The 57,671-nt window shown below is 67.9% G+C and carries 47 protein-coding genes and 3 pseudogenes (1 of these 50 running past the window's edge); 29 read left to right on the forward strand and 21 right to left on the reverse strand.

All coding sequences use genetic code 11. The features are described from left to right. Positions 1 to 85: 85 nt before the first annotated feature. Positions 86 to 850, reverse strand: a complete 765-nt coding sequence (locus tag NM2_RS25645; RefSeq protein ID WP_067673682.1) for an SDR family NAD(P)-dependent oxidoreductase — start codon at positions 848 to 850, stop codon at positions 86 to 88. A 53-nt stretch (positions 851 to 903) separates the two neighbouring features. On the opposite strand from NM2_RS25645, the gene NM2_RS25650 reads away from it, so the two are divergent. The 5 genes from NM2_RS25650 (at position 904) to NM2_RS25670 (ending at position 6,079) form a co-directional block, all read left to right on the forward strand. Continuing rightward, on the forward strand, positions 904 to 2,358 hold the full coding sequence (locus NM2_RS25650) for a class I adenylate-forming enzyme family protein (RefSeq protein WP_067673684.1): 1,455 nt from the start codon (positions 904 to 906) through the stop codon (positions 2,356 to 2,358). Then, positions 2,351 to 3,496, forward strand: coding sequence for a thiolase family protein (locus NM2_RS25655; protein ID WP_067673686.1), 1,146 nt, complete (start codon positions 2,351 to 2,353; stop codon positions 3,494 to 3,496). The genes NM2_RS25650 and NM2_RS25655 overlap by 8 nt, the downstream gene beginning before the upstream one ends. Before the next feature lie 17 nt (positions 3,497 to 3,513). After that, complete coding sequence (gene meaB, locus NM2_RS25660) at positions 3,514 to 4,428, forward strand: methylmalonyl Co-A mutase-associated GTPase MeaB (RefSeq protein WP_067673688.1); 915 nt, start codon at positions 3,514 to 3,516, stop codon at positions 4,426 to 4,428. A gap of 80 nt (positions 4,429 to 4,508) precedes the next feature. Then, positions 4,509 to 4,925 carry a Zn-ribbon domain-containing OB-fold protein gene (locus NM2_RS25665; protein ID WP_067673690.1) on the forward strand — a complete coding sequence of 139 codons (417 nt, stop codon included), beginning with the start codon at positions 4,509 to 4,511 and terminating at the stop codon, positions 4,923 to 4,925. Positions 4,926 to 4,936: 11 nt separating this feature from the next. Beyond that, complete coding sequence (locus tag NM2_RS25670) at positions 4,937 to 6,079, forward strand: thiolase family protein (protein ID WP_067673692.1); 1,143 nt, start codon at positions 4,937 to 4,939, stop codon at positions 6,077 to 6,079. 89 nt (positions 6,080 to 6,168) lie between these two features. Here NM2_RS25670 and NM2_RS25675 read toward each other — a convergent pair whose 3' ends face one another. Continuing rightward, the gene (locus tag NM2_RS25675) at positions 6,169 to 6,795 is read right to left on the reverse strand and encodes a TetR/AcrR family transcriptional regulator (RefSeq protein ID WP_067673695.1); all 627 of its coding nucleotides are present in this window, start codon (positions 6,793 to 6,795) and stop codon (positions 6,169 to 6,171) included. Between the two features lie 71 nt (positions 6,796 to 6,866). On the opposite strand from NM2_RS25675, the pseudogene NM2_RS51865 reads away from it, so the two are divergent. Next, positions 6,867 to 7,428, forward strand: a pseudogene (locus NM2_RS51865) (peroxiredoxin-like family protein). A 61-nt stretch (positions 7,429 to 7,489) separates the two neighbouring features. Here NM2_RS51865 and NM2_RS25690 read toward each other — a convergent pair. Next, positions 7,490 to 8,272: a tyrosine-protein phosphatase gene (locus tag NM2_RS25690; RefSeq protein ID WP_067673707.1), complete on the reverse strand. Its 783-nt coding sequence runs from the start codon at positions 8,270 to 8,272 to the stop codon at positions 7,490 to 7,492. A gap of 110 nt (positions 8,273 to 8,382) precedes the next feature. Then, the gene (locus NM2_RS25695) at positions 8,383 to 9,222 is read right to left on the reverse strand and encodes an SDR family oxidoreductase (protein WP_245718218.1); all 840 of its coding nucleotides are present in this window, start codon (positions 9,220 to 9,222) and stop codon (positions 8,383 to 8,385) included. 254 nt (positions 9,223 to 9,476) lie between these two features. On the opposite strand from NM2_RS25695, the gene NM2_RS25700 reads away from it, so the two are divergent. Continuing rightward, on the forward strand, positions 9,477 to 11,675 hold the full coding sequence (locus NM2_RS25700) for a molybdopterin-dependent oxidoreductase (protein ID WP_067673709.1): 2,199 nt from the start codon (positions 9,477 to 9,479) through the stop codon (positions 11,673 to 11,675). 143 nt (positions 11,676 to 11,818) lie between these two features. On the opposite strand, the pseudogene NM2_RS51870 reads toward NM2_RS25700, so the two are convergent. Then, positions 11,819 to 12,010 (reverse strand): annotated as a pseudogene (locus tag NM2_RS51870) (FAD-dependent oxidoreductase); the annotation flags it as partial. A 169-nt stretch (positions 12,011 to 12,179) separates the two neighbouring features. On the opposite strand from NM2_RS51870, the gene proS reads away from it, so the two are divergent. Continuing rightward, complete coding sequence (proS, locus tag NM2_RS25710; RefSeq protein WP_067673713.1) at positions 12,180 to 13,619, forward strand: proline--tRNA ligase; 1,440 nt, start codon at positions 12,180 to 12,182, stop codon at positions 13,617 to 13,619. A gap of 507 nt (positions 13,620 to 14,126) precedes the next feature. Here proS and NM2_RS25720 read toward each other — a convergent pair. After that, on the reverse strand, positions 14,127 to 15,011 hold the full coding sequence (locus NM2_RS25720; RefSeq protein ID WP_067673717.1) for a LysR family transcriptional regulator: 885 nt from the start codon (positions 15,009 to 15,011) through the stop codon (positions 14,127 to 14,129). Between the two features lie 39 nt (positions 15,012 to 15,050). On the opposite strand from NM2_RS25720, the gene NM2_RS25725 reads away from it, so the two are divergent. Both NM2_RS25725 and NM2_RS25730 read left to right on the forward strand, forming a co-directional pair. Next, complete coding sequence (locus tag NM2_RS25725) at positions 15,051 to 16,277, forward strand: FAD-dependent monooxygenase (RefSeq protein WP_169816238.1); 1,227 nt, start codon at positions 15,051 to 15,053, stop codon at positions 16,275 to 16,277. 122 nt (positions 16,278 to 16,399) lie between these two features. Beyond that, the gene (locus tag NM2_RS25730; protein ID WP_067673721.1) at positions 16,400 to 16,894 is read left to right on the forward strand and encodes a DUF6508 domain-containing protein; all 495 of its coding nucleotides are present in this window, start codon (positions 16,400 to 16,402) and stop codon (positions 16,892 to 16,894) included. 35 nt (positions 16,895 to 16,929) lie between these two features. On the opposite strand, the gene NM2_RS25735 is transcribed toward NM2_RS25730, so the two are convergent. Together NM2_RS25735 and NM2_RS25740 are read right to left on the reverse strand one after the other, a co-directional pair. Next, the gene (locus NM2_RS25735) at positions 16,930 to 17,178 is read right to left on the reverse strand and encodes a hypothetical protein (RefSeq protein WP_067673835.1); all 249 of its coding nucleotides are present in this window, start codon (positions 17,176 to 17,178) and stop codon (positions 16,930 to 16,932) included. Between the two features lie 35 nt (positions 17,179 to 17,213). Further along, the gene (locus NM2_RS25740) at positions 17,214 to 18,347 is read right to left on the reverse strand and encodes a 3-ketosteroid-9-alpha-monooxygenase, oxygenase component (protein WP_067673723.1); all 1,134 of its coding nucleotides are present in this window, start codon (positions 18,345 to 18,347) and stop codon (positions 17,214 to 17,216) included. A 301-nt stretch (positions 18,348 to 18,648) separates the two neighbouring features. Here NM2_RS25740 and NM2_RS25745 point away from each other — a divergent pair, with 301 nt between their 5' ends. From NM2_RS25745 to trpB, 12 genes are all read left to right on the forward strand, one after another. Continuing rightward, positions 18,649 to 19,689 carry a LysR family transcriptional regulator gene (locus NM2_RS25745; protein ID WP_245718219.1) on the forward strand — a complete coding sequence of 347 codons (1,041 nt, stop codon included), beginning with the start codon at positions 18,649 to 18,651 and terminating at the stop codon, positions 19,687 to 19,689. 121 nt (positions 19,690 to 19,810) lie between these two features. Further along, positions 19,811 to 21,526, forward strand: a complete 1,716-nt coding sequence (locus tag NM2_RS25750) for a DUF3556 domain-containing protein (protein ID WP_067673725.1) — start codon at positions 19,811 to 19,813, stop codon at positions 21,524 to 21,526. A 311-nt stretch (positions 21,527 to 21,837) separates the two neighbouring features. Further along, entirely contained in the window at positions 21,838 to 24,069 is a 2,232-nt protein-coding gene (locus tag NM2_RS25755; protein ID WP_067673728.1) for a SulP family inorganic anion transporter, read from the forward strand. Positions 24,070 to 24,300: 231 nt separating this feature from the next. After that, complete coding sequence (locus NM2_RS25760; protein ID WP_067673730.1) at positions 24,301 to 26,535, forward strand: SulP family inorganic anion transporter; 2,235 nt, start codon at positions 24,301 to 24,303, stop codon at positions 26,533 to 26,535. Between the two features lie 806 nt (positions 26,536 to 27,341). Then, positions 27,342 to 28,232: a (2Fe-2S)-binding protein gene (locus NM2_RS51875; RefSeq protein ID WP_245718220.1), complete on the forward strand. Its 891-nt coding sequence runs from the start codon at positions 27,342 to 27,344 to the stop codon at positions 28,230 to 28,232. A gap of 143 nt (positions 28,233 to 28,375) precedes the next feature. After that, positions 28,376 to 30,478, forward strand: coding sequence for a threonine--tRNA ligase (gene thrS, locus NM2_RS25770; RefSeq protein ID WP_084531549.1), 2,103 nt, complete (start codon positions 28,376 to 28,378; stop codon positions 30,476 to 30,478). Positions 30,479 to 30,489: 11 nt separating this feature from the next. Beyond that, a complete protein-coding gene (locus tag NM2_RS25775) occupies positions 30,490 to 31,059 on the forward strand; it encodes an ATP adenylyltransferase (RefSeq protein WP_067673841.1) in 570 nt (189 codons plus the stop codon). A 1-nt stretch (position 31,060) separates the two neighbouring features. Then, on the forward strand, positions 31,061 to 31,753 hold the full coding sequence (gene pgsA, locus NM2_RS25780; RefSeq protein ID WP_067673732.1) for a phosphatidylinositol phosphate synthase: 693 nt from the start codon (positions 31,061 to 31,063) through the stop codon (positions 31,751 to 31,753). 9 nt (positions 31,754 to 31,762) lie between these two features. Next, positions 31,763 to 32,779 (forward strand): phosphatidylinositol mannoside acyltransferase, encoded by a 1,017-nt coding sequence (locus NM2_RS25785; protein ID WP_067673734.1) that lies wholly within the window; start codon positions 31,763 to 31,765, stop codon positions 32,777 to 32,779. After that, positions 32,776 to 33,900 carry a glycosyltransferase family 4 protein gene (locus NM2_RS25790; protein WP_067673736.1) on the forward strand — a complete coding sequence of 375 codons (1,125 nt, stop codon included), beginning with the start codon at positions 32,776 to 32,778 and terminating at the stop codon, positions 33,898 to 33,900. Before NM2_RS25785 ends, NM2_RS25790 begins: the two co-directional genes overlap by 4 nt. Beyond that, a complete protein-coding gene (locus NM2_RS25795) occupies positions 33,900 to 34,943 on the forward strand; it encodes an NUDIX hydrolase (RefSeq protein WP_067673843.1) in 1,044 nt (347 codons plus the stop codon). The genes NM2_RS25790 and NM2_RS25795 overlap by 1 nt, the downstream gene beginning before the upstream one ends. Before the next feature lie 158 nt (positions 34,944 to 35,101). Beyond that, a complete protein-coding gene (gene trpB, locus NM2_RS25800; RefSeq protein ID WP_067673738.1) occupies positions 35,102 to 36,355 on the forward strand; it encodes a tryptophan synthase subunit beta in 1,254 nt (417 codons plus the stop codon). Here trpB and NM2_RS51880 read toward each other — a convergent pair. Together NM2_RS51880 and NM2_RS53050 are read right to left on the reverse strand one after the other, a co-directional pair. Continuing rightward, positions 36,345 to 36,617 (reverse strand): MspA family porin, encoded by a 273-nt coding sequence (locus NM2_RS51880; protein WP_067673740.1) that lies wholly within the window; start codon positions 36,615 to 36,617, stop codon positions 36,345 to 36,347. The two genes, trpB and NM2_RS51880, sit on opposite strands and share 11 nt — an antisense overlap. 555 nt (positions 36,618 to 37,172) lie before the next feature. After that, positions 37,173 to 37,535, reverse strand: a pseudogene (locus tag NM2_RS53050) (MspA family porin); the annotation flags it as partial. A 520-nt stretch (positions 37,536 to 38,055) separates the two neighbouring features. Here NM2_RS53050 and pdxS point away from each other — a divergent pair. Together pdxS and NM2_RS25820 are read left to right on the forward strand one after the other, a co-directional pair. After that, positions 38,056 to 38,958, forward strand: coding sequence for a pyridoxal 5'-phosphate synthase lyase subunit PdxS (gene pdxS, locus NM2_RS25815; protein ID WP_174575676.1), 903 nt, complete (start codon positions 38,056 to 38,058; stop codon positions 38,956 to 38,958). A 211-nt stretch (positions 38,959 to 39,169) separates the two neighbouring features. Then, positions 39,170 to 40,036 (forward strand): LLM class flavin-dependent oxidoreductase, encoded by an 867-nt coding sequence (locus NM2_RS25820; RefSeq protein WP_245718222.1) that lies wholly within the window; start codon positions 39,170 to 39,172, stop codon positions 40,034 to 40,036. A gap of 39 nt (positions 40,037 to 40,075) precedes the next feature. On the opposite strand, the gene NM2_RS25825 is transcribed toward NM2_RS25820, so the two are convergent. Further along, on the reverse strand, positions 40,076 to 40,693 hold the full coding sequence (locus NM2_RS25825; protein ID WP_067673746.1) for a nucleoside/nucleotide kinase family protein: 618 nt from the start codon (positions 40,691 to 40,693) through the stop codon (positions 40,076 to 40,078). A 100-nt stretch (positions 40,694 to 40,793) separates the two neighbouring features. On the opposite strand from NM2_RS25825, the gene NM2_RS25830 reads away from it, so the two are divergent. Next, positions 40,794 to 41,615 carry an acyl-CoA thioesterase gene (locus tag NM2_RS25830; RefSeq protein WP_067673748.1) on the forward strand — a complete coding sequence of 274 codons (822 nt, stop codon included), beginning with the start codon at positions 40,794 to 40,796 and terminating at the stop codon, positions 41,613 to 41,615. Between the two features lie 22 nt (positions 41,616 to 41,637). Here NM2_RS25830 and NM2_RS25835 read toward each other — a convergent pair whose 3' ends face one another. After that, positions 41,638 to 43,443, reverse strand: coding sequence for an APC family permease (locus tag NM2_RS25835; protein ID WP_439956919.1), 1,806 nt, complete (start codon positions 43,441 to 43,443; stop codon positions 41,638 to 41,640). A gap of 127 nt (positions 43,444 to 43,570) precedes the next feature. Here NM2_RS25835 and pdxT point away from each other — a divergent pair, with 127 nt between their 5' ends. Both pdxT and NM2_RS25845 read left to right on the forward strand, forming a co-directional pair. Further along, positions 43,571 to 44,191, forward strand: a complete 621-nt coding sequence (gene pdxT / locus NM2_RS25840; protein ID WP_067673750.1) for a pyridoxal 5'-phosphate synthase glutaminase subunit PdxT — start codon at positions 43,571 to 43,573, stop codon at positions 44,189 to 44,191. Between the two features lie 135 nt (positions 44,192 to 44,326). Next, positions 44,327 to 45,079 carry a YebC/PmpR family DNA-binding transcriptional regulator gene (locus NM2_RS25845; protein WP_067673752.1) on the forward strand — a complete coding sequence of 251 codons (753 nt, stop codon included), beginning with the start codon at positions 44,327 to 44,329 and terminating at the stop codon, positions 45,077 to 45,079. A gap of 58 nt (positions 45,080 to 45,137) precedes the next feature. On the opposite strand, the gene NM2_RS25850 is transcribed toward NM2_RS25845, so the two are convergent. The 3 genes from NM2_RS25850 to NM2_RS25860 all read right to left on the reverse strand — a co-directional run bounded on the left by NM2_RS25850 (position 45,138) and on the right by NM2_RS25860 (position 49,042). Beyond that, positions 45,138 to 45,788, reverse strand: coding sequence for a TMEM175 family protein (locus tag NM2_RS25850; RefSeq protein WP_067673754.1), 651 nt, complete (start codon positions 45,786 to 45,788; stop codon positions 45,138 to 45,140). Positions 45,789 to 46,010: 222 nt separating this feature from the next. Next, a complete protein-coding gene (locus NM2_RS25855; RefSeq protein ID WP_067673755.1) occupies positions 46,011 to 47,522 on the reverse strand; it encodes a MutS-related protein in 1,512 nt (503 codons plus the stop codon). Beyond that, positions 47,519 to 49,042, reverse strand: a complete 1,524-nt coding sequence (locus tag NM2_RS25860; RefSeq protein ID WP_169816239.1) for a MutS-related protein — start codon at positions 49,040 to 49,042, stop codon at positions 47,519 to 47,521. Before NM2_RS25860 ends, NM2_RS25855 begins: the two co-directional genes overlap by 4 nt. Positions 49,043 to 49,204: 162 nt before the next feature. Between NM2_RS25860 and NM2_RS25865 the strand changes: the two genes are divergently transcribed. Beyond that, a complete protein-coding gene (locus NM2_RS25865) occupies positions 49,205 to 49,486 on the forward strand; it encodes a hypothetical protein (RefSeq protein ID WP_067673757.1) in 282 nt (93 codons plus the stop codon). 63 nt (positions 49,487 to 49,549) lie between these two features. Here NM2_RS25865 and NM2_RS25870 read toward each other — a convergent pair whose 3' ends face one another. From NM2_RS25870 to NM2_RS25895, 6 genes are all read right to left on the reverse strand, one after another. After that, on the reverse strand, positions 49,550 to 50,953 hold the full coding sequence (locus NM2_RS25870; RefSeq protein ID WP_245718223.1) for an alpha/beta hydrolase: 1,404 nt from the start codon (positions 50,951 to 50,953) through the stop codon (positions 49,550 to 49,552). A 285-nt stretch (positions 50,954 to 51,238) separates the two neighbouring features. Continuing rightward, positions 51,239 to 52,351, reverse strand: coding sequence for an ABC transporter ATP-binding protein (locus tag NM2_RS25875; RefSeq protein ID WP_067673758.1), 1,113 nt, complete (start codon positions 52,349 to 52,351; stop codon positions 51,239 to 51,241). A gap of 23 nt (positions 52,352 to 52,374) precedes the next feature. Then, positions 52,375 to 53,250 (reverse strand): carbohydrate ABC transporter permease, encoded by an 876-nt coding sequence (locus NM2_RS25880; RefSeq protein ID WP_067673760.1) that lies wholly within the window; start codon positions 53,248 to 53,250, stop codon positions 52,375 to 52,377. Beyond that, entirely contained in the window at positions 53,247 to 54,197 is a 951-nt protein-coding gene (locus tag NM2_RS25885; RefSeq protein WP_067673762.1) for a carbohydrate ABC transporter permease, read from the reverse strand. Before NM2_RS25885 ends, NM2_RS25880 begins: the two co-directional genes overlap by 4 nt. A gap of 2 nt (positions 54,198 to 54,199) precedes the next feature. Beyond that, positions 54,200 to 55,588: an ABC transporter substrate-binding protein gene (locus NM2_RS25890; protein WP_084531553.1), complete on the reverse strand. Its 1,389-nt coding sequence runs from the start codon at positions 55,586 to 55,588 to the stop codon at positions 54,200 to 54,202. Next, complete coding sequence (locus tag NM2_RS25895; RefSeq protein ID WP_067673853.1) at positions 55,585 to 56,532, reverse strand: sugar-binding transcriptional regulator; 948 nt, start codon at positions 56,530 to 56,532, stop codon at positions 55,585 to 55,587. Before NM2_RS25895 ends, NM2_RS25890 begins: the two co-directional genes overlap by 4 nt. A 124-nt stretch (positions 56,533 to 56,656) precedes the next feature. Here NM2_RS25895 and NM2_RS25900 point away from each other — a divergent pair, with 124 nt between their 5' ends. After that, positions 56,657 to 57,671, forward strand: partial view of a mannitol dehydrogenase family protein gene (locus NM2_RS25900; RefSeq protein WP_245718224.1) — the 5' portion only. It continues 434 nt past the right edge of the window; the window shows 1,015 of its 1,449 coding nt (coding positions 1–1,015); it begins with the start codon at positions 56,657 to 56,659; its stop codon lies beyond the right edge, outside the window.

Here is a 57,671-nt window from a genome sequence, read left to right on the forward strand (position 1 = left end):
CCCGCGACGAAGGCCACCTTGCCCGCGAGCGGCCCGCCCGGGCCCCGGCCGTCGCCGGGGCCTCGGGTGCCGGATTCGCCGACGCTCACTTCGGCGGGAAGCGCAGCGCGCCGTCGAGCCGGATGGTCTCCCCGTTGAGGTAGTCGTTCTCGATGATCGACTGCGCCAGCTGGGCGTATTCGGTGGAACGGCCCATGCGCTTGGGGAAGGGCACCTGCGGGCCCCAGTACTGCTCGAGCTGATCGGCCGCCTTGCCGTAGGCGGGCGTGTTGACCGTGCCCGGCGCGATGGTCACCACCCGGATGCCCAGCGGCGACAGGTCGCGCGCGGCCACCAGGGTCATACCCAGCACACCGCCCTTGGCCGCGGAATACGGCAACTGCCCGATCTGGCCCTCGTAGGCGGCGATCGAGGCAGTGTTCACGATCACACCGCGGCCGCCCTCCTCGAGCGGTTCGCTCTTTGCGATCGCCGCCGCGGACAGGCGCAGGATGTTGAACACCGCGGTCAGATAGAACTCGATGGTGGTGCGGAATCCGTCCAGCGCCAGCGGCGAGCCGTCCTTGCCGACCAGCCGTCCGCCGGCGGCCGGGCCGCCGTGGGTGTCGACCGAAATGCGAAGCGGTCCAAGCGATTCCGCTTCGGCGATGGCCGCCAGAACCGAATCCTCGTCGGTGGCGTCGGTGTGCACGTAACGGATGCCGAGCTCGGTGGCCAGCTCCTTGCCCTTGTCGTCGGCGACATCGGCCACGACGACTTTCGCTCCGGCTGCGTGTAACCGCCGGACGGTCGCCTCACCCAGGCCGCCGGTGCCGCCGACCACGATCGCCGAGCTTCCACTGATCTGCATGTCGTTACCCTCTCTTGAAATCACTACTCTCTGACTGAGAGAATAATGTTCTCATGAACATCAGCATGATCCTAGACATGGCCGTCTCGGCCGAGACCGAAGCCACAGAACCGGGGCCCCGGCCGGTGATCACGGTCGGGGACCGCTCCCTGGGCGCGCAGGAACTGCGTGCCTACGCCCGGCGACTCGCCGATCGGGTCCGGGACAAACCCGCGGTGCTCTACCTGGGCTCCAGCCACCTGGCCTACCCGATCGCCCTGTTCGGCGCGGCCCTGGCCGGGGTGCCGTTCGTCCCGCTCAACTATCGCCTCGGCGAGGAGCAGCTCGCGGCGCTGCTGGCCAAACATCCTGGCGCGCTGATCCTGCGCCAGGAGGATCTGGACGCACTCGCCGAAGGTGAGCCCCCGGCCGAGGAATCCGACGCCGAGGTGCCGTGGGACGAGAACGCCGTCGCGGCGATCATCTACACCAGCGGGACCACTTCCGAGCCGAAGGCGGCACTGCTGCGCCACCGGCACCTGATGGCCTACCTGTTCAACACGATGGAATTCGGCGGCGCCGAACCCGGTCACGCATCCCTGGTGTCGGTGCCGCCGTATCACATCGCGGGACTGACGAATCTGCTGTCCAATCTGTATTCCGGTCGCCGAGTGGTGTATCTGCCCGCCTTCGACGCCGGGCGGTGGCTGGACACGGTCCGCGACGAGAAGATCACCCACGCGATGCTGGTGCCCACCATGCTCGCCCGCATCGTCGCGGCCGTCGACGGCGACGACGCGGCCACGCCCGGACTGGCCAGCCTGGCCTACGGCGGTTCGCGCACACCGCGTCCCGTGCTCGAGCGTGCGCTGAAGGTGTTCCCCGACACCGGATTCGTCAACGCCTACGGACTCACCGAAACCGCCTCCTCGGTGGCGGTCCTGGGCCCGGAGGATCACCGCGAGGCATTCGCCTCGCAGGATCCGGCCGTGCGGGACCGGCTCGGCTCGGTCGGGCGCGCACTGCCCGGTATCGAGATCGAGATCCGAAGCGAGACAGGCGATCCCGTTCCGGCAGGGGAATCCGGCCTGGTGTTCGTGCGGGGCGAGCAGATCTCGGGGGAGTACGGCGGGCGCAGCGCCCTGGACGCCGAGGGCTGGTTCCCGACCCGCGATCTGGGCCGGCTGGACGCCGAGGGCTATCTGTTCATCGAGGGCCGCGCCGATGACACCATCATCCGCGGCGGGGAGAACATCGCGCCCGCCGAGATCGAGGACGTTCTGCTGGATCATCCGGGCATCCGCGAGGCCGCGGTGGTCGGCGTGCCCGATCCGGAATGGGGTCAGCGCCTGGTGGCCGTGCTGGTCGGCGAAGGCGACCCCGAGGAGATCAAGGGATGGGTGCGCTCGCGGCTGCGCTCGTCGAAGACCCCGGACACCATCGTGTTCCGGCCCGAACTGCCCAAGACAGAAACCGGAAAACTGGTGCGCCGCACCCTGGTCGCCGAATTGGAGAACACCCATGCCTGAAGCCGTCATCGTGTCCGCGCTGCGCGCCCCGATCGGGACCGCGCGCAAAGGCACCCTGCGCGATACCAACGCATTCGACCTCGCCAACCACGTGGTGTCCGCCGTCGCCGGTGAGGTCGAGGCGAGCCGGGTCGAGGACGTCATCCTCGGCGAGGGCCGCTACGGCGGCGGTGTGATCGCCCGGCACGCGGCGATCACCGCCGGGCTGACCCCGGCCTCGGGCCTGGCGCTGAACCGGCACTGCGCGGCCGGGATGTCGGCGGTGCAGACCGCCGCCGCGGGCATCCGGGCCGGGATGAACGATCTGGTCATCGCCGGCGGCGTGAACTCCGAATCCACTGCGCCGCGGGCACGTTGGAGGGTCGGCGAGGACGAGTGGGTCGACCCGTGGGTCGCGCCCTCGCATCCGGACCGGCCCGATGCCCCGGCCATGGACATGTCGATCACCGTCGGCTGGAACGCGGCGGTCAAGGCGGGGCTGACGCGGGCGGATATGGACGAATGGGCGCTGCGCTCGCACCGCAACGCGATCGCGGCGATCGATGAGGGACGGTTCAAGGAGGAGATCGTTCCGATCCAGACCCCGCACGGGCTGTTCGAGGTGGATGAGCATCCGCGCCGGGACACCAGCCTGGAGAAACTCGGCGGGCTGAAGGTGCTGCACCCGGAGATCGAGGGCTTCAGCATCACCGCGGGCAACGCCTCGGGGTCCAACGACGGCGCCGCCGCGCTCGCGGTGGCCAGCGACAGCCTCGGGCTGCCCGCCCTTGGCATCATCCGGTCCTGGGCGTCGGTCGGCGTGGATCCGGCCGTCACCGGTCTGTCCCCGATCGAGGCGATCACGAAAGCCGTTGCCAAGGCGCGTATTTCGTTGTCGGAGGTGAAGCTGTTCGAGATCAACGAGGCGTTCGCCTCGGTGCCGGTCGCGGCGATCCGCGCGCTGGACCTGGATCCGGACACGGTGAACTTCAGTGGCAGCGGCTGCTCGCTGGGGCATCCGGTGGCCGCCTCGGGCGCTCGGATGATCGTCACGCTGGTGCACGAATTGCGCCGCCGCGGTGGCGGATTCGGCATCGCCGCGATGTGCGCGGGCGGCGGTATGGGTTCGGCGACGGTGATCGAGGTACCCGCGCCGTGAGGGCGCGGCGGTAGCGTATGCAGACGGTTGCCGAGTTGATCGATGCGGCCCGCACGGGATCGGTGCGGGCCGCGGGGCGGCTGCTGAGTCTGGTCGAAAGCGACCGGCGGGCAGAGGTTCTCGCGCATCTGGGGGAGTGCGCGCCGGTGCGGGTGGTGGGGGTGACCGGTCCGCCCGGCGCCGGCAAGTCGACCACGATCGCCGCGCTGGTCGCGACCTATCGCGAGCGCGGGTTGCGGGTCGCGGTGCTCGCCGTGGATCCCTCCTCGCCGTACAGCGGCGGCGCGCTGCTGGGGGATCGGATTCGCATGGCGCAGCACATCGACGATCCGGGTGTGCTGATCCGTTCGGTGGCGACCCGAGGGCATCTGGGCGGGCTGGCCGCGGCGGTGCCCGCGGCCATCGCGCTGCTGGGCGCGCTGGGGTACGGGCTGATCCTGCTGGAGACGGTCGGGGTCGGGCAGTCCGAGATCGAGATCGCCGCGGTCGCCGATCCGACCCTGGTGATCCTGAATCCCGGTGCGGGAGACGCGGTTCAGGCCGCCAAGGCCGGGCTGCTCGAGGTCGCGGACATCCTCGTGGTGAACAAGGCCGACCGCGACGGCGCGAAGCAGACCGTGCGCGATCTGCGTCAGGAGGTCTCGGTGCCGATCCTCACCGCGGTCGCGGCGCGGAACACCGGCATCGCGGAGCTGGCCGAGGCGATCGACGCCCATCATCGCGCGGATACCGGCGAACGTCGCAGTGCCCGCGCGCGGGCACAGATCCTGTCGCTAGCGCAGAGCCGGTTGCGCGGTGATGCGGCACTGGATCGGCTTGCGGCCGAGGTCGCGGCTGGTACGTGCGATGTGTATTCCGCTGCGGATCGCCTGCTCGCTCCCCGAGACCGTCCGGATGTTCACACCAACGGAAATGACGTATACATTAAATGAGAACTATATTTCCATCCGTGCGGTCGAACAGGTGATCCACAGGCCCGCGGCGCGGATGAACGACAGACGGAGGACGGCACATGGCCAAGGCGCTCGCGCCCGAAGCATCCAACTGGCCCGCGGACAATCCACAGCTCATCGGCGCCCAGTGCGGTGCGTGCAGTGCGGTGACGTGGCCCAAGCAGGGTCGCTGCCCGCGATGCAGCGGACCGGACATGTCCGAGGTGCCGCTGCCCACCCGCGGCACGCTGATCGCTTGGACGACACAGGGATTCGTCCCGAAACTGCCCTATGCGGGCAAGGAGACCGCCGACACCTTCGAGCCGTTCGGCGTCGGCCTGGTGCAACTGGGTGATCTGGTTCGTGTGGAATCCCGGCTGACCACGGCGGATCCGGACGCATTGAAGCCCGGTATGGAGCTCGAACTGACCTTCGTCCCGCTCTACGTCGACGAGAGCGGCGAAGAGGTCGTGACCATCGCATTCCAACCGGCCTGAAGGAGCCTGACATGAACGACGTTGCCATCATCGGCGTCGGCCTGCACCCGTTCGGCCGGTTCGCCAAGTCGGCCATCGAAATGGGGGCCGACGCGATCCAGCTCGCACTCACCGACGCGGGCGCCGAATGGAAGGACATCCAATTCGGCTTCGGCGGAAGTTACGAGGTGAGCAATCCGGACGCGGTCACCCGCCTGGTCGGGCTGACCGGTATTCCGTTCACCAATGTGTTCAATGCCTGTGCCACAGCGGCGAGTTCGATCGAGCAGACCGCCGAGGCGATCCGGTCGGGACGCTACGACATCGGCATCGCGGTCGGCATGGACAAACATCCGCGCGGCGCCTTCACCGATGATCCGGCCAAGCTCGGACTGCCGGGCTGGTACGCGGAGAACGGGCAGTTCGTCACCACCCAGTTCTTCGGTATCAAGGCCAATCGGTACATCCAGGATCACGGCATCTCGCAGCGCACCCTGGCCAAGATCGCCGCGAAGAACTTCCGCAACGGCGCGTTGAATCCGAATGCCTTCCGGCGCAAGCCGATCCCGGAGGACGAGATTCTGAACTCGACGATGCTGAACTACCCGCTCACCCAGTACATGTTCTGCGCGCCCGACGAGGGCGCGGCCGCGGTGATCATGTGCCGTGGTGATCTGGCGCAGAAGTACACCTCGAACCCGGTCTACTTGCGCTCCACCGCGATTCGTACGCGACGTTACGGCGCGTACGAGGTGCACAGCACCTGGGCGGCCGTCGATGAGGACGTCGCGCCGACGGTCTACGCCTCCCGGGCGGCCTTCGAAGCCGCCGGCATCGGTCCCGAGGACGTGGACGTCGTCCAGTTGCAGGACACCGACGCAGGTGCGGAGCTGATCCATATGGCGGAGAACGGATTCTGCGCCGACGGCGATCAGGAGAAGCTCCTGGCCGAGGGGGCGACGGAGATCGGTGGCCGTCTGCCGATCAACACCGACGGCGGTCTCATCGCCAACGGCGAACCGATCGGAGCCTCCGGCATCCGCCAGGTCTACGAACTGGTCCAGCAACTGCGCGGCACAGCGGGCGACCGCCAGGTCCCCGGCAACCCCCGCGTCGGCTACGCCCAGGTCTACGGCGCTCCCGGCACGGCCGCCGCCACGGTCCTGAGCCTGTAGTCTCGTTCGAACCGCCCGAGTGGGGAGCGACACGTCGCTCCCCACTCGGGCGTCTTTCCCGGAAACGGTTCTGTCCCAGCGGGACGCCCCTAGCGCTGCTCGAGCCGGGCAGTCAAACCTTCGAGGAGTAAGGCTGTGCCGCCGCGGAATTCGTCGTCGGGGGACATGGTGCTCGCTTGGGCGGCGGTTTCGGCGAGCAGGGGGAATTCTTCGGCGGGGGCCTGGGCCAGGCGGGCGGTTCCGGGGCCGATGAGCGAGGCGTAGTGCGCGTTCTGGAGGTAGCCGAGCAGGAAGCCGACGATCGTGCGCTGGGCGATGACTCGCTCGGAACCGGTGAATCCGGCCTCGGTCAGCACGGTGAGCATGGCCTCGATCCAGCGCAGGCTCGCGGGTGCGGACTGGCGGTGACGCAGGGTCAGGGGGATCGCGGCCGGATGTGCCGAGGCGGCCGCGCGGAGGCGGTCGAGCAGGGTTTCGACGCGCTCGCGCCAGTCCGCGTCCGGCGGCAGCGAGACGTCGACGGGGTCCAGAATGCGGTTGGCGACAAGGATTTCGAGCTCGTCGCGGTCCGAGACGTAGCGATACAGCGCCATCGTCGCCATCCGCAGCTCCTGGGCCACCGCCCGCATGGTCAGCGCGGGCAGACCGGCACGATCGATCACCGCCAGGGCGGCGGTGGCGAGATCGTCGGTCGTCAGTGAGCGGGGACGGGGCACGGATTGACAGCGTACGGGATACGCGCATACTGGACGTAGGCGTATCACGTACGCCTACGAAGGGAGTTGCCATGCCGCTGTCGTCATCGGTGCCCGCCCGGACACTGACAACCATTGCCGGGACCGAGGTTTCCGTCCCCGATCCGGACCGCTTGGTCCATCTGCAGTTCCGCCGGTTCGCCGGATGTCCGGTGTGCAGTCTGCATCTGCGCTCGATCGTGCTGCGCCGCGACGAGATCGCCGCCGCCGGGATACACGAGGTGGTGGTATTCCATTCCGGTGCAGCGGAATTGCGCGAACAGACCGCCGGGATTCCGCTCGATCTGATCGCCGATCGCTCGCGCGCTGTATCGCGAGTTCGGGGTCGAGTCCGGCTATCGAGCCCTGCTCGATCCTCGCGGCTGGCCCGCGATCGCGCGCGGCGTCGTTCGCGAGCTGCGGGCGATACGTCGCCACGAGAAGCCGCCGCCACCGTCACATCCCGAAGGCGGCCGAATCGGCCTGCCAGCCGATTTCCTGATCGCACCCGATGGCGCAGTGCTCGCGGCGAAGCGCGGAGTGCACATCGACGATCAGTGGTCGGTGGACGAACTTCTGGCCCATGCCGGCCGTGCGACACGAGCAGGACGGTGACGCCGCGGTTGCCGCCTCCTGGAATCCGCTGCGGTACATGGTCGTTCGGAGGGGCGGTGGCCTATTCGAGTAGCGTGTCGCGCAAGCGCTCGAGGTCGGCGGGGCCGAAATTCAAACCGTCGGTGAGGAATCGGTCGAACGTCTCGTAGGTGGACTCGACGGCGGTGAAGGCCGAGTCGATGTAGGAGGGGTCCTGGTAGAGGAGTTCGCGCATGGCGGCGGGGTCCTCGACCTCACCGGATTCGGCGGCTCGGGTGAGCCATGCCTGGTAGGAGGGCCAGACGTAGTTGTTGGTGGCGAGGTAGTCGGCCATGACCTCATCGCGTGGGACGCCGAGGGCGGTCAGCACGATCGCGGCCATCCAGCCGGTGCGGTCCTTACCCGCGCTGCAATGGAACATCAGTGGGTCCCGATTCGGATCGGCGATCAGGTGCAGGGTGCGGGAGAAGGCGGCACGATAGTCCGGCTCGGTGACGAACTGCCGATTGATCGAGCGCATGATCTCCGCGGCCCGGCCGCCGCCGAGATCCGGTTTGGCATCGGCCGCGTCGACGGCGACCGCGCCCAGCGTCGCGCCGATGTTCCCGCCGGCGATCGGCAGTTCGAACCGTTCGACGCCGGGTGGCAGGCGATCCGGGCCCGCCCCGGTGATCTCCCGCTGACTGCGGAAATCGATCACGGTGCGCAGGCCGAGCCCGGCCAGGACGTCCACGTCGCCGTCGGTGAGTTTGTGCAGCGCGTCGGCGCGGAACAGTCGTCCGGCGGCCAGCGTCCGGCCCTCGGCGGTGACGAATCCGCCGAGATCCCGGACGTTGACCGCGCCCTGCAGTTCGATCAGGCTCATACCGTCACGTTAGCCGGGTCGGGTCGCCCGCGCCGACCGACTTCCGTTCAGCGGCCGGTCCCGCGAAAACCCGGTCACCCGTGCGGGGCTCGTGTCCGTGACCAGTCGGTTCATGATGCCGGTCGGGGTCCGGTGGAAGCGATCAGAGCGGCCACGGCATCCGCTGCCAAGGTGGGGCCGTCGGTGAGTTCGACGATGACGCGGTTCAGGGCCGGGCTGTGCAGCGCCGCATCGATGAACGCGGCCACGCCGTCCCGGTGGACGTCGCCGTATTCGATCGCGAGACCGGCTGTGACGCAACCATTTCCGGGTTCGTCGCGCAGGGTTCCCGGGCGCACGATGAGCCAGTCCAGATCGGTGTGGGTGAGGTACACGTCGGCGGTCTTCTTCACCCGCATGTAGTGCTCGAAGCCCTCGCTGAGCGTCCTGCCGCGCCCGGCGTCGGGAAAAACCGAGACCAGGACGAATCGCGATACCCCGGCGCGGCGGGCGGCCTCGGCGGCCTTCTCCAGTCCGGTGCCGTCGATCGCGGTGGTCTGGTCCTGGCCGGTGCCGTGCGCGCCCGCGGAGAACACCACCGCATCGTGCCCGCGGAACTTCTCGGCGAGTTCGTCGACGCCGTCGGCGATCAGATCGCCGGTGAGCGGGGTCGCGCCCGTCGCGGCGATCACGTCGGCCTGTTCGGGACGGCGATGCATACCGGTCACCTGGTCGCCGCGCGCGTGCAGCAGTGCGGCCAGGGGCCGCCCTACACCCCCGGCGGCGCCGATCTGGAACACCTTCATCGCTATGCCCTCCTCGTCCGAATGGTGCGCGAGTACCGCCGATTCGATCTTCAGGCTAGTCGCCGCGCACCCGCGGCCGGACACCCCGGCCAGCGCACAGCGGCGATGTCCGCACTTGCGCTCGTACCCGCCGGTGCTGCGGTCGCTCGCGGCAGTGACTCGCAACCGGAGACGGAAATGATTGTCCGCCTGCCACATTCGCCGCTGCTCGTCCCACCGGGCGACGCCACGGCCGGTACGCCGACGGTCGGGTCGATCCGAGCAGCCGGCCCGGGGCGGTGCGCGGATATCGGCAGCGCACCCGGCGACCGGATCCGAACGATTACCGGACAACCCGCACACCCGATCGGCCGAATGGCCGTATCGGCTCACGATACGGCCGGTAGGCTCGGGGCGAGTCCTGCTCGAGAGGAATAGACATGGATACTCGCACCGTCGCACGGCAGTGCAGCCTCTGCGAGGCGCACTGCGGGATCCTGGTCACCGTCGAGGGCGACCGCGTTTCCCGGATCGAGGGCAATCCGGACGACGTCCTGTCCCACGGGTATATCTGCCCCAAGGCGACGGCCATGGGCGGGCTGCATCATGATCCGGACCGCCTGCGCACGCCGGTGCGGCGGGTCGGCGATCGATTCGAGCCGATCGGCTGGGACGAGGCGTTCGCCGAGATCGGTCGGCGGCTGCGCTCGATCCGCCGCGCGCACGGGGCGAGCGCGATCGGGATGTATCTGGGAAACCCTGCGGCACACAGTACTTCGGGGCTGTACGGGATTCTGCTGCGGATCGCGCTGATGACGCGGAACTTCTATTCCGCGTCATCGATCGACCAGTTCCCCCAGGAGTTCGCGGCCTGGCGGATGTTCGGCTCCAATGTGCTCATGCCGGTCGCCGATATCGACCGCACCGATCGGGTGGTGATCCTGGGCGCGAATCCGGCGGTGTCCAACGGATCGGTCACCACCATGCCCAACGCCCGGCAGCGCATCAAGGATGTGCGGCAGCGCGGCGGGAAGGTGGTGGTGATAGATCCGCGACGCACCGAGACGGCGCGGCTGGCCGATGAGCACGTGGCGGTGGTTCCGGGCGGGGACGTGTACCTGCTGCTGGGCATGCTGCACGTGCTGATCGCGGAGAACCTCTGTGACACCGACGCCGTGCGCGCGCGGTGTACCGGCTGGGACGAACTGAGCACCCTTGCGGCGCACTGTGATCCGGACACTGTCGCATCGCGTGCGGGCGTCGACGCGGACATGATCCGCCGGCTGGCCCGCGAGCACGCCGCCGCGCCTTCCGCGCTGATCTACGCGCGAATCGGGGTGTGCCAGCAGGTGACCGGCACGCTCACGCACTGGCTGGTGAACACGATCAACGCGGTGACCGGGAATCTGGACCGGCCCGGCGGGCAGATGTTCGCGACCCCACCCGCAGATGCGGCTCCGTACGCGAAATGCCTGCGGGTGAAGCACGGCGCGTGGACCGATCGCTCGGGCCGGTACAAGTCGTTCCGCACCGAACTGCCGGTCGCGGCGCTGGCCGAGGAGATCCTCACCGAGGGCGACGGGCAGATCCGGGCGATGATCACCTACGCCGGGAATCCGGTGCTGTCCACGCCACAGCGCGGAATGCTGGGTGAGGCGCTGGATTCGCTGGATTTCTATGTGGCCGTTGACATGTACGTCACCGAGACCACCCGGCACGCGGACATCATCCTGCCGCCGGTCTCGCCGCTCGAGCGATCCGATGTGAATCTGCTGTTCCCGGTGTTCAGTGTGCGCAACAACCTGCGGTACGACGCCGCGGTCTTCGAACCTCCGGCCGGGGGCATGGAGGACTGGGAGATCATGGCGCGGATGATCACCGAGGTGCTGCCGCTACCCGCGCGACGGTTCACCGCGCCGGTCGTGGACCGAATGTTCGCCCGGCTCAACCCGATTCGCCTCGCCGCGGCCGCGATCGCCGTGGGCCCGTACGGCGTGCTGCGGCGGGGACGCAAGGGACTCACGGTCGCCAAGGTGCGCGCGATGCCCGGCGGGGCGGACCTGGGACCGTTGCGTCCGCGCCTGGAATCGATCATCGCCACGCGGGATCGGCGGGTGCACCTCGCCCCGCCGGATTTCCTCACCGCGGCTCGCGCCCTGCTGGAAGGCGATCGGGACGCCGCGGCGGACGGTTACGATCTGCGCCTGATCGGACGACGTCACCTGCGCAGCAACAACTCCTGGCTGCACAACGTCCCGGCGATGGTGAAGGGCCGTGACCGTTGCACCGCGCTGATGCATCCCGTCGACGCCGCCGAACGCGGGCTCACCCATGGCGAACAGGTGGCCGTCACCTCACGCACCGGCTCGATCGTGGTGACGCTCGAGGTCAGCGACGAGATCCGCCGGGGAGCGGTCGCGGTTCCGCACGGTTGGGGTCACCGCGAACCCGGTGTCGGCTGGCGGCTGGCGGCGTCGCTGCCGGGATCGAATGTGAATCTGCTGCACGATCCGGCACTCGTCGATCCGATCTCCGGCACCGCGGCGGTGAACAACACCTGGGTCAGTATCACCAGCGCACCCGCCGGGCAGAATGAAACGTTCACCGTCGCCGAGGACGTCCCGACCCCGACCGCTTGAAGATTCCGCACGAGTCGATCGGTTCCGACGTCGAGAGCGAGAGCACGCCGACGGCGAGAAGCGGCGTGCTGGGCCCGCAGTCGGCGATGGCTATTTCATCAGCGCCGCAACAGCTTTAGCGGCGCTCTGGGCCGCGCTCTCAAACGGAACAGGTGCTCGTATCCGGTGGCCACGACGTGCTGGCCGTTGTCGGGCAGGTCGTCGACCTCGGGAACGCACAGCGCCTGGGTGCGCCCGCCGAGCCGGGCTCGTCGCTCGAGCAGTGTCACCCGATGTCCGGCCTCGGCGAGCCACACCGTGGAGGCCGGCCCGGCCAGCCCGCCGCCCACGACCACGTTTGATGTTTCACTGCTGCGACCGGGTATGTCGGCGATGACCAATCTCGCTGGTGCGGGATGATGAATCCGCGCAGACGGCGCATCGCGATCCCCGCCCGGCGCCTCGGCACGTCCGAGGACACGCTGATGGCGGAGATCGGGATCGTGGCCGGTAGCCTGAGCGACCATGGCACGGGATGAACGTGGTGTGACCGCACAGAGTGAGGACTTCGCCGCCTGGTACAACGAGGTGGTCTTCAAGGCAGGTCTCGTGGATCGAGGCCCGGCGAAGGGCACCATGGTCATCCGACCGTATGGCTACCGGTTGTGGGAGCAGCTACAGGGCGAGCTGGACCGGCGGATCAAGGACACCGGTCACGAGAATGCCTATTTCCCCCTGTTGATTCCGCAGAGTTACCTCAGTCGCGAGGCCGAACATGTCGAGGGGTTCTCCCCGGAGCTGGCGATCGTCACGCACGCGGGCGGCAAGGAACTCGAGGAGCCACTGGTGGTGCGGCCGACCTCGGAGACCATCATCGGCGAGATGATGGCCAAGTGGATCGGCTCGCACCGGGATCTGCCGCTGCTGCTGAACCAGTGGTCCAATGTGGTGCGGTGGGAGATGCGGCCGCGAATGTTCCTGCGCACCACCGAATTCCTGTGGCAGGAGGGCCACACCGCGCATCTGGATCGCGAGGACGCGCTGCGTGAGACCATGCTCGCACTCGACATCTATCACGAGGTCGCCCGGGATCTGGCCGCGATGCCGGTGGTGCCCGGGGAGAAGACGCCGGGGGAGCGGTTCGCCGGTGCGGTCGCGACATACACCATCGAGGGAATGATGCGCGACGGCCGCGCCCTGCAGGCCGGAACGTCGCATTACATGGGCACGAACTTCGCCACCGCGTTCGGCATCCGCTACACCGGCGAACAGGGGCGAGAAGAGCTCTGCCACACCACATCCTGGGGGATGAGCACCCGCATGGTCGGCGGCATCGTGATGACGCACGGCGACGACAAGGGGTTGGTGTTCCCGCCGCGTCTCGCGCCGTACCAGGTGGTGATCGTCCCGATCAGCCGGGGCGGGGACGCCGAGGTCGGCGAGGCCGCCGAACGGCTGGCCGGTGCGCTGCGCGAGGCGGGCGTGCGCGTCCACGTCGACGCCCGCCCGCAGCTCACCCCGGGATTCAAGTACAACGAGTGGGAGATGCGCGGTGTGCCGATCCGCCTCGAACTCGGCCCGCGCGATCTGGCGAACGGCACCGCGATGATGGTGAAACGTCTTGGCGGAGAAGGGAAACAGCCGGTTCCCCTGGATGTCCTGCCTCGGGAGCTGCCTGCGATCCTCGAGGAATTCCAGTCCTATCTGCTGGCCCGCGCCACCGCATTCCGCGACGAGCACACCCGAATGGTCGACGCCTGGGAGGAATTCACCGACGCGGTCTCCACCGGCTGGGCGGTGGCGCTGCACTGCGGCACTCGTGACTGCGAGGAGCAGATCAAATCCGTCACCGCCGCCACCCCGCGCTGCATCCCGGCCGACGGCGAACCCGCGACCGGCAACTGCGTGCGTTGCGATGCGCCGTCGGCGTACGGGAAACGGGTCATCTTCGGCCGGGCATACTGATTCGTGCCCGGCCCCGCGTATCGGGGCCGGGCAGCTGTCCGCGAAGAAGAAGGTCCTGATCTGCGAGACAATATGCAGGGCAAGCGATCTGTGCTGCCTCGGCGAAATGGATCGCCGGTTGGTCGCATCCGAGGTGGATGACGGTTCATGCCGAAAGCCGGATGAATTCATCCACGTCGGTCGGTTCACGAGGCGGCGCAGCGGATTCCGCGATTCGGACCACATCGGCGAGACCGGATCGCCGATGATCGTCACCGATCGGCAGGTGCGGCTCGATCGATCGCGGAGCGCGGTGTGCTCGGTCGTACGTGTCGATGCGGGACCTGTGCGGCGTCGGGCGAGGCGGGGAGTGCAGCGGTGAGCGCGGAAGGATCGATCAGCCCGGCGCCTATGCGGCCGCCGTTACCGGCGCGTGCGCCGTGCGCACCATGTGGTGCATGACCCGCGTGGCGGACAGTCCACAATCGGGATTCAGCTGCGCGGCAAGCGAATTCAGGCCGACCTTTCCTAGCCGATCGAGGCGGTCGCGGAGGTGGCGATCATCTCGCGCAACCAGTGGTGGGCCGGGTCGGTGTCGACGCGGGCGTGCCAGGACAGCACGGCGCGGATCAAGGGGAGAGGGAAGGGGAGCGGGTGGACGGACAGGCCGGGGTGTGCGGCGCGGCGGGCGAACGAGGCCGGGGCGACCGTGGCGAGGTCGCCGGCGGCGACCGCGCGCAGCGCGACGTCGATCGTGGGGACGGAAAGCACTACGCGCCTGGATAATTGATGTTTCTCCAGAATGTCGTCGATCGGGTCGCGCAATCGGCCGCGCCGGGACACCACGACGTGATCGATCGCCGCGAATTCCGCGAGGGTGGCGGGTGTGCCGGTGTCGCTACGGATCAGGGCGAGGTGGTCGGTGGCGACGACTCGGGCGCGCAGATCCGGTTCGTCGGGTTCGTCGGCGGTGAGGCGCGCGTCGATTCGGCCCTCCCGCAATTCGTCCGAGGTGCCGCCGGATTCGCCGAGGATCCGTATCCGGACGCCGGGTGCGTCCCGGCGGATGCGGGTGAGCAGGTCCGCGGCCATCGCATTGGCCAGCACGTCGTTGCACTGGACGGTGAACGTGCGCTGGACCGTCGCGGCATCGAAATCCGTTGGCGGGGTGAGGATCGCGTGCGCCTGCTCGACGAGAGTGCGCAACTCGTCGCGGATCTGCTCGGCATAGGGCGTCGGGAGCATGGACCGGCCAGAGCGGACCAGGATCGGATCGCCGGTCACGCGACGCAGCCGGGCGAGCGTGCGGCTCATGGCGGGTTGGGACAGATGCATGCGATCCGCCGCCGCGCCGACGCTCCGCTCGGCCAGTAGGACGTCCAGCGCGGTGAGCAGGTTCAGATCAACATGCATGCCACGCATGGTAAGTATAAGAAGCATGCATTTGCAATCATGTCTGCCCGGTCGTTGAATCGAGTTCGATACCAGCGGATATCGGCAAGGGGACAGATCATGCGAGTGGTTGTGGCGGGCGGCGGACTGGTCGGGCTGACGGCGGCGGCCGCGCTCGGACGGCTGGGTCACGAGGTGACCGTCGTGGAGCAGGCATCGGAGATTCGCGCCGCAGGTGCGGGAATCGGGCTGTGGGAGAACGCACTTCGCGAATTCGATCGAATCGGTATCGGCGCGGCCGTGCGGTCGGTGGGGCACGAGATCGACGCCTGGTTCTTCGATGCGGCCGGTCGTGCGGTGCGAGCCGCGGGATACGGCGATTACGAGCACCGGTTCCTGCTGGTGCCGCGGCCGGAACTGAACGTCCTGCTGGCCGATGCGATCGGGCGGCAGCGCATTCTGCTGGGCGATCGGGTCACCGGATTCACCGATACCGGCGAGGGAGTGCGCGTGCTGCTCGAATCCGGGCGGAGCATGGCGGCGGATCTGCTCGTGGGTGCGGACGGTGTGCACTCCAAGGTGCGGGCCGCACTCGTGCCCGACAGTGCCGCGCGGCCGCATCCGGGCCACTACGCTTGGCGCGCAGTGGTTCCCGCGGGCCACGAACGTCCGGAGGGAACGGTTCTGACGGTCGGTCGCGACCGCACGCGCGGCGGGTACTCCCGGCTGTTGGGAGATCGAACCATGTGGATGGTCAACCAGTTCGAGGTCGGCGAGCTGCACGGTACCCCGCGGGAACGAGCGTTGGCGCGGGCGCACAACCTCGCCGAGGACGGCTGGCACGACGAACTGCTGCGGATGATCGAGGCCACGCCCGAGGAGGCGATCCTGGAGAATCCGATCCTGCTCGTCCCGGAGCTGTCGCACTGGACCGCCGCGCACGTGGTGCTGATCGGCGATGCGGCGCACGGGCTTTCGCCGCACATCTCCGCCGGAGGCACGCTCGGCGTGGAGGACGTGGGTGTGCTGTGCGCCTGTTTGTCCGCCGACGGGGATCTCGCGAGCGCGCTGAGCGAATACGAGCACCGCCGCAGCGAACGGTTCGCGCAGGTTCGCGCATTCTCGACCGAGGTCGAATTCGCCGCCGACGCCGGGGAATTCGCGCAGCGGTACGCGGCGTTCAGCCACTGGATGCTGACCACCGCCCCGGGACGCGAGAATCCAGACCGTACGGTTCGTCCGGTGGCCGCCGAATTCCCGACGGGCGCAAGTGGTTCGCGGAAGTGAGGCGTTGCCGCCCGGGGCGACGATCGGTTGCCGAGTCCCGGGCCACGTGTTATCCGAATTAGCCGTCGGAATGCTCACCGCGGCCGGGAATCGCTTGTGCGGGTGCGCGGTACGGTAGCCTGGTGGATGTTCTCGATGACGCGGCGATCGAATCTCGGCTGCGTGCGGCGTCTTCCGACTGCTGGGGCGACCTATGGTCGGCGACGGATAAACTGCTGGCCTCCGAAGGCCCGCATTCGGAGTGGATCTTCAACTCCGGGCAGCTGCCGTACATCCGCTACAGCGACGAGGTGAACGTCTTATTGGCCGCGCTGGACGGCGCGGGCGTGGTCGTCGAATTCCCCTGGCGGCAGTGGGACGGCCTGAGCCGGTACGAGGCCGGGCAGGGTCTGGCGGAAGCGCCTGTCGCGGAATCGATTCGGGTGCTGAGCGTGATGATCAACTCGGAACGGTTCGTCACCGGCATCATCGCCCATCTGCTCGAGGACGGCACACTGGCCGTGGCCCTGGAACGCCTGCGGACCTGGCACGGCGAGCAGCCCGCCGGGGCGCCCGCGCGCAGCGGCCGTGCCGATGAGCGGCGTCGGCGGCGGTGGCGGCTGCTGCGGCGTTCGTGAGCGCGGGGTGTGCCCGGCGTTGCCGGGCACGCCTGTCAGGACTCGTCGCCGGGCCTGCCCGCTTCCGGATCGAGTACCGGCAGATCGCCGGATTGTGCTGCGGTAAGGATGGATTCACGCATCGAGGTGCAATACCGTAGCGTCGCTCGGGACAACTCCGCCGCGGCATGCCGCTCCACGCACGCGGCCGTCGCGTCGGCGTTCCACTGGACGCTGGTCTGCGCCCAGGTGCTCTTTCGGGCCAATACCTGTGCCCCGCACTGCCCGCACCGCACCGGCAACATCGGTGCGGTGCGCAGTCGCTCGTCGGCTGGTCCGGTCACGAAGCCGCCTCGGCCTGCCGCGCGATGTTCTCCCGGACCTGCTGCTGCCAGGCCTCGACCGGGCGGGTGGTGTCGAGTTCGAATTCGAAGCGGTCCACCATCTCCGGGGTCACCTCGTCCACGTCCACGTAGAACTGCTGATACCAGCGGCGCAGCTGATAGACCGGTCCGTCCTCCTCGCACAGCAGCGGATTGTCGATGCGCGCCTTGCGTTTCCAGATCGCGACGTCCTGTTCGAATCCGGCCTTCACCGAATCGCCCAGCGCGATCGCGGTGGCCATCGCCACGTCCGTGGGCAGTGTCTCGGACTTCTTCACGATGATGCCGTATTGCAGCACAAAGGAATTCGCGTCGATCGGGTAGTGGCAGTTGAGCAGAACCGTCTGATAGTCCTCGCCCTCGAAGTGGTAGACCAGATCGTCGATCATGAACGAGGGCCCGTAGTACGCGGCGACCGACGTGGTGCCCAGCGGCTTGGGTTTGCCCTCGGGTGAGGGCAGATCGTCACGCGCCCCGCCGTTGAAGTACTGCGTCGCGACATGCCCCTCGAAGACGTTCCGGAAGTAGGTCGGCAGCGAGCCGTGGATGTAGAAGAAGTGCGCCATGTCCACGATGTTGTCGATGATCTCGCGGCAGTTGGTGTTCACGACGGTGGTGTACCAGTGCCATTCGGTCCATTCGTCGCTGCCCGCGCCCTCGATCCGCGGAATGGTGATGTCGGCCGGTGGCTTCCTGCCCTCCGGATCGTTCCAGACGAACAGCAGACCGTCCTGTTCGAGCGTGGTCCAGGCGCGCGTGCGGGCCAACGGCGGCACCCGGCGGGCGTAGGGAATCTGCTTGCAGCGGCCGTCGCCGCCCCAGCGCCAGTCGTGGAACGGGCAGGCGATCTCGTTGCCCTTGACCTCACCGTCGGACAGATCCCCGCCCATATGGCGACAGTAGGCGTCCAGCACGTTGAGCGTGCCGTCCGCGCCGCGGAAGACCACGAGCCGGGTGCCGAACGCCTGGATGGAGTGCGGTTGGCCGTCGGCGTAGTCCCGGATCAGGCCCAGGCAGTGCCAGCCGCGGGCGAATCTGGCGGGTGCCGCCTCGGCCTGGATCTGGCGGACCTCGTCGTGCACGGTTGTCATGGCAACCTCCTGGAGTGCGTGCGTGCGTGCGTGCGGAAGAAGTGGGCTGGTACGGCCCCGCGATCCGGGCCGATCCGCATGACCTCGGTTATAACACCGCCAACTGCCTTGCCCGCCAGTGAGTTTCACTGACCGGACGGTGTGTGCCACCGTCGTGATCCGGGCGGTGCAGGCACCGTCATGCGCCGGGCGAGAGGACTTGTGAGCGTTGCCATTTCGACAACCGCCGGTTGTTCCCATGGGTGCGGAGCCCGCGGTGCCCTCGCTAAAATGCACAACCAGCCAGCGTATGGGAGGTGTGGTGACGGATCTCGATCTGGCGGCGGTGCGGGCGTTCGTGACCGTGGTGGACGAGGGACAGTTCGGTCATGCGGCGCGGGTTCTGGGCATCACGCAGCAGGGTGTGTCCAAGCGCGTCGCGAAGCTGGAAGCTCAGCTGGGGGTGAGCCTGTTCGATCGGCTGGCCTCGGGCAGCGCGGTGACGGCCGCGGGCGCGAAGGTGCTGCCGCACGCCCGCGCGCTGCTCGCGGTGGCGCAGGACACCGTGCTCGCCGCGCGAGCGCAGGTGCGGCCGCTGCGGGTCGCCGTCCAGGGAGAACGGCACGTCGCCTCGGTGTCGATGCGGTACTACCTGGACCGCAATCCCGAGGCGGACGTCGAGATCGTCCTGTCCACCGCGTTCCGGTCCGGCCGCGACGCGCTGCTGAACGGCCGCGTCGACGCGACGTTCGCGCGTCCGCACGGGGGACCGCGCGCGTTGCCGCCCGGCATCGGATCCGTCCCGGCCCATCTGGAACCGCTGCACCTGCTGGTCGGCCGCAATCATCCGCTGGCCGCGCAGTCGGCGGTCACGCCATCGCAGATCGCGCCGTATCCGGTCTGGGTTCCGGGAGCCTCGGTGCCGTCCGAATGGGCCGACTACTACCGGGAGTGGAGCGAATTCAGCGGCATCGAGATCCTCACCGGCCGCGTGCCCGGCGGCTCGCCCGAACGCGAGGACGATCGCGAGAAGGGGCGCGGGCCGTTCGGGCTCGAGGCCGTCCTGGATCGTCTCGCCGCCTCGGACACGCTGGCGAGCTTCGCCGGGGACGGCTACCGCTTCCCCTGGCATCCGCACATCCGCCGCCTGCCGATCTTCGAGCCCACTCCCGCGTATCCACACGCGCTGCTGTGGGCGAGCGCCGCGGCGCATCCTGGTCTGTCGCCGCTGATCGCGCACGTCCGGGAGAACTACAACGGCGATATCGGCGCGGACTGCTGGATTCCCGAATCGGACCGACCACTGTTCCTGTCCTCGCACTCCGAGCCCGTCGCCGCTTCGACGCCGCCTCGCGCGAGGTGACGGCCCTCTTATCGAGACACATGTCCGGACATGATTGACAGCACACCGCGCGCATGCCACCGTGGCGGGGCCCGGGTCGGGGCACGACGACGATCCGGGTGATTTCGGATGGGAGTGAGTGATGGGGTTCCTCGAACCGGACCTGCCGGTGATCGATGTGGCGGAGTGGAGTAAAGGCACGCGCGGCGAGCGGATCCGGCCGATGGCGCGGCACTGGGCGGAGGTGGGGTTCGGGACGCCGGTCGTGCTGCATCTGGCCTATGTCGGCAAGATCCTGCTCTACATCCTGTTCGGCTGGCTGATCGTGTTGTCCACCAAAGGGATCGACGGATTCCTCGATGTCGGCCGATGGTGGTCGGAACCGATCGTGTTCCAGAAGGTCGTGCTCTACACGATGCTGTTCGAGGTGATCGGCCTCGGCTGCGGATTCGGGCCGCTGAACAACCGCTACTTCCCGCCGATGGGTTCCATCCTGTACTGGTTGCGGCCCCGGACCATCCGGCTGCCCCCGTGGCCGCGGCGGATACCGCTGACCGCCGGAACCGGCCGCACGCCGGTGGATATCGTGCTGTACGCGGCCTTGCTGGTGGTCACGGTCGTGGCGCTGTTCTCCGACGGCACCGGCCCGATGCCCGCGCTGCGCACCACGGTCGGGTTGCTGCCGGTCTGGGAGATCGTGCTGATCCTGGTCCTGCTGGCGGTGCTCGGCCTGCGCGACAAGGCGATCTTCCTGGCCGCGCGCGGCGAGGTCTACGGCTCGCTGACACTGGCCTTCCTGTTCGGCTCGGATGCGCTCGTCGCGGCGAAGCTCGTGTTCATGGTGATCTGGATGGGTGCGGCGGTCTCGAAACTGAACCTGCACTTCCCGTTCGTCATCTCCACGATGATGTCCAACAATCCGCTGATCCGGCACCGATCGCTCAAGCGGATGTTCTTCGAGAAGTTCCCGGACGATCTGCGGCCGGGACGGGCCTCGCGGATCGTCGCCCACAGCGCCACGGCGGTCGAACTGTGCGTTCCGCTGGTGCTGTTCTTCACCCACGGCGGCGTGCCGACCGCGATCGCGGCCACCGTCATGGTGCTCTTCCACCTGGGGATCCTGACCGCGATTCCGATGGGAGTGCCGCTGGAATGGAACGTCTTCATGATCTTCGGCGTGTTCTCGCTGTTCGTGGCGCACGCCGATCGCGGACTCGGCAGCGTGGTGCATCCCGTGCCGGTGGCGGTGTTCTTCCTGGTGATCGCGGGCATCGTCGTCGCGGGGAATCTGTTTCCGCGCTACATATCCTTCCTGCCGGGCATGCGGTACTACGCGGGAAACTGGGACACCACCCTGTGGTGCGTGAAGCCCTCGGCCTCGGCCAAGATCGGGGCGAATATCGTCGCGATCGCCAGCATGCCCCAGGCGCAGCTGGAACGGTTCTACGGCAAGGACCGCGCGCAGATCCCGCTGTATCTCGGATATGCCTTCCGCGCCATGAACACTCACGGCCGGGCGCTGTTCACCCTCGCGCATCGGGCGATGGCCGACGGCAACGAGGACGACTACACGATCACCGACGGCGAGCGCATCTGCAGCACCGCGATCGGCTGGAATTTCGGTGACGGCCACATGCACAGCGAACAGCTCATCGCCGCGTTGCAGGAACGCTGCGGATTCGACCCCGGCGAGGTGCGCGTCGTACTGCTCGACGGCCAGCCCATCCACCGGCAGACCCAGCAGTACCGTCTCGTCGACGCCGCCACGGGCGAATTCGAGCGCGGTTACGTCCGGGTCGCCGATATGGTGACCCGCCAGCCTTGGGCCGATGATGTGCCGGTGCATGTGGCCGAGTGACATCGGTGTGAGCGGCGATGCGCCGAAGATGTTGCGGCACAGGCACTCGCGGCAATGGGCGACGCGCGCGAGCGGATGCTCGGCGAGCAAGATCACGATTGGATAGCGGATAGCCCTTCCCAGAGAAAGTAATTTCCAAATCCTTTGCCGATTCTTTACGATTGTCACGACCCGCTTCTGCGGGGGTCTTCGAGCGGCCGCTACGTGACACCGGTGTCCGGGTCGCCTCCAGCTCCGCCCTGCTTTTTCGATGCCAGTACATGTTCGGCCGATGAACCGATCCGGTTGCCCCGGTTCGGCGAAGGAGAAATATGTCCACCGACACCGATACGGCCCGACGGATATCGTTCCCAGGCCTGTCCGAAGTGTTCCGCCATGATCTGCCCGCCTCGATCGTGGTGTTCCTAGTCGCCTTACCGCTCTCGATCGGCGTCGCCGTCGCGACGGGCGCCCCGGTGGCCGCCGGGTTATTAGCGGCCGTGATCGGCGGCCTGGTCGCGGGATTATGCGGCGGATCGACGCTGCAGGTCAGCGGCCCGACGGCCAGCCTGACCGTGGTCGTGGCCGAGAGTATCCACCAATTCGGTTGGGCAGTAAACTGTTTCATCACCGCCGGTGCCGGTGTGTTACAGATTCTGTTCGGGCTCAGTCGAATCGGGCGCGGTGCGCTGGCGATCGCACCGGTCGTGGTGCACGGCATGCTCGCCGGAATCGGCATCGTCATCACGTTGCAGCAGGTGCACGTGCTGCTGGGCGGTCAGTCGCTGAGTTCGTCGTGGGACAGCATCGTGCAACTGCCGCATCAGCTGCTCTCGGTACACGGCGGCGACGCACTGGTCGGCGTCCTGGTGATCGCCATCCTGCTGGGGTGGCGGTATCTTCCGGGCGCGATCCGGCGGGTGCCCGCGCCGCTGGCGGCAGTGGTCGCCGCGACCGTGGTGGCGCGGTTCGTGCCGACCAGCATCGCGCGAATCTCGTTGCGCGGCCCGCTGTTCGAGGACATCTCCCTGCCCGCGCTGCCGTCCGGCAGCTGGGGCGCGGTGGCGCTGACGATGATCACTATCGCACTGATCGCGAGCGTCGAGACGCTGCTATCGGCGGTCGCGGTGACCAGGCTGCGGCCGGGCACGCGCTGCGATCTGGACCGGGAACTCCTCGGCCAGGGCGTGGCGAACATGACCTCGGGACTGGTCGGCGGGCTTCCCGTCGCGGCGGTGATCGTACGCAGCATCACCAATGTCAATGCGGGCGCGCGGACCCGGGCCTCGACGATGCTCAGCGGCCTGTGGGTACTGATCTTCGCGGTGGCGTTCGTCGATGTGGTGCAACAGATTCCGAAGGCCGCGCTGGCCGGGCTGTTGATCGTCATCGGCATGGGTCTGGTGAAACTGGCCCACATCCGGCTCGCCCGGCGCAGCGGCGATCTGGTCGTCTACGCGGTGACCGTGCTCGTCGTGGTGTTCTGGAATCTGTTGCTGGGCATGCTGATCGGGCTCGCGCTGGCCTTCGCGCTGCTGCTGTGGCGGGTGGTGCGGGTGGTCGTCAAGGCCGAACCGGCCGTCGGAACCGATCGCTGGCTGATCACCATCGACGGCACCTGCACGTTTCTCGCGGTGCCGCGCTTGACAAGTGAGCTCGCGCGGGTGCCCGCGGGCGCGCCGGTCACCGTGGAGATGAGCGTCGACTTCCTCGACCACGCTGCCTCCGATTCGCTGCACGAATGGGCGAAGGATCACGAAAACACCGGCGGAACAGTGGAATTCGTGGAAATCGGTGCGGCCCGCATCGCCGATCTGGCCTCCGGGCCGCCCGCTCGCAGGCATGCCCGCGGGCTGCTGAGCCAGACGCTGGGCCCGTGGCAGCGCACCCCGCTGGTCGATCCGATCGCCGCGGGTATCACCGCCTACCACCGCGGCCACGCGCACGTCATGCGGCCGCACCTGGGCGCGCTGCGCGATGTGCAGAATCCGGATTCGCTGTTCGTGACGTGCTCGGATTCCCGGCTGGTCCCGAATGTGTTCACCAGCAGCGGGCCCGGCGACCTGTTCACCGTCCGCAACATCGGCAACCTGATCCCCGACGGTGGACGCGACAGTTCGGTCGAGGCCGCGATCGTCTACGCGCTGGACAAACTGCACGTCCGGTCGGTGGTGGTGTGCGGGCATTCGGGCTGCGGTGCGATGGACGCGCTGTATCACGAGAGCGTTACCGGGTCCGGGCTCGACGACTGGCTGGCCCACGGCCGTGGCTCGCTGGAACGGTTCCGGCTCGGGCATCCGGTGGCGACTGCCGCCGCGGCCGCGGGCTTCGGCGAGATCGATCAGCTGGGCATGGTGAACGTCGCGGTGCAGCTGGAAACCCTTGCGCGGCATGCGCGGGTGTCCCGCGCGGTCGCCGAGCGGGGTGTGGTGCTGTCGGGGCTGTTCTTCGATATCCCCACCGCCCGCGTCATCGAGGTGACCGCCGAGGGGATCGCCGAATTCGCCGATCCCGCAACGCAAATCGAACTCGATGCGCGGGAGCCGGTCACGGCGCCGGTCTGACGGGGACATCCCGGCCGTGGGCGACGGCCGGGATCGGCGGGGCGGGCAGCGCCCGGGGTTGACACCCGGGCGCTGCCGGGAGTGATCGCAAGTTAACCCAATGGAATTATTTTTCTCAGACTTTACTAAGGCTTTAATCATAGTCTGATCTTGCTTCCGGGCGATCTGTCGACAACGGCGTTCTCAGTGCGCACTGGGAGGCCTGGAGAACTCGCCCCGTGAAGGAGAACGATGTCCGCCACCGTCGAAGCACCGTTACGATCCTCCGCGCCGCCCGGTCCGTTACGGTCCGAGCGCCTGCGTGCCCTGATTCGCCACGACCTGCCCGCTTCGATCGTGGTATTCCTTGTCGCCCTGCCGCTTTCGCTCGGCATCGCCGTGGCCTCGGGGGCTCCGATCGCCGCCGGGCTGATCGCCGCGGTGGTCGGCGGCATCGTGGTCGGCGTACTGGGTGGAGCGCCGTTGCAGGTCAGCGGCCCGGCGGCCGGGCTGACCGTGGTCGTGGCCGAGAGCATCACCCAATTCGGTTGGAAGACAACCTGTTTGATCACCGTTGCCGCGGGGCTGTTGCAGATCGTCTTCGGGCTGAGCCGCGTCGCACGCGCCGCGCTGGCCATCGCGCCCGTCGTCGTGCACGCGATGCTGGCCGGAATCGGCGTCACCATCGCCCTGCAACAGGTGCATGTGCTGCTCGGCGGGTCCTCGCACAGCTCGGCCGCGGAGAACATCCGCGAACTGCCCGGCCAGCTGCTGGATCTGCAGGGCGACGACTTCGCGATCGGCCTGGTCGTCATCGCGATCATGCTCGCCTGGCGCTGGGCGCCCGAACGTCTCCGGATGATTCCGGGCCCACTGGTCGCGGTCGTCGTGGGCACGCTGCTGTCGCTGGTGCTCCCGGGCGATCCCGCGCGCCTGGCCATCGACGGATCGCTGTTCGACGCCATCGGCCTGCCGAATCTGCCGCACGGCGACTGGGCCACCGTGGCGATGATGGTGCTGACGATCGCGCTGATCGCCAGCGTCGAGAGCCTGCTCTCGGCGGTGGCCGTGGACAAGATGCATACCGGCTCGCGGACCGACTTCGATCGTGAGTTGATCGGGCAGGGATCGGCGAATGTCGTCTCGGGCCTGCTGGGTGGTCTGCCGGTCACCGGCGTGATCGTGCGCAGCGCGACGAATGTGCGGGCCGGGGCTCGCACCCGGGCCTCGGCGATCATGCACGGCGTATGGCTGCTGGTGTTCTCGGTGGCGCTGGTCGGCCTGGTCGAGCAGATTCCCAAGTCGGCGCTGGCCGGTTTGCTCATCGTGGTGGGCGTCCAGCTGGTCAAGATCGGCCATATCCGGCTCGCCCGGCGCACCGGCGACCTGGCCGTCTACACGGTCACGATACTGGCGGTCGTCTTCACGAACCTGCTCGAGGGCGTGCTGATCGGACTCGCGCTGGCCTTCGCGCTGCTGCTGTGGCGGGTGGTCCGTGTGAGCGTGCATGCCGCCCCGATCGGCGAGACCGGCCGATGGCTGGTCGGCGTCGACGGGACCTGCACATTCCTGGCCCTGCCCAAACTGTCCTCGACGCTGGCGAAGGTGCCCGCGGGGACGGAGGTCATCGTCGAGCTGAGTGTGGACTTCCTGGACCACGCCGCCTGCGAGGCCCTGCAGGACTGGGCTCGCCAGCACGAAAGCAACGGCGGCACGGTCGAATTCGCGGAGATGGGCACCGCGCGGATGGCCCTGGTGCTGGACGGCCCACCGCGCCGGGGCAAGGCCCGCGGACCGCTGGAGGAGGTGCTCGCACCCTGGCGCGACCGCGGTGCGCACGCGATCACCGCCGGTGTGGCGGCCTACCACCGCGCCCACGCCCATGTGGTGCGACCGCACCTCGACGAGTTGCGCGACGGGCAGGATCCCGACTCGCTGTTCCTGACCTGCGCCGATTCCCGAATCGTGCCGAACGTGATCACGCACAGCGGTCCGGGTGACCTGTTCACCATCCGCAATGTCGGGAATCTGGTCCCCGCCGACGGCGCCGATGTCTCCACCGAGGCCGCATTGGAATTCGCGGTGGGCAAACTCGGCGTGCGCAGCGTGGTGGTGTGCGGACACTCCGGCTGCGGGGCGATGCAGGCCCTGCTGGACGGCGGCGCACTGCCACCCGGCAGCGGCCTGAGCGGCTGGCTCGCCCACGCCCACCCGAGTCTGGATCGCTACCGTGCCGGACATCCGGTCGCCGTCGCGGCTGCCGCCGCCGGATACGACGAGGCGGCCCAGCTGAGCATGGTGAACGTCGCGGTGCAGCTGGAAACCCTCGCCGCCCATCCGCTCGTGCGCAGTGCCGTCCGCGACCGCGGTCTGGTGGTGTCGGGCATGTACTTCGACATCGCGACCGCCCGCGTCCTATCGGTCACGACCACAGCAATCGCGCAGATCACCGATATCGACCGCGTCGCGCTCGCCGGACAGGACTGAGCCCGGACGGCGAGTCGGGCTGTGCCACAGGTGAATTGGAGGCGCGCATGGGTCACTGTGCTCGTCTTCGGCGCCCGCCGGCGACGATCGCCCCGACGCTCGCGCAGATCATCTGCGCGAGCGTCGGGGCGTCGTGCGCACCCCACGGTTCGTACCCCGGATTCGAGCCTCGAGCGGCACCCCGGGGCCCGCCCTGGACGCGAAGCGCTGCTGGATCCGAACAGTGCCCGGGTAGGGAGCAACCCTGGGGTCAGGGCAACGCCCGGGTCTCTAGGGGCACTTGGCAACGCTCGGGTCCCCAGTGGCACTGGACCTGAACGACGCCGGAGTCTCGAGCGGTACCGGGCGCTGTCCCAAGCCATCGGCTAGTTCGCCGCGGCAGTCGATTGTCGTGAATATCCGGCTGACCGGCTTGCTCGCACCTGTTCCGGCAGCGCCATGCCGCGGACCGAGTCCGTGGCTCGGCCGAATAGCCTCCCGTCGGTTGCTCGGGCCGTGCGGAGCCTGCCGCGAGTGCCGATCGAGGTGGCATCCGTGCTCGCGTCGGACCCGGAGACTGGCACGGCGAGTTCCGGTCCGAGGGGGGCATTCCTGCGCCGCGCGGGTCGAGCGTGGCTGCGGGAGAACGCGTGTCGCGGGGCCTAGGCTTGTCGCGGTCCTGCGGAGCAGTGCCGCGAGCGGCGTCGGCCGTATGCGGCGAGCAGTCGGATCGACAGTCCCGGGTCCGGCCGGATTTCTCATCGACCCGGGCGCTCGGGCGTGCCAGGGTGGTAGGTGAACTATTCGGTGGATGGAGTCGAACGGACATGGTTGCGGTTTCGGCGGGGACTGTGGTGCCCGGCGTCGTGCTGACTCGCCCGGAATGGCTGGCGGAGCGGATCTCCGATATGGGGATCTCGTGGGGTACCGGCGATGCGCGGGTGTCCGGCACGCTGTGGTGGTGCATGGCCGCGTCCTCGCTGATAGATCCGGTCGTCGCCGCGTACGCGGCCGGGCGGCCCGCGCCGGACACGGCTCTGGAACATCTGCTGTGCGAGATCCGCCCGGACGGCGGAGTGGAGCGGGTGTTCCCGACCGCGACGCCCGCCGATCCGACAGCGAGCAGCACGGTACCTTCCGGCGACCGGACGACCAGCGCCCCCGGCGAGCAGACGACTGGCGATGCCGGTGAGCGGACGACCGGCGACCGAGGTGAGTGGACGACTGGCGATGCCGGTGAGCAGACGACCAGCGACCCGGGTGGGCTCGTCGCCGCACGCGATCCGGACCGGGCAGGCGTCGCGACCGCGTCACAGAGCAACGGCATGGATGAATCCAAGAGTTGTTGCGCTGCAACCGGTTCCGAGGATTCCGCGAGCGCGGGAAGCAACCTGCGGGAGGCGTTGGCGCGGATCATCCCGGTGGTCGCCGAGGTGTCCGGTGCGGGCGTGGCCTCGCTGTGGGCGATCGTGGCCGACGCGATCGGCAATCGGGCCATCGACGCGGGCGATGCCGAGGCGGGCGCCCGGCTGGCCCGGCAGGTCGCGGGCAGACTGCCGGTGCCGCGATTCACCGATGTCGGCGGGCGCGCATTCGTCCGGCGAATCTCCTGCTGCCTGGTGTTCGAGGTACCCAACTGCCAGATGTGCACCAGTTGCCCGAAGCGTCCCGCCGCCGAGCGGCACGAACTGCTGAGCGCACTCGCCGCCCGGGGCTGAGGCCGGGGCCCCACGCGATCCGGGTCTTCAGCCGGTCCATCGGCACGTGCACGGCGGGCTCCCGATAGCATGGTCGCGCCGGGCCGCATCCGCGTACCGGCTGGACCCAGGTCCACTCGCGGGAATTTCCCGCACCCGACATTATGCGGGCAAACGCCCGCGAATACGACGCCAAGGAGAGCGCAGCCGTGACCATCTCAGCCCGCATAACCCCAGCCGCCCTCGTTCGGGTGCCGGCCGGGACGACGGCGGGCGCCGCGGTGCGTGAGGCGGGTCTGCCGACGAAGGGCCCCGACACCGTCGTGGTCGTGCGCGACCCGGAGGGCAACCTCAAGGATCTGTCCTGGACCCCGGACGAGGACGTCGAGGTCGAGCCCGTCGCCGCCGATACCGAGGACGGCCGCAGTGTCATCCGGCATTCCGCCGCCCACGTGCTTGCCCAGGCCGTGCAGCAGGAGTTCCCGGAGGCCAAGCTCGGCATCGGCCCGCCGATCAAGGACGGCTTCTACTACGACTTCCAGGTCGATCGCCCCTTCACTCCCGAGGATCTGGCCAAGCTGGAATCGCGGATGAAGAAGATCGTCAAAGGCGCGCAGCGGTTTTCGCGGCGCGTGGTGGAGGTCGAGGACGCCCGCGTCGAACTCGCGGCCGAGCCGTTCAAGCTGGAACTGATCAGCGACAAGTCCGGTATCGACGATCCGGAGGTCATGGAGGTCGGCGGCAAGGAGCTGACCATCTACGACAACCTCGATCCGCGCACCGGGGAGAAGGTGTGGGGAGATCTGTGCCGGGGGCCGCACATCCCGACCACGAAGTTCATTCCGGCGTTCAAGCTGACCCGGTCCTCGGCCGCGTACTGGCGGGGTGATCAGTCCCGCGAGGACCTGCAGCGGGTCTACGGCACCGCCTGGGAGTCGCAGGAGGCGCTGGACGCGCACCTGACGATGCTCGAAGAGGCCGAACGACGCGATCACCGCAAACTGGGCCTGGAGCTGGATCTGTTCTCCTTCCCCGACGAACTGGGATCGGGTCTGCCGGTGTTCCACCCGAAGGGCGGCATCATCCGCAAGGAGATGGAGGACTACTCCCGTCAGCGCCACGTCGAGGGCGGCTACGAGTTCGTCACCACACCGCACCTGACCAAGGCGCATCTGTTCGAGACCTCCAAGCATCTCGAGTGGTACGCAGACGGCATGTTCCCGCCCATGCACCTGGACGCGGAATACAACGAGGACGGCAGCGTCCGCAAGCCCGGCCAGGACTACTACGTCAAGCCGATGAACTGCCCGATGCACAACCTGATCTACCGTTCGCGTGGTCGGTCGTATCGGGAGCTGCCACTGCGGTTGTTCGAATTCGGATCGGTCTACCGGTACGAGAAGTCCGGTGTGGTCCACGGACTGACCCGCGCCCGCGGTTTCGCTCAGGACGATTCGCACATTTACTGCACTCAGGAGCAGGTGCAGGAGGAATTGACCACGATCCTGCGGTTCGTGCTCGATCTGCTCAAGGACTACGGCCTCGACGACTTTTACCTGGAACTGTCGACCAAGGACCCGGACAAGTACGTGGGTTCGGACGACGTGTGGGAAGAGGCCACAGAAACACTCCGTCAGGTGGCCGAGTCCTCCGGGCTGGATCTGGTGCCGGACCCCGGTGGCGCCGCGTTCTATGGTCCGAAGATCTCGGTGCAGGCGAAGGATGCGCTCGGGCGTACCTGGCAGCTGTCGACCATTCAGCTCGACTTCTTCGAACCGGAGCTGTTCGAGCTCGAGTACACCGCGTCGGACGGCACCAAGAAGCGGCCGGTGATGATCCACCGCGCGCTGTTCGGTTCCATCGAACGATTCTTCGGCGTGCTGACCGAGCACTACGCGGGCGCGTTCCCGGGATGGCTTTCACCGGTTCAGGTGGTGGGTATCCCGGTCGCGGAGACCTTCGTGCCGCATCTGGAAAAGGTTGTCGCACAACTGCGTTCGAGTGGCATACGGGCTCAGTTGGACCGGGGTGACGATCGTATGCAGAAGAAGATCTTCAACCACACCGCCCAGAAGGTGCCGTTCATGCTGCTGGCCGGGGCACGCGACGTGGAAGCCGACGCGGTGAGCTTCCGCTTCCGGGACGGAACCCAGGTCAACGGCGTCCCGGTCGCCGACGCTGTGGCCACCATCGTGGACTGGATCGAACGCCGGGAGAACGACTCGCCCACCGCGGACGGATTCCAGATCCGGACCGGTGGGGCGTGATCGGACCGACCATGGATTCGGAACAGATCATGGATACCGGCGCGGGCGACCCGGACCGGCTGCAACGGCTGTGGACGCCCTATCGGATGTCCTACATCACCGGTGCGGTCGGGGATCGTGAGGCGCGCGAGACGCAGCAGGAGGGTGACCGGCCGGGACACCCGTTCATCGAGATCCCCAAGATGTCCGATGAGGACGGCCTGGTCATCGCCCGCGGCGAATGGGTTTACGCGGTGTTGAACCTGTACCCCTACAATCCCGGGCACATGATGGTCGTGCCATATCGGCGCGTGGCCGATCTCGAGGCGCTCACCCTCGAGGAGAGCACCGAGCTGATGGCCTTCACACAGCAGGCGATCCGGGTGATGAAGAAGGTGTCCCGGCCCGAGGGCTTCAACGTCGGGCTGAATCTCGGCGGTGTCGCGGGCGGTTCGCTCGCGGACCACCTGCACCAGCACATCGTGCCTCGCTGGGGTGGAGACGCCAATTTCATCACCGTCGTTGGCGGGGTGAAGGTCATGCCGCAGCTGTTGCGCGAGACCCGGGCCCTGCTGGCGGGCGCATGGAAGGAAGACTCGTAGCGTGCTGAGCTTCTTCGGTCGTGAGACATTCGCCAAAGCGACTGCGCCGCTGGGCAAAGCGCTGGTGAGTACCGGGCTCACGCCCGATGCCATGACGTTGATCGGCACCGCGGCATCGATCATCGCCGCGGTGACGCTCTTTCCGCTGGATCATCTGTTCTGGGGGACGATGGTGATCTGGCTGTTCGTCATGTTCGACATGCTGGACGGGGCGATGGCCCGCGCTCGCGGCGGCGGCACGAAATACGGTGCGGTTCTGGACGCCTCCTGCGACCGGGTGGCCGACGGGGCGATCTTCGGCGCGCTGGCCTGGTGGTCGGTGTACAACCAGCACAGCAAACATCTGTTCGCCGCGACCCTCGTGGTACTGGTGACCTCGCAGGTGATCTCGTATGTGAAAGCGCGGGCCGAGGCCAGCGGGCTGACCGCCGACGGCGGCCTCATCGAGCGTCCGGACCGGCTGGTCATCGTGCTGGTCGGGGCCGGATTCACCGGTATCGGGCAGTATTTCGGCGTCGGCTGGCTGGTGTACGCGGTGTACGTCGCGATGTACATTCTGGCGGTGCTGAGCGTGGTCACGGTGTTCCAGCGGGTGCTGGCGGTGCGCAGTTCCGCGGGCGCGCGCGATGTGCTCACGCCCAAGGGTGCCGGTGAACCGCAGCAGGGCGGGGCCGAGCCCGGCCCGGCGACGTAGGGGGACCGCATGACGGATTTGAAGTCTGCACTCACCGACAAGGCGTATGCGGCCGGCTGGCGGCTGGTCCGGGCCCTTCCCGAGGGTACGGCGCGCAGGTGGTTCGACCGCGGCGGCAATTGGGCGGGCAAGCGCGCGAACCGCGCCGCGCACCGCACCGGCACCCCGGATCAGTTGCGCCGCAACCTGGCCCGGGTGCTCGATGTGGCTCCGGCCGCGGTCCCCGACGAGCTGATCTGCGCGAGCCAGCGCTCGTACGCCCGGTACTGGCGCGAGGCGTTCCGGTTGCCGAGTATGGATCATGCGGCCGTGGGCTCATTGCATGTCGAGCAGGTGGAGAACCTGCACGCGGCGCTGGCCCGCGGCCGCGGCGTGGTGCTCGCGCTCCCGCATTCGGGTAACTGGGATATGGCCGGGGTGTGGCTGGTGCAGAACAACGGCACCTTGGCCACGGTGGCCGAGCGCCTCGAACCGGAGTCCCTGTTCGAGCGCTTCGTGGCGTACCGAGAGAGCCTGGGATTCGAGGTGTTCCCACTCACCGGAGGTGAGCAGCCACCGTTCGCGCAGCTCGCGGATCGCCTGCGGCACAATGGTGTAGTGTGCCTGATGGGTGAGCGTGACCTGACCGGCAAGGGGGTTCCGGTGAGCTTTTTCGGCGAACGCACCTGGCTGCCCGCGGGCGCTGCCAAGCTCGCCATCGAGACGGGGGCCGCGCTGATACCGGTGCACTGCTGGTTCACCACCGACGAGTCCGGCCGTGAGTCGTGGGGTATGAAAACCGAGGCGGCACTGGACGTCTCGGGCGGCGTCGCAGCCACGACACAGGCGCTGGCGGATCGGTTCGCGGCCAATATCGCCGAGCATCCCGCCGACTGGCATATGCTGCAGCCGCTGTGGGAGGCCGACCTGTCCGAGGCCCGCTTGGCTCGCATCGCCGCCGCGCAGGCCGGACGCACAGCGGATCCGGTGCGGCACAGGGAGGATCGCGCGGCGCAGGACGCGCTGCCCAGTGACGGTGGCTCATGAGGATCGGCATGATCTGCCCGTACTCCTTCGACGTACCGGGCGGGGTGCAGTCCCATGTCGCGGAGTTGGCGGAGGTGCTGATCGAACGCGGGCACCGGGTCAGCGTGCTCGCCCCGGCCTCGGAGGACACTCCGCTGCCGGATTTCGTGGTCTCGGCGGGTAAGGCGGTGGCAATCCCGTACAACGGCTCGGTGGCGCGGCTGTCCTTCGGGCCGACCGCCTACGGCCGGTTGCGGCGCTGGATCGCCGAGGGCGACTTCGACGTACTGCACGTCCACGAGCCCAATGCGCCGAGTCTGTCGATGCTTGCGCTGAAGGTCGCCGAGGGCCCGATCGTGGCGACGTTCCACACCTCGACCACGAAATCCCTTGTGCTGAGCACATTTCAGGGCGTGCTGCGGCCATACCACGAGAAGATCAGCGGCCGGATCGCGGTGTCGGAGCTGGCCCGCCGCTGGCAGGTGGAGGCGCTGGGCGGGGACGCGGTGGAGATCCCCAACGGCGTGGACGTGCCCGCGTTCGCGCACGCGCCGCTGCTGGGCGGTTATCCCCGCGCGGGCGGGACCGTGCTGTTCCTGGGCCGCTACGACGAACCGCGCAAGGGCATGGCGGTGCTGCTGGGCGCGCTGCCCGCGCTGGTGCGGCGGCATCCGGATGTGCAGATCCTGATCGTCGGGCGCGGCGACGAGGAGCGGTTGCGGCGCGAGGCCGGCGAACACGCCTCGCATCTGCGGTTCCTCGGTCAGGTCTCCGACGAGGACAAGGCCTCGGCGATGCGCAGTGCGGAGGTATATTGCGCGCCCAATCTCGGCGGGGAGAGTTTCGGGATCGTGCTGGTGGAGGCCATGGCCGCCGGAACCGCCGTCGTGGCAAGCGAATTGGACGCCTTCCGGCGGGTGCTGCGCGACGGCGTCGCGGGAAGGCTGGTTCCGGTGGGTGATTCGGCGGCGCTGGCGGAGGCGCTGAACGAGTTGCTCGGGGACGAGATCCGGCGGCAGGAATTGGTACGCGCGGCGAATCAGGTCGTGGGGGAATATGATTGGCCGGTCGTGGCCGAACAGATTCTGCGGGTGTACGAGACGGTCACGGTCGGTGACACCCGAGTCAGGACCGCCGGATGATCACCTTCTCCGCCACCACGATTCTCGTTCTCGCGCTGATCGCGGCGTTGATCGTCGCCGCGGGCGTGTGGGCGTACTCCACGGCCAATCGGCTGGACCGGCTGCACGTGCGCAGTGATCAGGCGCGCGACGCGCTCGAGGCGGCGCTGTCGCGGCGCGCGGTGGTGGCCCGTACCGTGGCGATCTCGATGGCCGGTCCCGCGGCCGATCCCGCTGTGGCCGAGCGGTCGAAACGCCTTGTCGCCCTGGCGGATCGGGCCGAACGCTCGGATTGGCACACCCGCGAGACCGCGGAGAATCAGCTCGCTGTGGCACTGTCGGCGCTGGACATCACCCAGTTGCGTCCGCAGCTGGTGGCCGAACTGGCCGATGCCGAGGCGCGGGTGCTGATCGCGCGACGCTTCCACAACGACGCGGTGCGCGACACCCTGGCCTTGCGCACCCGACGCCCGGTGCGGCTGCTGCATCTGGGCGGTACCGCGCCGCTGCCGACGTATTTCGAGATCGCCGAGCGCGTGACGCCCGCGGCCACCACCGGCCTGGAGGTGGACACCGTGCGCACCTCCGCGCGGGTGATCCTGCTGGACGAACAGGATCGGGTGCTGCTGCTGCGCGGCCACGACCCGAAGACGCCGGACATGCCGTTCTGGTTCACCGTCGGCGGCGGCATCGAGCCGGGAGAGACCCTGCGCACCGCCGCGGTGCGCGAAGTGTGGGAGGAGACCGGATTCGCGCTGGACTCCTCGCTGCTGCGCGGCCCGCTGTGGCGGCGGGTGGCGGTGTTCCCGTTCGATGGTCGGCTGATCCGCTCCGAGGAATTGTTCTTCGTCGCCCGCGCAAAGAATTTCGCGCCGTCGGCCGCCGATCCGACGGCCTGGGAACGGCACTGCGTGACCGCCGACAAGTGGTGCACGCCAGAGGATATCGCCGATCTGGACCGCCAGGGTGAGACGGTGTACCCCTTCCACCTCGATCAACTGCTGCCCGAGGCGGTCACCGCGTCCTCCGCGATGACCGATCCCGAGGTGCGCTCCATTCGCTAGGCGTTCGGAAGCCGATATTCGCCCGGATGTCGCGGTCCGGGTCGGCAACTGCTCACGGAATGTTAACCAGCCGTGGGGATATGCATTATGTTCGCGCTCACGTGCACAGGACAGTGTGACTGTCGGATTTGTGTCGTTAGCGAGAGTTGTCGGTGGACATGGTGATTGACCACGAGATTGCGCCGGGCCGTCGATTGGGCGAGGTGTTGCCCGACGAGCACGGCCGGTTCGGGCTCTACGGCGGACGGTACGTTCCCGAGGGCCTGATGGCCGCCCTGCTGGACCTGGAACGAACCTATCTGGTGGCCAGGAACGATCCGGGTTTCATCGCCGAACTCGACGAGTTGCTGCGCGATCGAGTGGGCAGACCCACTCTGCTGCACCGGGTTCCGCGGTTCGCCGGGGAGTTGCGGGTGCCCGGGATACGGGTCTACCTCAAGCGCGAGGACATGACGCACACCGGCGCGCACAAGATCAACAATGCGATCGGGCAGGTGTTGCTGGCCCGGCGGATGGGTAAACGCCGGATCATTGCCGAGACCGGAGCCGGGCAGCACGGCGTCGCGGTGGCGACGGTGTGCGCGATGCTCGGCCTGAGCTGTGTGATCCACATGGGCGCGGACGACATGGTGCGGCAGGAGTCGAACGTCGTGCGTATGCGGCTGCTCGGCGCCGAGGTTCGCGAGGTGCGCGCCGGCGGCCGGGGACTCAAGGAGGCGGTCAGCGAATCGGTGCGCGACTGGGTGGCGAATCTGGACACCAGTCACTACGTCTTCGGCACGGCTGCCGGGCCCGCGCCCTATCCGTGGATCGTGCGCGAATTCCAGACGGTGATCGGCCGGGAATCTCGCGCGCAGATCCTGGAATCCGAAGGGCGGCTACCGGATTCGGTGCTGGCGTGCGTCGGCGGTGGGAGCAATGCGATCGGCATGTTCCATCCGTTCGTGGACGATCCGGAAGTTCGGCTGATCGGAGTGGAGGCGGCCGGACGCGGCGGGAACGAGCACGCGGCGACGCTGAGCTTCGGGCGTCCCGGCGAGGTCGACGGCTCGTACAGCTATCTACTACAGGACGAGGACGGGCAGATCAGCCGCACCCACAGCATTGCCGCGGGCCTGGACTATCCCGGTGTCGGCCCCGAGCTGAGCCACCTCAAGGACACCGGCCGGGCCGTCTTCGGCACGGCCACCGACGCGCAGGCCCTGCGCGGCATGCGCACGCTGAGCCGTACCGAGGGGATCCTGCCCGCCCTGGAATCCGCGCACGCTCTCGGCTATCTGCTGGACGCGGCCGAACGCGGTGAGCTGCAACCGGATTCGGTGGTCCTGGTGTGCCTGTCCGGCCGTGGCGACAAGGATCTGCACATCGCCGCGGACGGGCTGAACACGCTCGAATCGGAGCTCAGAACGTGAACTTGTTGCCGTAGGCGGTGGTCTGCACGTTGCCGTGTGCCGTGGCGACCGTGGTCGTGACGAACGGAACCGCCTCTACCGGGGAGGCGCACTGGGAGACGTTGAGGGAGGCGTTGGAGAAGGTGAGGTGGTAGGGAAACCGGGTGGTGTTGTCCAGGGTGGCGGTGGTGGTGGTCGCCGTGGTGACCTGGCCAGGTTGGATCGTGGCCTGCAGGATCTCCTGCAGGCCGAGCGTGCCGCCGAAATTGGGTGCGATGCCCACGGTGGCGGAGTTGCTGTTGGTGGGTGTGGTGGTAGTGGGTGTGGTCGTGGTGGGTTCGGTGGTGGGTGGCGGTGTGGTCGTGGGTGGCGTGGTGGTGCTGGCCGCTGCGCTGGTGCTGGCGGGTGTGCTGGTGCTGGCGGGTGTGCTGGAGGTGGGTGGTGCGGCGATGGTGGGCGGCGTGGTGGCCGCTGGTGTTGCGGAGGTGGGTGGTGCGGCGGTGGTAGGTGGCGTGGCGGCGGCTGGTGTTGCGGCGATGGTGGGTGGCGTGGCGGCGGCTGGTGTTGCGGAGGTGGGTGGTGCGGCGGTGGTAGGTGGCGTGGCGGCGGCTGGTGTTGCGGCGGTGGGTGGTGCGGCGGTGATGGGTGCGGTGGCGGCGGCTGGTGTGGCGGAGGTAGGCGGTGTGCTGCGGGTGGGTGATGCGGCGGAGGTGGTAGTGGATGGTGCGCCGGCGGTGGTCGACGCTGCCGGGGGCTGTGATGTGCCGGTGTTGGGCAGGTTGCGCGCGACTTTCGCGGCTCCCACGGCGCTCACGGAGGACGGGGTGGTGATTGTGAGGTTCGGAGAGACGCCGCCGTTGAGGCCCTGGACCGGCTCGAAGCCGACGCTGACGCCTCCGGCCGTGCTGACGCCGCACCCGAGCAGGAATCCCGCGATCGCGGTGCCGGAGGTGATCGGAGCGCCGGTGGCCGCGACCGAGTACGTGCCGCTCACCTGGGCGGCGTGTGAGAACGTCATGAGGTAGGTCGGGGTTCGATTACCCGGCGGCGCCGTCCCGATGCGATCGACCGAGGCATGCAGGTGTACACCCGATCCGTCCACATCGGCACTGGTGGTCTGCGCGTTTCCGGGCCAAGCCGACACGGCCCACAGGTCGATCGCCAGCACACTTGCTGCGGCGAGGGCGAAGGAGCGTCGCATAGCGGATCCTGTTCTCGAAACGGACGTGCTGAGCTGCGGACTTCCGGAGAGCGAGGCGTGCTGCTATCAGCGCAGATCATAGGTGACTGGGGCGGGAAAACCCTGGTGGCGAGGCGGGCGCGCCCGACCGGATATGTCCGGACGCCGACGGTGAGGGCTCGGTGATCGGAGGTGAAGCACTGTGAGATGTCTCATCATCCGATAGGGTCGGTGCGCGGTTTGCCGTTGGTACACACGGTGAATCGGATGTGTGGAGGTGAATACCGTGACCATGTCGTATCTGCTGCACGACTTCCTGTTGCCGTACATCGGCGAGGAGGCCGCGACCTACTGGGCGACGCTGCTGGTGATCGATCCGGCGGGGTGATCGCATAGCGGCGCAGTAGCCGCATTCGCCGTCCGGCTCGGGGTGGCAGTCCAGTGGTCTCCGACTGGCTATGAAGTGGCCTGATCGGGCCGCCTAGAATCGTGTCGTTCGATCATGAACGATCCGTTTTCGCCCATCACACAGGAGTTAGCCGTGACGACGCCCCACACCGCCCCGACGACCGGTACCGCCCGCGTGAAGCGCGGTATGGCCGAGATGCTCAAGGGCGGGGTGATCATGGACGTGGTCACGCCCGATCAGGCGAAGATCGCCGAGGACGCCGGCGCGGTCGCCGTGATGGCCCTCGAGCGGGTTCCCGCCGACATCCGCGCCCAGGGCGGTGTGTCCCGGATGAGCGACCCGGACATGATCGACGGCATCATCAACGCCGTGTCCATTCCGGTGATGGCCAAGGCCCGGATCGGTCACTTCGTGGAGGCGCAGATCCTGCAGAGCCTCGGGGTGGACTACATCGACGAGTCCGAGGTGCTGACCCCCGCGGACTACTCGAATCACATCGACAAGTGGAACTTCACCGTCCCGTTCGTCTGCGGCGCGACCAACCTCGGCGAGGCGTTGCGGCGAATCACCGAGGGGGCGGCCATGATTCGCTCCAAGGGCGAGGCCGGGACAGGCGATGTGTCCAACGCCACCACGCACATGCGCAAGATCCGCGGCGAGCTGCGGCGGCTGAGCTCCCTGCCCGAGGACGAGCTGTTCGTGGCCGCGAAGGAACTGCAGGCTCCCTACGAGCTGGTTCGCGAGGTCGCCGAGACCGGCAAGCTGCCGGTGGTGCTGTTCACCGCGGGCGGTATCGCCACTCCCGCGGACGCCGCGATGATGATGCAGCTCGGCGCGGAGGGCGTGTTCGTCGGCTCGGGCATCTTCAAGTCGGGTGATCCGGCGCAGCGCGCGGCGGCCATCGTCAAGGCCACGACCTTCCACGACGATCCCGATGTGCTGGCTAAGATCTCCCGTGGTCTGGGCGAGGCCATGGTCGGCATCAACGTCGAGGAGATCCCCGAGCCGCACCGCCTCGCCGAGCGTGGTTGGTGAGCATCATCTGATCCGCTTTTTCGCGAGCCCCGGCCCCGCGTGGGTCGGGGCTCGTTGTCGTCGTATGGCCTGTTCACCGCCCATCGATGCGACCCGGTTGTCAAACGGAACAATGATCCGTATTGTTACCGGAGCGAGGTTCCGTTTTATCGCGCGACGCCGAAAGGACTGATGAACGATGCCGCATACACCCCGCCCGAGCTTCGGGATCATGACCGCACCCCAGCAGGTGGATTACCGGGACGTTCAGCGAGTGTGGCAGGAGGCGGACGGTATCGAGCAGATCGAGCACGCCTGGCTGTTCGATCACTTCATGCCGATCGCCGGCGATCCGGACGGTCCGATCCTCGAGGGCTGGACGCTGCTGTCCGCACTGGCCGCGCAGACCTCCCGGCTGCGTCTGGGACTACTGGTGACCAGCAACCGATTCCGGCCCCCGGCCGTGCTGGCCAAGATCGCCACGACGGTGGACATCGTCTCGGGCGGACGCCTGGACTTCGGCATCGGAGTCGGCTCGCGGCCCGACATCCCCACGGCCAGACGCGAATACGACGGCCACGGCCTGCCATATCACGACACCGCGCACGCCGTCGGCAGTTTCGCGGAGGCGTGCACGGTGATCCGGCGGCTGTGGACCGAGAACGAGCCCTTCGATTTCGACGGCGAGTACGTCAAGCTGACCGGGGCGTTGGACAATCCCAAGCCCGTGCAGCGCCCGCATCCGCCGATCATGATCGGCGGCCGTGCGGCGGCTACCCTGCGGGTGGCCGCCGAGCACGCCGATCTGTGGAACATCCCCGGCGGCGATATCGACGACGCTGTCCAGCGCAGTGCCCTGCTGGATCGCTACTGCGCCGAGATCGGCAGGGATCCGGCCGCGATCACCCGCTCGATCTTCCTGCCCGTGTCCTATGCGCAGCCCGAGCTCACGCGCGCCGCGGTCGATGAGGCGGTCGAGGCGGGCTTCGGGCACATCGTCCTGGGGCTCGCGGATCCCTATCCGGCCGGAGTCGCGCGCTGGGTCGCCGAGGAGATCATCGGCGCGCGGGCAGAGGCCGTCGCACCGGCGGGTGCGTGAACGGTCTCCGGGCGGAGAACCTTTGCGCTGGAGATCTTTTCAGCTTGGGCGTGGGTCTCGAGCGTGTAGTGCCGGACGATCGCGGTGATCCCACGCGACCAGGATGTCCGGCTCCTGACGCGCGTCGCGGCGGTGCCGCAGCAGCGCGGCGACGATGAACGGTTCGACATCGGCGCGGCGCAGCGCGCCTTCGGACAGACGGAGCTCGACGCTCAGATCGAACGTCAGTCCGCGATCGAGCAACATCGGCCCGGCGACGAGCAGAATCGTGTCCGGAGTCGCGGAAATCGTCGCGGCGCGGGCGGATCGGTCGATGCTCTCGTTCCAGAGGGCGGGCAGCCAGCGGCCGTGCTCGCGCAATGCCTGCAACACTTCGCGATTCAGGCCCGCATAGTCGAACCAGGCTGTGCGGTAGGACATCTCGTCGCGGCCGAACTCCAGGCGCAACGACGCCGGGCGGACATAGTCGTGCAGTGACACCGTCGCGCAGGCCCGCCCGCGGGTGCGGATGCGTTCGGCGATGGTTTCGGCGAAACCGAGCGGATCGGCCGCATCGGCCCCATCCACGGCGACGATCGCGCGTCCCGGCAGCATGAGGGCGCGATCGCGCACGGTCTCGACCAGCGCGTCGACGGTGACAGGGGAGAAGCTCGGCACCGGACCATCATGCCGGGCGGCGGGTTTCGCGGAGAGTCGGCCGTCGCGGCCGGTTCGCCATCGCTTAGCCTGAGCACGGCGACTTCCGGAAGGACGGTTCATGGCGACGATCGAAGAGGCGCTCGAGCTCGAGCGGCTCGAGCGGGACATCTTCCGTGGTGCATCGCTCAAGACCCAACTGGTCCGCACCTTCGGCGGACAGGTTGCCGGACAGGCGCTGGTTTCCGCGGTGCGCACCGTGGAACCCGAATTCCAAGTGCATTCACTGCACGGGTACTTCCTGCGCCCCGGCAAGCCGACCCAGCCGACCGTTTACGAGGTGGAGCGGATCCGGGACGGCCGCTCGTTCTGCACGCGCCGGGTGACCGGGATCCAGGACGGTCAGGCGATCTTCACCATGTCGGCCTCGTTCCACGTCGGCGACGAGGGGCCCGAGCATCAGGACGTGATGCCGCTGGTGCCGCCGCCGGACGATCTGCCCGACGCGCAGACCTCGATGAATCCGGAGCGCCTGTGGGCCATGCGGGAATGGGAGCACTGGGACATCCGGCCCATCCCGGGCGAAGAGGTCGTCCAGCGCGACGGGCTGATCTCCCAGCAGCAGGTGTGGTTCCGCTATCGGCACCCGCTGCCGGACGATCCGCTGTTGCACGTCTGCACGCTCGCCTACATGAGCGATATGACTCTGCTCGGCTCCTCCAAGGTCAACCATCCGGACGAGCCCACCCAGAACGCCTCGCTCGATCACGCCATGTGGTTCCTGCGGCCGTTCCGGGCGGACGACTGGCTGCTCTACGACCAGAACTCGCCGTCGGCGGGGTTCGGCCGCGCCCTCACCGGCGGGCGGATCTTCACCCAGCAGGGCGAACTGGTCGCGGCGGTCGTCCAGGAGGGGCTCAGCCGCACGCTCCGCGTCGTCTGAGCCGTTTCCGCTGGCGGAGCGGTCAGGCCGGTTGGACGCGCAGGTGGCACACGACCGTATCGGGCAGGCGGCGTAGCTGACGTTCCAATTCGTCGCTGCGATGGCTGGGCAGCACCCGCCCCCACCCGGCGGGCGGGTCCACCTCGGCGATCAGCACGACCTTGCGACGTCCGTCGAAATTCTCCCGGACGTAGCGCGCCACCGGAGCGCCGACGGTGCAGTCACCGGCGTCGATGATCTCCAGGTGCACCTCCGGATGCCAGGCCTCCCACGCCTTGGTGAACACGGTGGTGTTCTCCCCGGGCAGGCAGACGTGCACGGCCACGATGTCGTGGCCGAGCGACAGCGCCGCGGACAGCGCCTCGCGGCTCAGTTCCGAGACCTCCGAGACCGGCACCACGATGACCGTGCCGGTGGCCCGCGGCGGCGCGGGCAGGCATCCGGTCCCGCGACAGCCGTCGATCCGGTTGTACTGCTTGCGAATTCGCTCCATCACCAGGACCAGCAGCGGTAGCACCAGCACGATGAGCCAGGCCCCGGAGCTGAATTTCATCGCGGTGGTGACGACCGCGGCGACGAAGGTCAGCGCCGCGCCGAAACCGTTGAGCGCCAACCGCCATCGCCAGCCGCGCACGTGATCGCCCAGCCAGTGCCGGACCATGCCGGCCTGCGCGATGGTGAATCCGACGAAGACGCCGATCGCGAACAGCGGCACCAGGGCGTTCATGTCGCCGTCCGCCGCGACCAGCAGCACCGCGGACGTAATGCCCAGGGCCAGAACGCCGAAACGGTAGACCTGACGCGGGGTCGCCACCGCGAACCGGTGCGGCAGGCAGTTGTCGTCGGCGAGGATCTTGGTCAGCGTGGGCAGACCGCCGTAGGAGGTGTTGGCGGCCAGCGCGAGCAGTGTCACGGTCGCGAATTGCACTATGTAGTAGGCGATTCCGTGTCCCAGCGCGGCCGCGGTGAGCTGGGAGAGCACCGTGGTCCCGTCCACCGGGTGGATGGAGAATTTGCCGATCAACGTGGCCAGACCGAGCAGCATCACACCCAGCAGGACGCCGAGGGCGACCTCGGCCCGCTGCGCATTGCGCACGCGCGGCCGCTCGAAACCGGGCACCGCGTTCGCGATCGCCTCCACACCCGTCAGTGCGGAGCAGCCGCTGGAGAACGCCTTGAGCAGCAATAGGATTCCGATTGTCCGGGCACTGGTGATCGTGGCCGAGGCGGTACTCACCGCGGCCGGTTCCGAACGCAACAGCCCGGCCGCGATCACCACCAGGATGCCGACCACGAACACCGCGGTCGGCGCCATGAACGCGCGGGCGCTCTCGCGGATGCCCGCCAGGTTCAACGCCGTGATGCCCAGCAGAACCGCGAGGCAGATCCACACGGTGTACGGCAGCAGCGCCGGAATCGCCGAGGTGAGTGCCGCGACGCCCGCGGCGATCGAGACCGCGACGTTGAGTACGTAGTCCACGATCAGCGAGGCCGCGGCCACGAGGCCGGTGCGATGACCCAGATGCGCGCGGGCCACGGCATACGCGCCGCCGCCGTTGGGGAAGGCCGCGATCACCTGCCGGTAGGAGGCGATCAGCACGGTCAGCAGCACCACGATGGCGATCGTCACCGGCAGGGTCATCCCCAGTCCCGCGCTGCCGGCCGCGGCCAGCACCAGCACGATGGATTCGGGGCCGTACGCCACCGAGGCCATCGCGTCCAGGGACAACCCCGCCAGGCCGGTCGCCACGGTCAGACCGCGCCGGGGCGACGAGGTGTCCACCGGCTCGCCGGACGCGGGCGCGGTATCGGGCAGTACGTCAGTCACTTGCGCGAGTGTTCCCCCACGGGCATCGTTTGTAACAGGGCACTTGCGAAGTTTTGACGGGCAGGTGACCAGTACCACATCCGCGCCCGGCCGCGCCGGATCCTCGTCCGCCTGCTCGTATGCTCGTGTGGTGAAACCGATCATCGGAGTGCTGGCGTTGCAGGGTGACGTGCGCGAGCATTTCCACGCCCTCGCCGCCTGCGGCGCCGAACCGGTGCACGTTCGCCGCGAATCCGAGCTGGCCGCCGTCGACGGCCTGGTGCTCCCGGGTGGCGAATCCACCGCGATCAGCAAGTTGCTCGAGGTGTTCGGGCTGCTCGAACCGTTGCGGCAGCGGTTGCGCGAGGGGCTGCCCGCGTACGGCTCCTGTGCGGGAATGATCCTGCTCGCCGACGAGGTTCTGGACACCCGGCCCGACGCGCAGTCGCTGTCCGGGATCGATATGACCGTGCGGCGCAACGCTTTCGGCCGTCAGGTCGATTCGTTCGAGACCGATCTGGACTTCGATGGTATCGAGGGCGCTCCGGTGCGCGCGGTGTTCATCCGCGCACCGTGGGTCGAGCGTGTCGGTGACGGGGTGCGGATCCTGGCGACGGTACCGTCGGGGCCTGCGGCCGGGCGGATTGTGGCGGTACGTCAGGGCAGTGTGCTGGCCACCTCGTTCCATCCGGAGGTGACCGGCGATCTGCGGGTGCACGCCATGTTCGTGGACATCGTGCGCGAGCGGACGGCCGCCCGGCTGGCCTGAGCCGCCGGTCCGGGCGCTGCGAACGTTCCCCTCGGGGCGCGAGTGGGCGTCCGGTATGACCTGAGACACCGCGCAGTAGACTGGCACAGTTATCTGCGCGAATGTTTAGCACACCGACGTGAAGGAAGTAGGGGAATGAGCGGCCACTCCAAATGGGCCACCACCAAGCACAAGAAGGCCGTGATCGATGCGAAGCGCGGCAAGATGTTCGCCAAGCTGATCAAGAACATCGAGGTCGCGGCGCGTACGGGTGGTGGGGACCCTGGAGGAAACCCGACTCTGTACGACGCCATCCAGAAGGCGAAGAAGTCCTCGGTCCCGAACGACAACATCGAGCGCGCCCGCAAGCGCGGCAGCGGTGAAGAGGCCGGCGGTGCGGACTGGCAGAACATCACGTACGAGGGTTACGGCCCGAACGGCGTCGCCGTGCTGATCGAATGCCTCACCGACAACCGCAACCGCGCCGCCGGTGAGGTGCGCGTGGCCATGACCCGCAACGGTGGCAATATGGCCGACCCCGGTTCGGTGGCATACCTGTTCCACCGCAAGGGCGTGGTCACGCTGGAGAAGAACGGCCTGAGCGAGGACGACGTCCTGATGGCCGTGCTGGATGCCGGCGCGGAAGAGGTCAACGATCTGGGCGATTCGTTCGAGGTGATCAGCGAGCCCAATGATCTGGTCGCGGTGCGTACCGCGCTGCAGGCCGCCGATATCGAATACGACTCGGCCGAATCCGGTTTCCAGCCTTCGGTTTCGGTCGCGGTCGACGCCGAGGCGGCCCGGAAGGTGTTCAAACTCGTCGATGCTCTCGAGGACAGCGACGATGTGCAGAACGTCTACACGAATGTGGACATCAGCGACGAGGTGCTGGCCGAACTCGACGCGTAGTTCCGTCTCGCGCGAAGGCCGCCCGCAGCGAATGCTGTAGGCGGCCTTCGTTTTTCGATCACGAGGCCAGGTTGGCGCGGATGCGCTGCTGCAGGAACGTCTCGAGCGGGCCCGTGACGACCAGGAGCAGCAGCGCCCACAGACCGATCTCGGGCCGGGCCACCGCGATGATCAGTGCGACAAATGCCGCGGCCACCTGGAGCCAACGCAGCACGAGTTCGGCCGGTGTGGCGCGATGCGGATCCGAGAGCAGATTCGCCCGATGCAGCAGCAGTTCTTCGAGCCGCAGCATCACCATCGTGAACACGATGTCGCCCAGGTAGATTCCGAGCGCCAGCCGATCCCGGTGGGTGAATTCGTCCAGTACCGTCGCCAGCGGCAATGCCACGATCCCGAGCAGCCAAAGCATATTGGCCCGCATCAGCAGCGGTGTGTACCCGGTCGCCCGCTCGAACAGGCGGTGGTGGTCACGCCAGAACACCCCGATCACCGCGAAGGTCACCGCGGCCGCGATCAGCGTATAGATGTTGTCGGACAAGAACTTCGACGTCGTGCTGTGCTCGACCTCGCGAGCACTGTCGACCAGCGGCAACACGATCAGCGTGATGGCGATCGCCACCACGGCGTCACTGAAGAAGATCACCCGTTCGAGCCCCCGCTCGGTCCGGGGTTGGGCAGTGGTCGCTGTATCGGTGCTGTACTCGCTCACCGTACGAGCGTACCGAGTCCCGCCGCGCTGGGCGCGGCGGTCGTCGCGGGCAGCATCCGGGCGAGAGCCTGCGGCACAGGGGAATCCGCTGCGGTTCTGAGGTCAACCGGCCCCGGCGTGGCTTCGTCGGTATTGGTGCCTCGGCAGGCGGTGCCCTAACGGGGGATGTCGCCGGGGGTGCGCTGTTGGTGGCCGTCAGCCTGCTGTATTGGGTGACGGCTGCTACTCGGCCGAGTGGATGGGGTGGGGGTGCGGGTTGCTGGCGAAGACTTTTCGGAAGATGTCGTCGGCGTGGCTGCCGGGTCCGGGGGAGCCGGGGATGAGGTGGAAGGTGCGGGTGCCGTCGGGGAGGCGTTCGGCGCGCAGGAACAGGTCGGTGGGGCGTGCGGATGCGGCACGGCGGCAAGCGAATTCGGTGAGGTGGGTGACGAAGATGATGGAGACGCCGGTGTCCAAGAGGGCGTTCAGGAGTGGCTCGGTTATCTGTTCGGCGTCACGAGCGCCGGTCGAGGCGAAGGATTCGTTGCACAGCAGCAGCGAATCGGGGGTCATCCGGTCGAGCAGGCCGCTCATCCGGACAAGCTCCTCGACCAGTTTCCCGTGCGACATCGTGCGGTCCTCGTCGGCCGCGAAATGCGTGAAGATTCCGCCGTGTAGGTCGGTTTCGAAACTTTCGGCGGCGACGAACATCCCGGCGTGCGCCATCAACTGGGCCGCGCCGACCGCGCGCAGGAAGGTGGACTTGCCGCCGTTGTTGGCCCCGGTGACGATGATGAGCGAGCGACCGGTGGCGTCGAGATCGTTGCCGACGACCGGTCGCCCGCCCGCCAGGCACAACCCGATATCGCGTAATCCGGTGCAGCGCAGACGCGGTGCGCCCGCCGGATGTACGGTCGGCAGGCAGACCGGTACGCGAGCGCGGATCAGCCTGCGGTGCAGGGTGACGCAGCCCAGGTAGAACGCCAGCTGAGTGCGCAGCTGCCCGAAGAAGCCCTGCACCTGATCGGTGGCATCGCTCACCACGTCGGCGATGATCCGCAGCGCCGGATTCTGCAGCTGGACAATGGGATTGGATTCGCTCTCCGGATCGTCGATGGCCTCGAAGGCTCGCCCGGCGCGGCGCTCGAGGCCGAATCGGCGTCGGCGGATCGGTGCGTGCAGGCGGATCCCGGCTACCTTGTTGCCGGGGCCCAGGCCAGCGCTGAAATGCAGCCCGTTCTCGAAATCCATTGCGGCGAGTTGCTGTTCGACCGATACGAGATACCGCTCGTCTAGTTCCGCGGCGACCGTCGCGGCCAGATCGGTGAATCCGGCGGATTCGAACGACCGCGCGTGGTGTGCGCACGCCGCGCGCAGCTCGCGCAGACAGCCGAGCAGTTCTCGCAGCGGTTCCAGGGCGAGCAGCAGCTTGCCGTTCGGGCGATGCCTCGGCCCGACCTTCCATCGCTTGACTCGAGTTGCCTCCGTGGCGATCCGGTAGAGCTCCCGCACCGCCGAGGGGTGGGCCTGGCAATCGACGAGCACGGCGTGACGGTAGCGGATCACGTCGGGATCGGCGACGCCTACCGGCAGGATCGCCCGCACCGCCTCGGCGATGGCCGGATCCTCGCCGTATTCGTCGTCGTGGGACATGGCCGTGCAGAGTGCGTCCAGGCCCAGATCGTCGAGGGTGCGTTGTTCGGTGGTGACGGTGCGGACCGTGGCGCCCGGCGGTTGCAGCAGAGCGAGTCTCATCGGCGGATCCTCTCGGTCACCCGGTCGTAGGTCAGCCCGTGGTGACCGGCGAGTTCGAGGGCATGGAGCTGTCCGTCGGGTGGTCTGCGTTCGATGCGGAATGTGCGCCGGGCGGTGTCGTCATCGGATTCGGTGAGCGCGACCATACTCACCACCGCGGGCGAGGTGCGGGACAATTCCTCGAAGAAGGTGACCCACAGCGCGAGCGCACCGCGGTCGATGATCCGCCGGAGGATATCGCCGCCGATCCGCACCGCATCGGATGTGCTTGTGGAGCTGAAACTTTCGTTCATCACGATCACGCTGTCGGCGGTGACGCGGTCGAGTGTGTCACGCATCCGGGTGAGTTCGCCGAGCAGCCGGCCGTCCGGATCGCCGGGATCCTCGGCATGTTCGAAGTGGGTGAACAGCGCGTCCGGCAGCGGCAGACGCGCCTCGCGAGCCGGGATCGGGCAGCCGAGGGCGGCGAAATAGATCAGCTGCCCGAACATTCGGGCGAAGGTGGTCTTCCCACCCTGATTCGGACCGGTCACCATCAGCACGCGTTCCGGGCCGGACAGCTGGAAGTCATTGCACACCAGGGAGTTTTCGCGTCGAGGCCGGGTGGCGAGCGCGAGATCGAAGGCGCCGTGGGCGTAGATCTCCTCGCCGGGCGCGGCCGTTTCGGGCAGGCGCAGCGGATGCCCCTGGGCGGCGAGATTGCGACCGAATGCGAGATAGACCAGATAGAACTGGATTTCGCGATCGAACCGCAGCACCACCGGATCGAGGAAATCCGGATGGTCGGAACAGAATCGCTCGAGCCGCGCGAACGGACCGGGATGCAACTGGGCGACCTCCCGCAGGATCTGCTCCTCGGTCTGGTTCATATCCGACCACTGCGCCTGCGGCCGGGTCGCGGCCGGCGCGGCAGATCCGAAGCGCGCGAACAGGTTCGCGAGCGCGGCGCTGTAATCCGCCGCGCCCTCGTCGAATCCGACCTCGATGGTGCGCCCGACGATCCGGAGACTGTAGCGAACCGTGTCCAGTTCCCGCCGGACCTCCCTTACGGCGTCGGACAGCGCGGTGATTCGCGGGCCGTGCAGGTGCGCGGTCAGCAGTTCGCGCCACTCGCGCAACCCGCGGGAGTGGACGGGCAGGCCGGACAACTCCTCGGACAGCCGGGTGAGGACCAGCAGATAGTTCTCGGCGGCGTCGAGATGCCATCGCCGCCGCTGATGCGGCTGTTCCAGGCGCGCGGTCTGCGCCAGGGCCTGCCGGATCGCCCGCATGCCGGCCGCGAATTCGTGGAAGGCCGCGCGCAGTGGCAGATCGTCGAGATCGGCGAACACCTCGCGCCGATAGGTCACGGTATCCGGATCGCGAATCGGCTGCAGAAACAGCGGTCCGAGGTCGTATCCGGTATCTGCGCGCAGCACGGCGGCGAGCACCTGATCGATATTGAGATCGGTGCGCGCCGTGCGATCCACCTCGGTCGCGACCGCGGCCGGATGCGGCCGGACGATGCTGAAATCCTGCACCTCGCCTCCCCACATGCGATACCGGTGAGCCGGGCGGACCGCGCGCTCGCCTTCGTCATCGAAGGCTAGAAGTATTACTTACCGGGCGTCAAGTAATGAAATGTATTCGGATGAAGGTTCGTTCGAGTGGTCGTGTGATCGGATCGGGTTTACCCTGCGCGAGTGGATCGGGATTGGCGCGAAGGCGAGTACCTCGACTATCTGTGGGGTGAGCGTCATCGTTTCGCCTGGGTGATGCGGCGGTACGGGGGCCTGGCGCAGGTGGAGGCGGAATCCAGCGCCCTGCGGCGGTATCCGTACGAGCAGGCCGACGCACCGCATCGCGGGCTCATCTTCCACGACGAGGCATGGCATTGGGCGATGCTGGGGATTCACGGTGAGCGGTACGCACACGAACACCCGGAACTGGCGCAGCCGCCCGCGGAGTATCGCGAACTCGATTGACCGACAACGAAAAAGCCCCGGGGCGCGCCGTGCGGCGCACCCCGGGACATGAGTTCTCCGGACTCAGCTGCTGGCCGGTACCGGCAGACCGACCCGCGCGGTCACCCAGGCCAGCGACGAGGTGAACGCGGCCGAGGCGAACTGCCAGGTGTGCCCGCCCCGGGTGGTGTGGATGGTGCAGTCGATGCCGACCTTCTTGCCTGTGGCGCACAGCTTTTCGGCCGCGCCGACCTCACTTGAGCCGCCGAACGCGTCCTGACCGCCCTTGCCGATCTGATCCTCGCTCACCTTCGGCATCTTGAAGCCCTTCGGCGGGCCGCTGTGCCCGTCGTGCTTCGGATCGGTCAGATCGTCGAACAGGCCCGCGACGCCGGTGTAGGGGCCGTGCTTCTCCATCACCGTGACCGGGTCGAACTTGGCCCACGCCGCGGCATCGCCGCCGTAAAGGCGTTTGATGGTCTGCTCCTTGGTGCCCGAATCAGGTCCGGCGTCACCGGCGATGTCGACGAAGGTGTGGAACAGCTCGGGATGCATCACCGTCAGATCCACCGCGCAGGTGCCGCCCATCGACCAGCCGATCACCGCCCAGTCCGCCGGATCGGAGGACGCGTTGAACTTGGATTCCACGTACGGGATGACGTCCTTGGTCAGATGGTCGGCGGCGTTACCGCGCGGCCCGTTGACGCACTCGGTGTCGTTGTTGAAGCTGCCGCTCGAGTCGACGAAGACCATGATCGGCGCCTGGCCGTTGTTCGCCGCGGTGAACTTGTCGATCTCCGGCATGATCTCCCCGCTGCGCATCCAGTCGCCCGGGGTGTTGAACTCGCCGCCGATCATCATGATCACGGGCAGGTTCGGCGGGGTCTTCCCGGAGAACCAGGCCGGGGGCAGATAGACGTATTCGGTGCGGTGCTTGAAGCCGCTGGCGTTGTCCGGGATGTCCACCGGGACCACGACGCCGGTCTTGGGATCGGTGCCGCGCATACCTGCCAGCGCGTCGATGCTGGTCTGGTGCGGCAGCGGTCCCGCGGTGAGCGCGCTCCAGGCCGATTGCACGGTGGGGTAGTAGCCGACCCACTGATTGAGCACCACGCCGGTGCTGGCGATCGCGAAGGGCAGCGCGAGAATGGCCGCCACCCGCTGCCACAAGCGCGCGCCCGGCCAGCCGATCACCACGATGACCAGCGCCGCGACCATCGCGCCGACGCAGATCCACAGCAGAACGGGTGCGGGATCCGAGGCGAGTCCCTGATCGTTGGTGAACGCCCAAGCGCCCAGCGCAGCGGCGACGCCGAGCACCACCGCGATCGGGATCCGGATGAGCCACCAGCGGCGGGTCAGCCGGACGATCGCGATGAGCAGCAGCACGATCGCGATGATCTCGATGGTCAGCGGCAGCCATCCGTGCAGCAGCGAGAGCCCGTTGTGGAAGTTCATCTCATAGGGATTGAGCTTCGCCGACGGCATCGTCGGTGCTGGGGGTGGTGCTACTCCGGCCGGCGACGGTGTCGGTGTGGGCGTGGTCGGGACGTCCATCTGCACAGGAAACACGGCCGTAATTCTCTGCTGTCCACCTCGAGGTTTGCTGTGAGGGGGCTACGAGTGGAGTGAAGGGAACGGACGGCCTCTCCGCTTCGTAGGCGAATCGCGGCGGAAGTCTCCCTGCTCGCGGCCATGATCATACCGCCGGGTACCGTTTTGGCGCGGTCGTGCGGCGAAGCGGTACCCGGGGGGACGGTACAGCGGATGCGGTCAGTCGGCGATGCGGTCGCCGGTTTCGGGGTGGAACAGGTGGACAGCGGCCGGATCGGTGATGTGCAGGGCGATCGATTCGGCCAGGCGGGCGGGGGCGCGCTGGGGTGAGCGGGCCACGAAGGTGACGGGAGTGCCCTCGAGTCCGGAGATCGGATCGCCGGGGATACGGGCGTAGACGTACGATTCGCTGCCCAGCTCCTCGACCAGTTCGACGGTGGCGGTGAACCCCGTCTGGTCGCGACGCAGTTCGAGGTGTTCGGGGCGGATGCCGAGGGTGACCGAGTCCAGCCCCGCCTCGGCGAGCCGGGTCATGCGCTCGCGCGGCAGTTCCACCGTGGTTCCGGCGATGTCCACGCCGTCCTCGGCCAGCGGCACGGTGCACAGATTCATCGAGGGGGAGCCGATGAATCCGGCGACGAACGCATTGGCCGGGTGGTCGTAGAGCGTGGCGGGAGTGCTGAACTGCTGCAATTGGCCATCGCGCAGTACCGCGACCCGATCGCCCATCGTCATGGCTTCCACCTGATCGTGGGTGACGTAGACGGTGGTGGTGCCCAGGCGACGTTGCAGCGCCGCGATCTGGGTGCGGGTCTGCACGCGCAGTTTGGCGTCCAGGTTGCTCAGCGGCTCGTCCATGCAGAACACCCGCGGCTCGCGCACGATGGCGCGGCCCATCGCGACGCGCTGCCGCTGACCGCCGGACAGTTTGGCGGGTTTGCGATCCAGATACGGTGTGAGACCGAGCAATTCGGCGGCCTCGGCGACGCGGCGCTTACGCTCGGCCAGCGGGACCTTCATCATCTTGAGCGCGAAACCCATGTTCTCGCCGACGGTCTTGTTCGGGTACAGCGCGTAGTTCTGGAACACCATGGCGATATCGCGGTCCTTGGACGGGACGCCGACCATGTCCTCGCCGTCGATGCGGATGGTGCCGCCGTCGATGTCCTCGAGTCCGGCGAGCATGCGCAGCGCCGTGGACTTGCCCGAGCCCGAAGGCCCGACCAGGACGATGAATTCGCCGTCCGCGATGTCCAGGTCGAGCGAGTCGACCGCGAGCGTCTCGGCGCCCGAATACACGCACGAGGCCTTGTCGTATTGAATGGTGGCCATTGTCGTTTACCTCACTCGAGCTCTTATTTGATGGCGCCGAAGGACAGGCCGCGCACCAGCTTGTTCTGCGCGAACCAACCGGCCAGGACGACGGGCAGGGCGGCCAGGGTCGCCGCGGCGGACAGCCGGGCCCAGTACAGGCCCTCGCCGGTGATGAAGCCGACCAGGAACACCGGCATGGTCTGGGCCTGCACGGCGGTCAGGTTGACCGCGAAGAAGAATTCGTTCCAGGAGAAGATCACGCAGATCAGCGCCGTGGCTGCGATGCCGGGGGAGACCAGCGGCAGGATCACCTCGCGCATCGCGGTCCACAGGCTCGCGCCGTCCATACTGGCCGCCTCGAGCAGTTCGCCCGGGACCTCCAGGAAGAACGAGCGCATCATCCAGACCGCGATCGGCAGATTCATCGCGGTGTAGAGGATGACCAGCGTCCAGATATTGTCCAACATGCCGATATCGCCGACGATCACGTACAGCGGGATGATCGCGGCCACGATGGGGAGCATCTTGGTGCCGATGAAGAACATCAGCGCGTCGCGGGTGCGGGTGATCGGGCGCAGCGAGAGCGCGAACGCCGCCGGAATGCCCAGCACCAGAACCAGAATCGCGGAGACGATGGTCGCGAAGGCCGAATTGAGCAGGGGCGTGCCCACACCGCTGGAGAACACCGCGGAGAACTGATCCAACGTGGGCACGAAGAACAGCTTCGGGGTGTTGGTGTAGGCGTCGGCCTCCTGCTTGAACGCCGTGAGCACCATCCAGAGAACCGGGAAGAACATCCCGATGCCGACGACCCAGGCCAGGATGCCCCAGCCGATACCGGCCCGGTTGCGGCGACGGCGCACCGGAACCTGTTGCGCCGCAGGTGATGTGGTCGCGGGAGCGGTCGTCGTGGTCATGCCGCCTCCTCCTTGCCGGTGAACGAGGTGAACAGCAATCGCAGCGCGAACGTCGCGACGACCGTCGTGCCGATGACGGTGACTACGCCCATGGCCGCGGCCTGGCCGATGTCGAAGCCGAGGAAGGCGCGCTGATAGATGTAGAACGGCAGGTTGGAGCTGGCGATGCCGGGCCCGCCCTGGGTCATCATGTACACCGAGTCGAACGTGTTGACCAGGTAGATCGCGCCGAGCACGGTACCCAGTTCGATGAAGCGGCGCAGATGCGGCAGGGTGAGTTCGCGGAACACCTGGAACGAATTCGCCCCGTCCACTCGGGCGGCCTCGGTGACGTCGCGCGGCATGGACTGCAGGCCCGCGAGGATCAGCAGCATCATGAACGGCGTCCACTGCCAGACCATGTCGGCCATGACCGCGGGCAGCGGGAATTTGCTCACCCAGTCGGTCTGGCCCGCCCCGAACGGTTTGAGCACGAAGTTGATCAGCCCGAACACCGGATCGAGCATCGTGGTCTTCCAGATCAGCGCCGCGGCGACCGGCGTGACGAGGAACGGCGTGATCAGCAGGGTGCGGACCACACCGCGCCCGAGGAAGGTGCGATCCAGCAGCAGCGCCAGCAGCAGTCCGAGGACCACCGAGACGATTACGGTGCCGACGATCAGGATGATGGTATTGAGCGTGACCGACCAGAACTGGTTGTCCCGGAACACATCCGCGTAGTTGCCCAGCCCGACGAAATGCCGCGAACCGGGCCGGACCAGGTTCCAGGACTGCGTCGAGTAGTACAGGGTGAACACGAACGGGATCTGGGTGACCACGATCATGAAGATCAGCGCGGGCAGCAGCGGACCGCGTTTGCGCCAGCCCTCGGCGCGGGAGACGCTCTGTGCGCGTCGGACGATCTCCGACGGTGGGGTGGCCGCAGGGGCCGTGGTGGTTACGGACATGGCTACTGATTCCCTCGATACGACCTGCCGACGGTCTCGGCATACTCCTGGGACTGTTGGAGTGCGGTCTGCACGCTCTCCCGCCCGGCGATCGCCGCGCTGATCTGCTGGCTCACCCGGGTGCCCAGATCCTGGAACTCCGGAATGGCCAGGAACTGGATGCCGGTGTACGGAACCGGTTGCACCGTGGGATGTTCCGGATCCACGGTCGACATTGCCTGCAGGGTGACCTGGCCGTATGCCTTGGCGGCCTCGGCGTACTCCGGGATCTGGTAGGTGGAGTTGCGGCTACCGGGCGGCACATGCGACCAGCCGAGCTTCTCGCCGACGTGCTTGATGTACTCCTTGCTGGTCATCCAGGAGATGAATTTCCATGCGGCGTCCGGATTCTTGCTGGTCTTGGGGATGCCCAGCGACCAGGTGTACAGCCAGCCGGAGTTCGGCTTCTGCGCGACCGGGGCCAGGACGTAGCCGACCTTGCCGACCACCTTGCTCGCCGAGGGGTCCTCGAGGACGCCCACCGCGGAGGTGGCGTCGTACCACATGGCCGTGTCGCCCTGGGACAGCTGCGTGGCGCATTCACTGAAACCGCTTGTCGCTGCACCGGGTTCGCCGTATTTGCGGACCAGGTCGACGTAGAAGTTCACCGCCTTCTCCACTTGCGGGCTGGTGAGCTGGGCATGCCAGTTCTCGTCGAACCAGCGCCCGCCGAAGGTGTTGATCACGGTGTCCAGCGGGGCCAGGGTCTCACCCCAGCCCGGAACGCCGCGCAGGCAGATCCCCGAATGCCCGTGCGCGGGATCGTCCAGTTTCGCGGCGAACTGGGCGACCTGATCCCAGGTGGGCTGATCGGGCATGCTCAGGCCGGCCTGCTGGAACAGATCCTTGCGGTACATCAGGAACGAGGACTCGCCGTAGAACGGCACCGAGTACATATCGCCCTTGTAGGACAGCGACTTGCGCAGCGAGGAGATGAAGTCGGGCGCGTCGTAACCGGGAGTTTTCGCCTGGTAGGGGGCCAGGTTGGTCAGCCAGCCGTCCGCGGCCCACTGCGGGGTCTCGTAGTTGCTGACCATCACCACGTCGAATTCGCCGCCATTGGTGGCGACCGAGGAGGTGATCTTGGCGCGCGCCTCGTTCTCCGACAGCGAGACGAACTTGAGTTTTATGCCGGGATTGGCGCGTTCGAATTCGCCGGAGAGCTTGATCGCGTCCTGCATCTGCGAATTGGAGACCATCGCGATGGTGACCGTGCGGCCGCCGCCGGAGGTGAACGATCCCGCGCCCGCACAGCCGCTCAGCGCCAGCACCGCTGTGAGTGCCAGTGCCGCTAGACCTTTCGCGCGTCGCCTGGTGCGGCCGGGGCCGTTCTTGTTCATGGGCGTTCTCATGGGCGTGCGCCCTCCTTCTTTTCCAGCAGCCACCGCGCGCACTCGATGTCGGTGACCAGGATCGTGGCCAGTCCGCCGCGCAACGCGCCCAGGACGGCCTGGTGTTTGGGCTCGCCACCGGAGATCAGCACCGTGCACCCGCAGGCGCGGATCGCGTCGAGACCGACCGAGACCGTGCGCGCGGCAAGGGATCCGGGGACGTCGGTGCCGTCGGCGCGGAAGAACCGGCCGCCGATCTCGCCGACCGCGCCGAGGCCGCGCAACTCGTCGAGCAGGGTGGTGTCCAGATAGCTGCCCTCGAACAGGGTGGTCGCGGTGGAGACCGTGCCGACGCCGAACATCATCACCTCGGCCTCGCGGCCCAGCCCGATGGCGCGGCCCAGGACCGAATCCTGTTCCAGCGCGGTGACGGTCGCGGCGTCGGCGTACAGCGGCGCGTGCAGCCGGACCGGGTTGGCCCGCAGCTGGGTGGCGCAGCGGCCGAGGGTGAATTCGACGCCGGTCTGGTAGTCCGACGAGGTGAGCGAGCCGTCGAGCTGGACGACGGTGGCGCAGCGCGCCGAATGCGGTCCGAGTTCGGTGGCCACCGCGATGGTCTCCGGACCCCAGGTGAATCCGAGGGTGGCCTGCGGGCGCAGCCGACGCCCGAGTACCGCGACCGCGGCGCGGGCCAGCGGGGCCAGGCTGGCGGGGGAGTCGTCGGGCGCTTCGCCGAGTACGACCGCCTCGGTCAATCCGAAGGCCGCCTCGAGCTCGCGCTCCAGATCGGTGTGCACCTGCGCGCGCAGCTCGTCGGGGACCACGATCTCGATCCGGACCAGGCCCTGTGCGCGGGCGCGGGCGATCAGCCGTCCCGCGGTCGGACGCGAAACGCCCAGTACGGCAGCGATTTCGGCCTGGGTCGCGCCCTCGAAGTGGTAGAGCCGCGCGGCACGCAACGCCATCCGGACGTCCTCCGGATTGCTGGGCCGGGGTTCGGGGGCCACGGTGCTCCTCGTCCTTCATCAACTTCGATGATCATCTGCTCACGGGGTGATCTATTGCTCGGAACACGGTACCATCGGGCATGTGACGCACACAACACTTTCGCCATCGACCTATGACCGCGGCGGCTTGACGGCCGGAATCGTGCACTTCGGAGTCGGCGGATTCCATCGTGCGCACCAGGCGATGTATATCGACCGGCTACTCGCGCAGGGTGGATCGAAGGAGTGGGCCATCTGCGGCGTCGGCATCCTGCCCGGTGATCGCCGCATGCGCGATGTGCTCACCGCGCAGGACGGCCAGTACACCCTCTCCGTCGTGGGCCCCGACGGCGCCTGGGACACCCGGGTGATCGGCTCGATCGTCGACTATCTCTACGCCCCCGACGATCCGGAGGCGGTGCTGGCGAAACTGGCCGATCCGTCGACCCGCATCGTCTCGCTCACGATCACCGAGGGCGGTTACGGCATCGACGCGACGACTGGCGAGTTCGACGCCGCCGAGCCGTCCGTGGCGGCGGATCTGGCGCCGGATGCGGTGCCGCGCACGGTATTCGGTTTCGTGGTCGAGGCGCTCGCGCGGCGGCGGGCGGCGGGCCTGGCGCCGTTCACGGTCATGTCTTGCGACAACATCCAGGGCAACGGCCATGTCGCGCAGCGGGTGTTCGGCACGTTCGCGCGACTGCGCGATCCGGACTTGGGCGACTGGATCGATCGGGAGGTGAGCTTCCCGAATTCGATGGTCGACCGGATCACCCCGGTGACGCCGCCGGAAGCGGAGCGCGAGGTGTTGCGCCGCACCGGAATCGCCGACCGGTGGCCGGTGATCACCGAGCCGTTCACGCAGTGGGTGCTCGAGGATTCGTTCACCATGGGCCGACCGGCCTACGAACAGGTCGGGGTGCAGGTGGTCGAGGACGTCACCCCCTACGAGCTGATGAAGCTGCGCCTGCTGAACGCCAGCCATCAGGGGATCGCCTACTTCGGGCACCTGTGCGGCTACCGGATGGTCGACGAGGCCGCGCGGGACCCGCTGTTCGACCGATTCCTCATGCGGTACATGGATTTCGAGGCCACCCCGACGTTGCGCCCGGTGCCGG

This window comes from Nocardia miyunensis NBRC 108239 (assembly GCF_001613065.1).
Taxonomy (GTDB): domain Bacteria; phylum Actinomycetota; class Actinomycetes; order Mycobacteriales; family Mycobacteriaceae; genus Nocardia; species Nocardia miyunensis.

Bases quoted from the DNA above. Each gene is read 5' to 3' on its own strand.
- NM2_RS25645 (WP_067673682.1), bottom strand. From the start codon at position 850: ATGCAGATCAGTGGAAGCTCGGCGATCGTGGTCGGCGGCACCGGCGGC.
- NM2_RS25650 (WP_067673684.1), top strand. From the start codon at position 904: ATGAACATCAGCATGATCCTAGACATGGCCGTCTCGGCCGAGACCGAA.
- NM2_RS25655 (WP_067673686.1), top strand. From the start codon at position 2,351: ATGCCTGAAGCCGTCATCGTGTCCGCGCTGCGCGCCCCGATCGGGACC.
- meaB (WP_067673688.1), top strand. From the start codon at position 3,514: ATGCAGACGGTTGCCGAGTTGATCGATGCGGCCCGCACGGGATCGGTG.
- NM2_RS25665 (WP_067673690.1), top strand. From the start codon at position 4,509: ATGGCCAAGGCGCTCGCGCCCGAAGCATCCAACTGGCCCGCGGACAAT.
- NM2_RS25670 (WP_067673692.1), top strand. From the start codon at position 4,937: ATGAACGACGTTGCCATCATCGGCGTCGGCCTGCACCCGTTCGGCCGG.
- NM2_RS25690 (WP_067673707.1), bottom strand. From the start codon at position 8,272: ATGAGCCTGATCGAACTGCAGGGCGCGGTCAACGTCCGGGATCTCGGC.
- NM2_RS25700 (WP_067673709.1), top strand. From the start codon at position 9,477: ATGGATACTCGCACCGTCGCACGGCAGTGCAGCCTCTGCGAGGCGCAC.
- proS (WP_067673713.1), top strand. From the start codon at position 12,180: ATGGCACGGGATGAACGTGGTGTGACCGCACAGAGTGAGGACTTCGCC.
- NM2_RS25720 (WP_067673717.1), bottom strand. From the start codon at position 15,011: ATGCATGTTGATCTGAACCTGCTCACCGCGCTGGACGTCCTACTGGCC.
- NM2_RS25725 (WP_169816238.1), top strand. From the start codon at position 15,051: ATGTCTGCCCGGTCGTTGAATCGAGTTCGATACCAGCGGATATCGGCA.
- NM2_RS25735 (WP_067673835.1), bottom strand. From the start codon at position 17,178: ATGTTGCCGGTGCGGTGCGGGCAGTGCGGGGCACAGGTATTGGCCCGA.
- NM2_RS25740 (WP_067673723.1), bottom strand. From the start codon at position 18,347: ATGACAACCGTGCACGACGAGGTCCGCCAGATCCAGGCCGAGGCGGCA.
- NM2_RS25750 (WP_067673725.1), top strand. From the start codon at position 19,811: ATGGGGTTCCTCGAACCGGACCTGCCGGTGATCGATGTGGCGGAGTGG.
- NM2_RS25755 (WP_067673728.1), top strand. From the start codon at position 21,838: ATGTCCACCGACACCGATACGGCCCGACGGATATCGTTCCCAGGCCTG.
- NM2_RS25760 (WP_067673730.1), top strand. From the start codon at position 24,301: ATGTCCGCCACCGTCGAAGCACCGTTACGATCCTCCGCGCCGCCCGGT.
- NM2_RS51875 (WP_245718220.1), top strand. From the start codon at position 27,342: ATGGTTGCGGTTTCGGCGGGGACTGTGGTGCCCGGCGTCGTGCTGACT.
- thrS (WP_084531549.1), top strand. From the start codon at position 28,376: ATGCGGGCAAACGCCCGCGAATACGACGCCAAGGAGAGCGCAGCCGTG.
- NM2_RS25775 (WP_067673841.1), top strand. From the start codon at position 30,490: ATGGATTCGGAACAGATCATGGATACCGGCGCGGGCGACCCGGACCGG.
- NM2_RS25785 (WP_067673734.1), top strand. From the start codon at position 31,763: ATGACGGATTTGAAGTCTGCACTCACCGACAAGGCGTATGCGGCCGGC.
- NM2_RS25790 (WP_067673736.1), top strand. From the start codon at position 32,776: ATGAGGATCGGCATGATCTGCCCGTACTCCTTCGACGTACCGGGCGGG.
- trpB (WP_067673738.1), top strand. From the start codon at position 35,102: ATGGTGATTGACCACGAGATTGCGCCGGGCCGTCGATTGGGCGAGGTG.
- NM2_RS25820 (WP_245718222.1), top strand. From the start codon at position 39,170: ATGACCGCACCCCAGCAGGTGGATTACCGGGACGTTCAGCGAGTGTGG.
- NM2_RS25830 (WP_067673748.1), top strand. From the start codon at position 40,794: ATGGCGACGATCGAAGAGGCGCTCGAGCTCGAGCGGCTCGAGCGGGAC.
- NM2_RS25845 (WP_067673752.1), top strand. From the start codon at position 44,327: ATGAGCGGCCACTCCAAATGGGCCACCACCAAGCACAAGAAGGCCGTG.
- NM2_RS25855 (WP_067673755.1), bottom strand. From the start codon at position 47,522: ATGAGACTCGCTCTGCTGCAACCGCCGGGCGCCACGGTCCGCACCGTC.
- NM2_RS25870 (WP_245718223.1), bottom strand. From the start codon at position 50,953: ATGCCGTCGGCGAAGCTCAATCCCTATGAGATGAACTTCCACAACGGG.
- NM2_RS25875 (WP_067673758.1), bottom strand. From the start codon at position 52,351: ATGGCCACCATTCAATACGACAAGGCCTCGTGCGTGTATTCGGGCGCC.
- NM2_RS25880 (WP_067673760.1), bottom strand. From the start codon at position 53,250: ATGACCACGACGACCGCTCCCGCGACCACATCACCTGCGGCGCAACAG.
- NM2_RS25885 (WP_067673762.1), bottom strand. From the start codon at position 54,197: ATGTCCGTAACCACCACGGCCCCTGCGGCCACCCCACCGTCGGAGATC.
- NM2_RS25890 (WP_084531553.1), bottom strand. From the start codon at position 55,588: ATGAGAACGCCCATGAACAAGAACGGCCCCGGCCGCACCAGGCGACGC.
- NM2_RS25895 (WP_067673853.1), bottom strand. From the start codon at position 56,532: ATGGCGTTGCGTGCCGCGCGGCTCTACCACTTCGAGGGCGCGACCCAG.